The organism is Cognatishimia sp. F0-27 (genome assembly GCF_020667845.1).
Classification (GTDB): Bacteria; Pseudomonadota; Alphaproteobacteria; order Rhodobacterales; family Rhodobacteraceae; genus JAFMPQ01.
In genome coordinates, this window is record NZ_JAFMPQ010000014.1 from 1 (window position 1) to 57,180 (window position 57,180).

Annotated in this window: 52 protein-coding genes and 2 pseudogenes (1 of these 54 only partly in view); 27 read left to right on the forward strand and 27 right to left on the reverse strand. The window is 62.3% G+C overall.

Translation table 11 applies throughout. The features are described from left to right. A pseudogene (locus J1C49_RS09310) lies at window positions 1–90 on the forward strand (IS5/IS1182 family transposase); the annotation flags it as partial. Window positions 91–682: 592 nt separating this feature from the next. Here J1C49_RS09310 and J1C49_RS09315 read toward each other — a convergent pair. Both J1C49_RS09315 and J1C49_RS09320 read right to left on the reverse strand, forming a co-directional pair. Further along, a complete protein-coding gene (locus J1C49_RS09315) occupies window positions 683–1,081 on the reverse strand; it encodes a hypothetical protein (protein WP_227445548.1) in 399 nt (132 codons plus the stop codon). Next, window positions 1,071–1,355 (reverse strand): hypothetical protein, encoded by a 285-nt coding sequence (locus J1C49_RS09320; RefSeq protein WP_227445549.1) that lies wholly within the window; start codon window positions 1,353–1,355, stop codon window positions 1,071–1,073. Before J1C49_RS09320 ends, J1C49_RS09315 begins: the two co-directional genes overlap by 11 nt. A gap of 167 nt (window positions 1,356–1,522) precedes the next feature. On the opposite strand from J1C49_RS09320, the gene J1C49_RS09325 reads away from it, so the two are divergent. The 3 genes from J1C49_RS09325 to J1C49_RS09335 are packed head-to-tail and all read left to right on the forward strand — an operon-like array spanning window position 1,523 to window position 6,293. Further along, on the forward strand, window positions 1,523–3,685 hold the full coding sequence (locus J1C49_RS09325) for a hypothetical protein (RefSeq protein WP_227445550.1): 2,163 nt from the start codon (window positions 1,523–1,525) through the stop codon (window positions 3,683–3,685). Beyond that, window positions 3,685–4,572 carry a TniB family NTP-binding protein gene (locus J1C49_RS09330; protein ID WP_227445551.1) on the forward strand — a complete coding sequence of 296 codons (888 nt, stop codon included), beginning with the start codon at window positions 3,685–3,687 and terminating at the stop codon, window positions 4,570–4,572. The genes J1C49_RS09325 and J1C49_RS09330 overlap by 1 nt, the downstream gene beginning before the upstream one ends. Then, entirely contained in the window at window positions 4,470–6,293 is a 1,824-nt protein-coding gene (locus J1C49_RS09335) for a TniQ family protein (protein WP_227445552.1), read from the forward strand. The genes J1C49_RS09330 and J1C49_RS09335 overlap by 103 nt, the downstream gene beginning before the upstream one ends. A 1,456-nt stretch (window positions 6,294–7,749) precedes the next feature. Here the strand turns inward: J1C49_RS09335 and J1C49_RS09340 are convergent. Then, window positions 7,750–8,331 (reverse strand): Spy/CpxP family protein refolding chaperone, encoded by a 582-nt coding sequence (locus J1C49_RS09340; RefSeq protein WP_227445553.1) that lies wholly within the window; start codon window positions 8,329–8,331, stop codon window positions 7,750–7,752. A gap of 66 nt (window positions 8,332–8,397) precedes the next feature. On the opposite strand from J1C49_RS09340, the gene J1C49_RS09345 reads away from it, so the two are divergent. Then, entirely contained in the window at window positions 8,398–8,946 is a 549-nt protein-coding gene (locus J1C49_RS09345; protein WP_227445554.1) for a Crp/Fnr family transcriptional regulator, read from the forward strand. Here the strand turns inward: J1C49_RS09345 and J1C49_RS09350 are convergent. Both J1C49_RS09350 and J1C49_RS09355 read right to left on the reverse strand, forming a co-directional pair. Next, on the reverse strand, window positions 8,943–9,401 hold the full coding sequence (locus J1C49_RS09350) for a cytochrome c (RefSeq protein ID WP_227445555.1): 459 nt from the start codon (window positions 9,399–9,401) through the stop codon (window positions 8,943–8,945). The genes J1C49_RS09345 and J1C49_RS09350 overlap by 4 nt on opposite strands. Then, entirely contained in the window at window positions 9,398–11,914 is a 2,517-nt protein-coding gene (locus J1C49_RS09355) for a heavy metal translocating P-type ATPase (protein ID WP_227445556.1), read from the reverse strand. Before J1C49_RS09355 ends, J1C49_RS09350 begins: the two co-directional genes overlap by 4 nt. A 139-nt stretch (window positions 11,915–12,053) precedes the next feature. On the opposite strand from J1C49_RS09355, the gene cueR reads away from it, so the two are divergent. The 6 genes from cueR to J1C49_RS09385 all read left to right on the forward strand — a co-directional run bounded on the left by cueR (window position 12,054) and on the right by J1C49_RS09385 (window position 15,299). After that, complete coding sequence (cueR, locus tag J1C49_RS09360; RefSeq protein WP_227445557.1) at window positions 12,054–12,455, forward strand: Cu(I)-responsive transcriptional regulator; 402 nt, start codon at window positions 12,054–12,056, stop codon at window positions 12,453–12,455. After that, window positions 12,452–12,865, forward strand: coding sequence for a cytochrome c (locus tag J1C49_RS09365; RefSeq protein WP_227445558.1), 414 nt, complete (start codon window positions 12,452–12,454; stop codon window positions 12,863–12,865). The genes cueR and J1C49_RS09365 overlap by 4 nt, the downstream gene beginning before the upstream one ends. Window positions 12,866–12,876: 11 nt before the next feature. Continuing rightward, window positions 12,877–13,224 (forward strand): copper resistance CopC family protein, encoded by a 348-nt coding sequence (locus J1C49_RS09370; RefSeq protein WP_227445559.1) that lies wholly within the window; start codon window positions 12,877–12,879, stop codon window positions 13,222–13,224. 6 nt (window positions 13,225–13,230) lie between these two features. After that, window positions 13,231–14,190 (forward strand): copper resistance D family protein, encoded by a 960-nt coding sequence (locus J1C49_RS09375; protein WP_227445560.1) that lies wholly within the window; start codon window positions 13,231–13,233, stop codon window positions 14,188–14,190. A gap of 322 nt (window positions 14,191–14,512) precedes the next feature. Beyond that, complete coding sequence (locus J1C49_RS09380; protein ID WP_227445561.1) at window positions 14,513–14,794, forward strand: multicopper oxidase domain-containing protein; 282 nt, start codon at window positions 14,513–14,515, stop codon at window positions 14,792–14,794. Window positions 14,795–14,837: 43 nt separating this feature from the next. After that, window positions 14,838–15,299 (forward strand): DUF411 domain-containing protein, encoded by a 462-nt coding sequence (locus J1C49_RS09385; protein WP_227445636.1) that lies wholly within the window; start codon window positions 14,838–14,840, stop codon window positions 15,297–15,299. A 90-nt stretch (window positions 15,300–15,389) separates the two neighbouring features. Here the strand turns inward: J1C49_RS09385 and J1C49_RS09390 are convergent. Beyond that, window positions 15,390–15,686, reverse strand: a pseudogene (locus tag J1C49_RS09390) (IS5/IS1182 family transposase); the annotation flags it as partial. 787 nt (window positions 15,687–16,473) lie between these two features. Further along, entirely contained in the window at window positions 16,474–18,129 is a 1,656-nt protein-coding gene (ettA, locus tag J1C49_RS09395) for an energy-dependent translational throttle protein EttA (protein WP_227445562.1), read from the reverse strand. Between the two features lie 238 nt (window positions 18,130–18,367). Here ettA and J1C49_RS09400 point away from each other — a divergent pair, with 238 nt between their 5' ends. Then, window positions 18,368–18,982, forward strand: coding sequence for a nicotinate-nucleotide adenylyltransferase (locus J1C49_RS09400; RefSeq protein WP_227445637.1), 615 nt, complete (start codon window positions 18,368–18,370; stop codon window positions 18,980–18,982). A 116-nt stretch (window positions 18,983–19,098) separates the two neighbouring features. Continuing rightward, on the forward strand, window positions 19,099–20,595 hold the full coding sequence (dacB, locus tag J1C49_RS09405) for a D-alanyl-D-alanine carboxypeptidase/D-alanyl-D-alanine-endopeptidase (RefSeq protein ID WP_227445563.1): 1,497 nt from the start codon (window positions 19,099–19,101) through the stop codon (window positions 20,593–20,595). Window positions 20,596–20,694: 99 nt separating this feature from the next. Here dacB and J1C49_RS09410 read toward each other — a convergent pair whose 3' ends face one another. Beyond that, entirely contained in the window at window positions 20,695–21,123 is a 429-nt protein-coding gene (locus tag J1C49_RS09410; protein WP_227445564.1) for a L,D-transpeptidase, read from the reverse strand. Window positions 21,124–21,326: 203 nt separating this feature from the next. Next, window positions 21,327–21,698, reverse strand: a complete 372-nt coding sequence (locus J1C49_RS09415) for a tellurite resistance TerB family protein (RefSeq protein ID WP_370639391.1) — start codon at window positions 21,696–21,698, stop codon at window positions 21,327–21,329. Between the two features lie 179 nt (window positions 21,699–21,877). On the opposite strand from J1C49_RS09415, the gene J1C49_RS09420 reads away from it, so the two are divergent. Beyond that, the gene (locus tag J1C49_RS09420) at window positions 21,878–23,455 is read left to right on the forward strand and encodes a lysine--tRNA ligase (RefSeq protein WP_227445566.1); all 1,578 of its coding nucleotides are present in this window, start codon (window positions 21,878–21,880) and stop codon (window positions 23,453–23,455) included. A 408-nt stretch (window positions 23,456–23,863) separates the two neighbouring features. Then, the gene (locus tag J1C49_RS09425; protein WP_227445567.1) at window positions 23,864–24,277 is read left to right on the forward strand and encodes a DUF4864 domain-containing protein; all 414 of its coding nucleotides are present in this window, start codon (window positions 23,864–23,866) and stop codon (window positions 24,275–24,277) included. Between the two features lie 25 nt (window positions 24,278–24,302). On the opposite strand, the gene J1C49_RS09430 is transcribed toward J1C49_RS09425, so the two are convergent. Together J1C49_RS09430 and J1C49_RS09435 are read right to left on the reverse strand one after the other, a co-directional pair. Next, window positions 24,303–24,788 (reverse strand): HugZ family protein, encoded by a 486-nt coding sequence (locus tag J1C49_RS09430; RefSeq protein ID WP_227445568.1) that lies wholly within the window; start codon window positions 24,786–24,788, stop codon window positions 24,303–24,305. A gap of 114 nt (window positions 24,789–24,902) precedes the next feature. Further along, complete coding sequence (locus J1C49_RS09435; RefSeq protein ID WP_227445569.1) at window positions 24,903–25,574, reverse strand: hypothetical protein; 672 nt, start codon at window positions 25,572–25,574, stop codon at window positions 24,903–24,905. Between the two features lie 330 nt (window positions 25,575–25,904). Between J1C49_RS09435 and parA the strand changes: the two genes are divergently transcribed. Further along, window positions 25,905–26,546: a ParA family partition ATPase gene (parA, locus tag J1C49_RS09440; protein ID WP_227445570.1), complete on the forward strand. Its 642-nt coding sequence runs from the start codon at window positions 25,905–25,907 to the stop codon at window positions 26,544–26,546. Window positions 26,547–26,729: 183 nt separating this feature from the next. Beyond that, window positions 26,730–27,578: a DUF6206 family protein gene (locus tag J1C49_RS09445; RefSeq protein ID WP_227445571.1), complete on the forward strand. Its 849-nt coding sequence runs from the start codon at window positions 26,730–26,732 to the stop codon at window positions 27,576–27,578. Between the two features lie 94 nt (window positions 27,579–27,672). Here J1C49_RS09445 and J1C49_RS09450 read toward each other — a convergent pair whose 3' ends face one another. Further along, window positions 27,673–29,862 (reverse strand): primosomal protein N', encoded by a 2,190-nt coding sequence (locus J1C49_RS09450; RefSeq protein WP_227445572.1) that lies wholly within the window; start codon window positions 29,860–29,862, stop codon window positions 27,673–27,675. A 138-nt stretch (window positions 29,863–30,000) separates the two neighbouring features. On the opposite strand from J1C49_RS09450, the gene fsa reads away from it, so the two are divergent. The 6 genes from fsa (at window position 30,001) to uvrC (ending at window position 36,037) form a co-directional block, all read left to right on the forward strand. Beyond that, on the forward strand, window positions 30,001–30,654 hold the full coding sequence (gene fsa / locus J1C49_RS09455) for a fructose-6-phosphate aldolase (protein ID WP_227445573.1): 654 nt from the start codon (window positions 30,001–30,003) through the stop codon (window positions 30,652–30,654). A 478-nt stretch (window positions 30,655–31,132) separates the two neighbouring features. Next, a complete protein-coding gene (locus tag J1C49_RS09460) occupies window positions 31,133–31,930 on the forward strand; it encodes a S49 family peptidase (protein ID WP_227445574.1) in 798 nt (265 codons plus the stop codon). Between the two features lies 1 nt (window position 31,931). Beyond that, window positions 31,932–32,099 carry a hypothetical protein gene (locus tag J1C49_RS09465; protein ID WP_227445575.1) on the forward strand — a complete coding sequence of 56 codons (168 nt, stop codon included), beginning with the start codon at window positions 31,932–31,934 and terminating at the stop codon, window positions 32,097–32,099. Then, window positions 32,099–33,070 (forward strand): calcium/sodium antiporter, encoded by a 972-nt coding sequence (locus J1C49_RS09470; RefSeq protein ID WP_227445576.1) that lies wholly within the window; start codon window positions 32,099–32,101, stop codon window positions 33,068–33,070. The genes J1C49_RS09465 and J1C49_RS09470 overlap by 1 nt, the downstream gene beginning before the upstream one ends. Continuing rightward, entirely contained in the window at window positions 33,067–33,843 is a 777-nt protein-coding gene (locus J1C49_RS09475) for an SDR family oxidoreductase (RefSeq protein WP_227445577.1), read from the forward strand. The genes J1C49_RS09470 and J1C49_RS09475 overlap by 4 nt, the downstream gene beginning before the upstream one ends. Before the next feature lie 325 nt (window positions 33,844–34,168). After that, a complete protein-coding gene (uvrC, locus tag J1C49_RS09480) occupies window positions 34,169–36,037 on the forward strand; it encodes an excinuclease ABC subunit UvrC (RefSeq protein ID WP_227445578.1) in 1,869 nt (622 codons plus the stop codon). A gap of 86 nt (window positions 36,038–36,123) precedes the next feature. Here the strand turns inward: uvrC and J1C49_RS09485 are convergent, their stop codons facing one another. The 15 genes from J1C49_RS09485 to J1C49_RS09555 form a co-directional block, all read right to left on the reverse strand. Further along, on the reverse strand, window positions 36,124–36,495 hold the full coding sequence (locus tag J1C49_RS09485) for a thioesterase family protein (protein ID WP_255670643.1): 372 nt from the start codon (window positions 36,493–36,495) through the stop codon (window positions 36,124–36,126). A gap of 295 nt (window positions 36,496–36,790) precedes the next feature. Further along, entirely contained in the window at window positions 36,791–37,561 is a 771-nt protein-coding gene (locus J1C49_RS09490; protein WP_227445580.1) for a TIGR02186 family protein, read from the reverse strand. Next, complete coding sequence (locus J1C49_RS09495) at window positions 37,561–38,475, reverse strand: sulfite exporter TauE/SafE family protein (RefSeq protein ID WP_227445581.1); 915 nt, start codon at window positions 38,473–38,475, stop codon at window positions 37,561–37,563. Before J1C49_RS09495 ends, J1C49_RS09490 begins: the two co-directional genes overlap by 1 nt. Window positions 38,476–39,824: 1,349 nt before the next feature. Further along, window positions 39,825–40,790: an ABC transporter permease gene (locus J1C49_RS09500; protein ID WP_227445582.1), complete on the reverse strand. Its 966-nt coding sequence runs from the start codon at window positions 40,788–40,790 to the stop codon at window positions 39,825–39,827. A 3-nt stretch (window positions 40,791–40,793) separates the two neighbouring features. Beyond that, window positions 40,794–41,423, reverse strand: coding sequence for a LysE family translocator (locus J1C49_RS09505; RefSeq protein WP_227445583.1), 630 nt, complete (start codon window positions 41,421–41,423; stop codon window positions 40,794–40,796). Window positions 41,424–41,428: 5 nt separating this feature from the next. Next, window positions 41,429–42,532, reverse strand: a complete 1,104-nt coding sequence (locus tag J1C49_RS09510; protein ID WP_227445584.1) for an ABC transporter permease — start codon at window positions 42,530–42,532, stop codon at window positions 41,429–41,431. A 122-nt stretch (window positions 42,533–42,654) separates the two neighbouring features. Next, window positions 42,655–44,259 (reverse strand): ABC transporter ATP-binding protein, encoded by a 1,605-nt coding sequence (locus J1C49_RS09515; protein ID WP_227445585.1) that lies wholly within the window; start codon window positions 44,257–44,259, stop codon window positions 42,655–42,657. A gap of 133 nt (window positions 44,260–44,392) precedes the next feature. Beyond that, complete coding sequence (locus J1C49_RS09520; RefSeq protein WP_227445586.1) at window positions 44,393–44,914, reverse strand: DNA topology modulation protein FlaR; 522 nt, start codon at window positions 44,912–44,914, stop codon at window positions 44,393–44,395. Window positions 44,915–45,044: 130 nt separating this feature from the next. Continuing rightward, complete coding sequence (locus J1C49_RS09525; RefSeq protein ID WP_227445587.1) at window positions 45,045–46,049, reverse strand: BMP family protein; 1,005 nt, start codon at window positions 46,047–46,049, stop codon at window positions 45,045–45,047. Window positions 46,050–46,164: 115 nt separating this feature from the next. After that, window positions 46,165–46,578: a ribosomal protein S18-alanine N-acetyltransferase gene (gene rimI, locus J1C49_RS09530; protein ID WP_227445588.1), complete on the reverse strand. Its 414-nt coding sequence runs from the start codon at window positions 46,576–46,578 to the stop codon at window positions 46,165–46,167. Next, window positions 46,568–47,131: a tRNA (adenosine(37)-N6)-threonylcarbamoyltransferase complex dimerization subunit type 1 TsaB gene (gene tsaB, locus J1C49_RS09535; RefSeq protein ID WP_227445589.1), complete on the reverse strand. Its 564-nt coding sequence runs from the start codon at window positions 47,129–47,131 to the stop codon at window positions 46,568–46,570. Before tsaB ends, rimI begins: the two co-directional genes overlap by 11 nt. 86 nt (window positions 47,132–47,217) lie before the next feature. Beyond that, a complete protein-coding gene (locus tag J1C49_RS09540) occupies window positions 47,218–47,781 on the reverse strand; it encodes a NifU family protein (RefSeq protein WP_227445590.1) in 564 nt (187 codons plus the stop codon). 482 nt (window positions 47,782–48,263) lie between these two features. Then, window positions 48,264–48,719: a universal stress protein gene (locus J1C49_RS09545; protein ID WP_227445591.1), complete on the reverse strand. Its 456-nt coding sequence runs from the start codon at window positions 48,717–48,719 to the stop codon at window positions 48,264–48,266. A 183-nt stretch (window positions 48,720–48,902) separates the two neighbouring features. After that, window positions 48,903–49,358, reverse strand: a complete 456-nt coding sequence (locus tag J1C49_RS09550; protein ID WP_227445592.1) for a GNAT family N-acetyltransferase — start codon at window positions 49,356–49,358, stop codon at window positions 48,903–48,905. Window positions 49,359–49,375: 17 nt separating this feature from the next. After that, window positions 49,376–50,236, reverse strand: coding sequence for a branched-chain amino acid aminotransferase (locus J1C49_RS09555; RefSeq protein WP_227445593.1), 861 nt, complete (start codon window positions 50,234–50,236; stop codon window positions 49,376–49,378). Window positions 50,237–50,692: 456 nt separating this feature from the next. Between J1C49_RS09555 and fdhF the strand changes: the two genes are divergently transcribed. The 4 genes from fdhF to recJ all read left to right on the forward strand — a co-directional run. Beyond that, window positions 50,693–53,479 carry a formate dehydrogenase subunit alpha gene (fdhF, locus tag J1C49_RS09560; RefSeq protein WP_227445594.1) on the forward strand — a complete coding sequence of 929 codons (2,787 nt, stop codon included), beginning with the start codon at window positions 50,693–50,695 and terminating at the stop codon, window positions 53,477–53,479. A gap of 230 nt (window positions 53,480–53,709) precedes the next feature. Continuing rightward, complete coding sequence (locus J1C49_RS09565; protein ID WP_227445595.1) at window positions 53,710–54,996, forward strand: homoserine dehydrogenase; 1,287 nt, start codon at window positions 53,710–53,712, stop codon at window positions 54,994–54,996. A gap of 200 nt (window positions 54,997–55,196) precedes the next feature. Next, window positions 55,197–56,162 carry a class II fructose-bisphosphatase gene (gene glpX / locus J1C49_RS09570; protein ID WP_227445596.1) on the forward strand — a complete coding sequence of 322 codons (966 nt, stop codon included), beginning with the start codon at window positions 55,197–55,199 and terminating at the stop codon, window positions 56,160–56,162. 58 nt (window positions 56,163–56,220) lie between these two features. Next, window positions 56,221–57,180: the 5' portion of a single-stranded-DNA-specific exonuclease RecJ gene (recJ, locus tag J1C49_RS09575; protein WP_227445597.1), read on the forward strand. The gene runs 786 nt beyond the window's last position; only the first 960 of its 1,746 coding nucleotides appear in the window; it begins with the start codon at window positions 56,221–56,223; the stop codon falls past the right edge of the window.

Sequence of the window (57,180 nt, forward strand, 5' to 3'; positions counted from 1 at the left end):
GCAACCCGCTACGACAAGACCGCTGAAAGTTTCCTCGGCTTCATAGACATCACGTCCATCCGCCTCTGGCTGCGTCTTTTGTCAACATGACCTAATTGTCCTTTTTGGGTGGTTTATTGGCCATTCTGATAAGCACAACGTGACCACCGGGCGGAAACGCCCGGTTTTCGCGTATTTTCAGCATGCACCTTGGGTGCAGAGTTCGATTCTGTCCCGAGGAAGATGGTTCCGGGAGTCACGCGGCCAAAAGGGTTTTCAGGAATCTATTTCGCAAGGATGATCCTTTGTGCTCGCGTTTCATCTGGCGGAAGGCACGGATCGAAAGCTCTATTCCAAAGGCGCGACCCTTGTCACGCTGTCCTGGGCGCAAGGAGCTTCTCGTATACAAGCTACGCTGGCAGCCCAGGAACCTGCCATGACTTCAGCGGTTCGAAGAGCTGAGCGCTGCAATCTCAAGTGTCAGGCGGCGCGCTCCGACCGCGGTGGGCCGACTGATTTTTCTCCGCGACGACAGATAGGAGGGCAGCGGGTAGGGGCCATTGATCGAAGGCTTTTCATACCGGGATCCAATTTCTCGCCGTGCGAGCGCGGCTCAGTATTTTGGCCTTGGGCCAGTCCGACATCACCGGGAACGAAAAAAGGGCGGCTTTCGCCGCCCTTTTTTACAGAATCTATTGTTCAACTATCCTGATCGCCAGCGCCGCACCGCATTCTCGATGCGCGCGTAGGCCCGAATGGCCTCGTGCTTCGAATGGTGACCGTCGCAGAACTGGTGGCCGTAAGTGTCTGCGCGGGTGTCTTCGATCGTGTAGCCGAGGGCGAGAAACGCCTCGTGCGCCGCGGCGGTCAGCTGCGCGGGATGCCTCGGCGAAGTCATGACGGTGACCCCGGCGATCTCCCGTCCGATCTGGGTGTAGTGCCGGTCCACCCAGACGTGGACACGAGGCAGGCTGTGTTTTTCGATGAGCCAGAGCGTCACGTCGCAGATGTCCTGCTCCAACCCGAACTCATCGGGATAGACGCTCAGGCGGCGCTGGCGCGCCACCTGAAGGGCACAGCGTGCCCCTGTTTTAGTCGGCATGTTGGAAGCGCGCGAGGAGGTCGCTGACGCGCGCGCCATGCCACCGGGGCATGTCGGAAGCTGGCAGGCCCCTCTCATGCCCGATCCTGTCGAGCGACGTCGGCGCTTGGTCGGCCAGGATAAGACGGATATCGCGCAGTGCGGCCTCGACGGCATCGGCATCCGGGATAGGCTGCCCGAAGGCCTCATGCAGGTCACAGAGCGCCGCGAACCCGCTCGGATCATCGAGCGCGTCCAGCAGGTCGCAGAGCCGTTCTGCCCCACGCTCTCGCAAACCGTCTCGCTACACAGGCTCTAAAGTCGATACCATGGCGGAGTATCGCGGATGGCTTTGCCGCAAATCTGCGCCTCCGTCGATCTTTCGCTCGGCGACTTTCATACCTTCACGATTCAGATGAGGCTCGCCGCATCGTCACCCGGTGGATGGAGGCAGGAGGACCCTTGCATGGTCCGACACCGGACATTCATGTGCTTGAGGCCGTTTGTCACGTGGTCCCCGATGAGGCGCTGCGAGTCATCGATGGTATGATAGCTGCCCTTCAGGCGGCTCCGGGAGATTTCCACAGCCTCGACAGCTTGACCCGCATGATATCGCGGATCGCTTATTCCGAGGCCGTGTTCCCTCGTGCCTGCGAAAGTCTGGTGACGCTAACCATCGCAGTCGCCGAGCAACGGACATCGAATGCCGACGATGCTTTGAGCAGCCTTTTCGGCCTCTACCTGTCTGGAACGCTGGCCCAGACCGACACGCGCATCCGTGTCGCGCGCCATTATCTTTTGGCGAACGACCCGAACCACAACGCGCGCGGTATCATCATGCTTCGCTCGGCATTGCGAACGGGCTACTGGTCCTCTTCCATCCTCTCTTACGATGACGCCCGTCCAGATGCGTCCGGATGGAATCCCCATGGGCAAAATGTCGTCGAGTGGTTTACTAAGTGGCTCGATCTGGCGGCAGAAATCGCTCTGGATGGCCCTCTTGCGATCAGAGACAGCGCCCGAAAAGCGCTGGCAGATGAAATCGGTGACATCTGGAGGTGTATTCCTACACTAAGGCCACGGATCGACGAAGTCGCGCGACAACTGCAAGCGGCAGCGCCTTGGGCCGAAGGCCGGCAAGCTCTGAAACAGATGTTCCACTATATCCAACGCCGCGGCGAAGATTTTCCCTGCGCCGATACAGAAAATGTCCTGCGTCTCATCGATCACATGGAGCCAGTTGACCTCGAAGCTCGGAAGCGCGCAGAGATGGTCATGGGTTGGGATTTCGACCTCGAAAACGAAGACGAAGATTTGAATGCTGCCGAGGCCCGGCGAGCGCAGCGCTTAGAGCTTCTTGGGCGGGAATTGGCGGCCAACCACGATAGCCTACGCGCTGTGGGTCGTGATCTTTTCGAAGCGGAAGGCGGGTCTTTCTATCCACTCGGGGCCGGACTTGCACAAGGGGCCGGTGCCCCCGTCGCGGTATGGGTAGTCCTTCGAGATCTGCACCTTCTCGATCCCTCCAGGACCCGGCAGACCAGCGTCCTCTCAGGGTTCATTCAACAGCTTGATATCTCGAACTCGGCTGTAGCAGACGAGATTCGCGTTGAATGTCGAGGTATCCCTGCCTTGCGACGAGAATACGGTATCTTCCTCGCAAGGGGTGTGCTGCCCATACAAGAACTGGAACATGTGATCGAAATCGCAGGGGAGCCGGAGACTTCAGCTTGGCACCTTAGCGATGTCTCCTGGCGCGAAGAGCGCGAGCTGACTGATGAAGACCGCGTCCGTCTTCTGCGCACCATCCTCGCCAAATCAGGCGGTCCGGAGCAAGTAGTCAATGCGCTGACGATGCTCCGACACGTCGAAGGTAACGCCCGGAATCGCTGGCCAGAAGATCTTCGGGAAGTTGGCCTTGATGCGGTCGTTGGGATCATCCGCGCAGAAGATCTTAACCCCACCAAAGATGAGCGTATGTCGCGCGCCATGTCGGCTTGTCTGCGCGGGGACGACGGATCAGGAGCGAGCCGCGTGATGGAGGCGATCGTGGATCGTGCTGCAAGACGATACGGTAGCACCTATGATGTCGAAAGAGCGCTTGCCACACTGGCGGAGCGAGCCCCCGAAGTCTTTCTCGGCCGCGTCTTTTTGGACGAAGCAGATGGACCTTCCATAAGGTTCCAAGACGGCCGACGCCCTGGGCCACTTTCGCACGTACCGACTGAGGCTTTGATCGAATGGTGCAGACAAGATCCCGATCGTTGGGCAAGAGTGGCCCCGCAGATCTCGCCCTTCTCGCGCGGGATTGATGATCAAGGTGAAACCGGACAGATTTCGCCGCTCGCTTTCGCGTTTCTCGAGGCGGCACCGCGCTCCGAGGACGTGGTGGAGGCATATCTCCAACATCTTGCCCCAATGAGCTGGTCGGGCAGCCGAGCGGCTATCATGGAGCGCCGTCTCGCCGTGATAGAATCCTTGCAGGACCATCCTGCGCCTGTGGTTGGGCACACGATCTCTCGCCTGGCTCCTGACATCCGCGCCCGAATTGATCGCATCCGTCAAGCCCTGTTGCGTCACCACGTAAGGATCGCGGCACAGGTGACGCGCAAGGACTTTTCGTAATGGAGGCCGCTGGGGGAGGCAAAACGTCTCTCGTCAAACATGGTCTCAAGTCACACCCGCTTCTGCAGCCCAAAGGCGAGGGCCACATGCCTTGGATCATGTTGGAGGCTGCTCCAAGCCCGGCCACAACAAAGGCCCTCGGCATCGAGATACTTGCCAAAACCGGATACACGGATGTTTCAGGTAACCCCAATGAGCAAGAAATCTGGAGGCTGGTGAAGCACCGCCTGGCGGCCCTGAAGACGGTATTTGTGTGCATTGATGAAGGTCACGACCTTCTCGGGACTGCCAGCGCAGTCGAGATCCGTAACATGCAAAAGCGCCTGAAAAATCTCATGCAGGGAGAGGGGGCTGTCAGCGTAATTCTCGTTGGCATCGGCGAACTGCGACATCTTGCAGCCTATGATGACCAAATCAATCGTCGATACCAGAAGTTGGCTTTCGACGACATTTCACCGGTGCGCGACGAGCGTCTCTTGAAGGGGATCCTTCATACCTTGTGTGCGGAAGCCGGGATTGCTGCTCCGAAGGAGCCGGACCTCATCGAACGTCTGGTACACGCCAGCCGGCGGCGGTTCGGGTGGTTTATCAAGAATGCATTGAGAGCTCTGGAAATCGCAGCTGTGGCGGGTGCGTCTCGCCTCGAAAAGGCTCATTTCGCAGAGGACTGGGCGGTCCAGGAAGACGCGGAAGTCGGCAAGAACGTTTTCTTGTCGAACGATTGGTCGAAGATCGACCTTTCTGAGAAACCCCTTCCGCCCCGAGAGAAGAAGGGCCGGCGATCATGCTGTTGCCATTCCTGCCGTTCGACCCTATCGAAACGCCCTTGTCATATGCCGCGCGCTTGGCCCGCCATCACGCCGACAAGCGCGTGGTCCCGTTTCTAAAAGATATGCGGATCTGCCCACAGGCAATCGCGTCATCCAAGCCAGGCGCTCTCGCACGCTTGGCAGACATCTCGGGCGCATCGCTCTGCGAACTGTCCCGAAACGTGCCGATCCACAAGGGCAATCGGATTTATGATCTTCGCGGTGAGCTGGTTTCCGCAGAGTTTCTGTCCAATCCACACACTCTCTTCTGTCCGGCTTGTCTGGCCGAGGATGATCAAACGGGCAGGCGCCGCGGTCGTTGGGAGTGGCGTTTGTCGGTTGTGCGAACATGCTCGCACCATGGAATTCCGCTACTGCGTCAAGCACAGGCCAAGTGGGACGACGTATTTCACGAACTCGATCACCGTGTACCTGAGCGTGACCGAGAACTTCAGGCCCTGATCGAGAACGCGGTCCCACGCTCGGTTTCGCCTCACCAAGAATACGTCATCCACCGTCTCGAAGGGAAAGTTGGTCCCGAATGGTTGGATGCGCAGTCTCTTGAACAGGCGGTCCGGGCGACGGAACTCCTCGGCGTGCTGCTCGAACATGGGCCCGATCAGAAATTGCCGGAACTGACGTCGGATGACTGGGATCATGCGGGTCGCGTTGGCTTCGGATTCACCTCGCTCGGCGAGGTAGGCATCCGGGAGGCGCTCGAGGCTCAGTTCCCGAAATACGACGATGCGTCAGGCACGCCCGGAGCGCGAAAGATCTTCGGGTGCTTTTACACGGCTCTTGCATACTCCAAGTCACTCAAGGACCCTGGCGACATCGCGCGCATGCTCCGCGAAGTCATCACCGAGAACATCGCCATGCCTGCCGGGACCAAGGTGCTGGGTGTCGAACTGCGCAAGCGCCGCTTGCATACGGTGGCGTCCCTGGCCAAGGAGCAGGACCTCGACCCTCGAACACTGAGCGACGTGCTGGTTGCTGCAGAGGTGATACCGGATAAGGCGCCCGCCCATTACCCGATCCCGGTGGAACAGGGCCGCGATATCGCAAGCCGGACGAAACGGACGGTGACCGTCTCCTCGCTGTGGAAGAACATGGATTTCACACGGCCGATCGTCGATCAGCTTTTTGCTGATCGGCTTCTTACCCCCATTTTCTACGGGAGGCCGGGCACGAAGGGTCGGACGCAGAAAGCCGTGGATCGCGAGGAGCTTGCCATGCTGGTCGGCAAGCTGCACGCGAAAGCAGTCGAACTGGGTGCCGAGACCGACGGGCTGGTGCCGGTCTCGAAAGCTGCGGAGAAGGCCAAGGTGCCGGCCATTACCGTGGTGCACATGATCCTCGGCGGTTTCCTCGAGCGCGTCTTTCGCCTGGCTGGTCAAGACGGGGTGGCAGCGCTTCGCGTGGATCCGGTGGAGATCAAGCAGCACCGGACGGCCTGTTCGGAGGGTTCTTCCCCAATGGAAGCGTTCTCTTCGTTGAAGATCTCGAAGACCATCGGCTGGTGTCTGGTGGACCGGTGCCCGGAAGAGGTGAGCCTTGCCGTCAACTGGATCGTTGACCCGGAAGAGGGCCATCGGATCCCGCGGTTCGACCCTGCGGTCGTCGCCGACTTCAAGGCGCGGTTCACCCACCCGGCGCGGATTGCCGAGATGCATGGCCTTCAGCTCTTGGAGGTCGTCAGCCGTCTGAAACGGCGGGGATTTCGGCCTGCGGTGTCGGAAGCTGAAGTCGGCGAGGACTTCTATCGGATCCGGGATCTGAAGTCGGATCTATTTGATTGACATAATGGGGCTTCCCGGCGCCTTGATCATGTGAGATCGTCGAAGCCGCCCGAAAGGGCGGCTTTTTTCATGTCTTAGTTGCAGAAGCCGTGAAGAAAAGGGTGGTGGCCAAGTTGTGCTTACGAGGAGTGGTCAGCATATGCTTCCATAGTGGCCAAATTTCTCGCGCGGCTCGATAAATTATCCAATAAAATCAATGGTGGCATACTTCAGAATGGACAAGAAGTCCTTCCCGTTACATAGCCAGACCCAGACGAGGCAAAAGCATGCGTAAAACGCACTTAACAGCCTGCGCCAAAACCCTTGGGTGCGCGACAGCTTCAGGTGAAACATGGAAGGCGGTCCGCGCGGGCCGCTTTTTCTTTTTCAACCAGTTGTGTATGCGCGTGTCGTTTGCCTCGGTTCAGCTTACGGTTTCGAAGGTGCGAGCGCGTTAGCCACATCGGCCCTGAGTCACGAATTCCCGTAGTCTCCGCCATCCGGAGAGAGACGGTAGAAATGCGTTCTTCGCGCCGTTCTGCGCTCAGGCTGTGCCCGCTGCGCCCAAAGTGAAGGCTTGCGGTGCGCGGCGCGAAGATCTGCTCATCGTTGTTTGCGCGATCTGCAAAGCAGGCATGCTGCGAACCTCCAGAGGTGGCGGCGTCACGATCTCGAATGCCTCGCTGTCGATGCTGGAGGACGCGTCGGTTCGCAATTGGGAATGCCCATACCACCGGGTGGCCTTGGACATGACGCATATCAGCTGGGTCGTGACATCCAATGCGGCTGATACCGTTCCCGCGCCTTGGCGAGTCGAAGCCAAATTTGCGATTTGCCGGCGCTGACTGTGCAGGACCTCAGCCAATTTGCCGAGCGAAAAGCGGCGGCATGTGGGTTGTCCAGCGCGTCACTGGAGGCGCTTGTCACCGCAGTCGAAGCATCCACGGCACGTAGCCGCGCGCTGTCCCCGCGCGATGTTGGGAGGATGATCGGTCGCACGACAGTCTTGGCGACGCGTTCGGTGCTGCGTTGATGAGAGTGAAGCGCCGACGGTGCGCTGCGAAGACTTTGTCACGATGGTCATTTACGCGGACGGAACGGTCATGCCGACGGATTGGAAAACCTGCAGAAAGCATAAAAGTTCGTCACAAGCGCCAGCACGGCAGGCATTGCCGCAAGGGTTTCGCCAGCGCATAGCTGAAGGAGGCGCTAATAGTCTTGCGCCGACCGCTTGTGCCGACCGCTTGGTTCGCCAATTGCGCCGCAATATGGTCTCCAAATGTGGCTGTCACCCCACGCGTCTGTCAGCGCAACTTGAAAGGGATCCGCACGCGGTCCGCAGCCACGCCTAGAGCGCCTGATCAGATGCTGCAGCCGCAACTCGCTTGGCGCAGATTCACAACGCGACCGCTCAACACCCTTCGGCAATCACAACGCCAGCGATGTTGCGGGCCGTTTCCGCTGGCTCGAGAGCGCCTCATTCCTCGCACCCATTATGCCGACGCCACATCGCTTCGTTGTGGCCCTCGGGAACACTCGCACAGGGATCGGCAGCATATCCACGTAGGACATTGTAACGATCGACCTGCTCGGTGGTCAGAATGTCCAGCGTCTGTAGGTGACGGGACAAATGGACGAAACGAACGTCAGACCGGGCCTGACCAGCAGCCTTTACCAACGCCCCGAGTTCGGTCGCGTCGAGCCCTTCCTGAGCGAAGGCAGCGCTCAACGCGCGTTCCGCCGCAATGAATTCTGCACCTCTGGCGACGGCCTCTTCCTGCATCTCCTGAAAGATCGTGTCCATGCGCGCAATCTGATCGACGGACAGGTCCAAGTCTTCCGCGAGTTCCAGAACGTGGGCCGGACCAGGGTATCCGTTCAACTCTGCGGCCAGAGCAAAACCCCATCCGCGCCCGGCTTCGAGATCCGCGATATCGATTTCTGAGAGCGTCGCGATCTCTCGCGTTTGCAAGCCCGTATACGGTGTGTGGCTCTCTTCGGCGGCACTCTGTTCGCACACTGCGGTGACGGCGAGGGCAAGGATAAGGTGTCTGCGCATGATTTGCTCCTGTATTGGCAGAGTTCAGCATGGGCCGCGCGTCTCGTACATGATAGCTATCATGTCATGGAAAGATTTCTGGATGTGCTATTCGAGGACGGGAGCGTCCTACAAAAAGAACCGGACACGTATCTGTTTCATGCGGGAGACCCCGTGCGCTTTGTGCATCTCGTCGAAGACGGCGCCGTTCATCTTGAGAGAACGCAAATCATTGGTCAGGTGATGTGTTTTCAACGGGCGCGCCACGGTGATGTTCTTGCCGAGGCCTCGATCTATGCCGAAGCCTACCATTGTGATGCCAGGATCGTAGAGCCTACGCGCCTTCGACGGCTGTGTGTTGATCGATTGGTCAAGCGATTGGAAACCGTGCCCGAGTTGACGCGGGCTTGGCAGGCGCGCTTGGCGCGGACGGTGCAGACGACTCGCCTTCTTGCCGAAATCAGGGGGCTGAAAACGGTCGCGCAGCGCCTCGATGCATGGCTAGACCAAAATGGAGCTTTGCCCAGCAAGGGGCAATGGCAAGACTTGGCACAAGTGTTGGCGGTCTCCCCAGAGGCGCTTTATCGTGAGATTGCCCGTCGACGGGCACTCAAGGCGAGTAAAGAAGTCGACTAGCGCGCCGCTTGATCCTGTTCCGTGATGCGGGCCTGATGGGCACGCTCTCGGTCCGGCCACTGGGTCTTGATCCATTCAAGCGCGTCGCGCAATTCTTCCTCGGAGTAGCTGTCAGCGAAGCCAGGCATGTTGCTCTCGTAGCCGCCGCCGACCACCGCCGCTGTGCCACGCATGGTGATGTCGAGGAGAACCCGGTCGGCGTGGTGCCATGTGTGCCCTGAGGCATCATGCGGAGGGGCCGGCAATCGACCGTCCGGTCCGGGCGTGCGCCATTTCGGCTCGCCTTCCAGATTGGCCCCGTGGCAGGCGGCGCAGGCCTCGTGATAGATCGCTTCACCCCGAGCCAGGTCCGGCTCATAGCCGGCCATCAGAGAGCGGGATCCGGCGCTGAGAAACAAGCCGGACAGCGCCGCGAGCGAGACCGCAGCTGCAACAAGAACAAGTGGTTTTTTCATTCCGCCGGCACCTCCCGGAGACCGGACGGGACGCGGCCTTTTGCGGCCCCGGGCAACGGCTCAGGCTTCCAGCGGCGCAGTCGCAACGCGTTGCCAAGGACAAAGACCGAGCTGAGCGCCATGGCGCCCGCCGCAAAGATGGGCGACAGCAGGATACCGAAGGCAGGATAGAGTGCACCGGCAGCGACGGGGACCAGCGCGGTGTTGTAGGCGAAGGCCCAGAACAGGTTCTGCCGGATGTTGCGGATCGTGGCGCTCGACAGGGCGATGGCCTTGGGCACGCCAGACAGCGCGCCTGACATCAACACAACGTCGGCCGCCTCGATCGCCACATCCGTGCCGGTGCCTATGGCCAGCCCCACATCGGCCTCGGCCAGTGCAGGGGCATCATTGATGCCGTCGCCAACGAAGGCCAGCCGACCGTGGGCGGTTTTGAGATGTCGGACCGCCTCCACCTTCCCATCCGGAAGCACCTCTGCGACAACCTCGTCGATGCCGAGACGTCGGGCGATGGCGTCCGCCGTGCGCCGGTTGTCGCCGGTGATCATGGCGACCTTCAGGCCGAGATCGTGCAGCGCGGCGATGGCCGCGGGCGTGGTTTCCTTGATCGGGTCCGCAACCGCGACAATGGCCGCCAGACGACCGTCAATGGCGGCATAAAGCGGCGACTTTCCTTCGTCTGCCAGACGCGCTGCCGTCTGCGCAAAAACCTGCACGTCATGGCCAAGCATGGCCATATAGCGGTCCGCCCCAATCTCCACGGAAGTGCTGCCAACGGTTGCGCGCACGCCCATTCCAGTCAGGCTCTCGAACCCGGAGACCTCCGGCAGGACCAACCCTTCGCTTTCTGCTGCCGCGACCAAGGCGCGCGCGATGGGGTGCTCTGACTTCGCCTCGACGCCAGCGATTTGCGCCAGCACCTCCGCGCGATCAAAGCCGTTTGAGACGTCGAGGTCGGTCAGGCGCGGCGCGCCCTCGGTCAGGGTGCCGGTCTTGTCGAACGCGACAACGCGGACATCCGACAGCGCCTGCAACGCCTCTCCCTTGCGGAAGAGCACGCCCACCTCCGCGCCACGTCCCGTGCCCACCATGATCGAGGTGGGCGTGGCCAGCCCCATCGCGCAGGGACAGGCGATGATCAGAACCGCAACGGCATTGACCAGCCCGAAGGTCAGAGCCGGTTCCGGGCCGAAGACGAGCCAGACGACAAAGGTCAAAAGCGCCAGCGCCATGACAACCGGCACGAAGACCATCGTGACCTTGTCGACCAAGGCCTGAATGGGCAGCTTGCCTCCTTGGGCATCCTCGACCATCCGGATGATTTGGGCCAGCATGGTGTCGCGGCCCACGGCGGTCGCTCGAAATGTAAAGCTGCCGGTCTGGTTGATCGTGCCGCCGACAACCGTCGCACCAGCGCCCTTGGCCACCGGCACCGGCTCGCCCGTGATCATGCTCTCATCCACGTAACTGGTCCCGTCCAGCACCTCGCCGTCGACTGGAAGCCGCTCACCGGGCCGGACTTCGATGACATCGCCAAGGACGACCTGCGCGACTTCGATCTCTGTAAACCGTTCCCCACGCCGGACGCGCGCTTGACTGGGTGCCAGCCGCACCAGCCGCTGGATCGCCTCAGAGGTCCGCCCCTTGGCCCGCGCCTCCAGCCAACGCCCTACAAGGATCAAGGTCACGATGACGGCTGCGGCCTCGAAATAGACATTGACGGTTCCGTCCGGCAGCAAGCCCGGCGCAAAGGTCGCGACGACGGAGAACAGATAGGCCGAAGCCGTGCCCACTGCGACGAGGCTGTTCATGTCCGGAGCGCCCTTGAAGAGCGCAGGCACCCCCAGGCGATAAAAGGCTCTGCCGGGTCCGACCAGAACGGCCGTCGTCAGCGCAAACTGGATCAACCAGCTGGCCTGCATGCCGATGGTAGTCATGACCAGATGGTGCATACCCGGGATCAGATGACTGCCCATCTCCAGCACAAAGACAGGCAATGTGAGGATGCCAGCCACACCGACACGCCGTTTCAACTGGCGCGCTTCCGCGTCTTTCTTGGCCGCTTGATCGGTTGGACCGTCGTCGCCCGACAAAGCCCGTGCGGTCTTGCCCTTGGTGCCAACTGCGGCAATGAGATCGTCAACTGGCGCTGTGCCGATCACCACGGCCGTCTCTGTCGCAAGATTGACATTGGCTGAAGCAACGCCGGGCACGGCAAGAAGGGCGCGTTCGACACCGCGCACGCAGCCAGCACAGGTCATGCCCTCGACGGCAAGCGTGACGGAGCGCCGAGGCACCCGGTAGCCAAGATCCTCGATTGCCTTGATGATCGTGGTCGCGTCAATGGCGGCGTCGAAGGAGACGTCCGCCCGCTCCGCGGCGAGGTTCACGCTGGCCTCAGCCACACCGGGCACAGCCTCGAGCGCGCGCTCCACTCGGCCGACACAGGAGGCGCAACTCATGCCTTCAACCGGCAGTGTCAGCGACTTTGGAAATCCGGGCTCGGCATTCATGGCGTGCCCCCTCTCATCATTCAGATCCAGGCTGACGCTCAAAATGGCACTTCCAGTCACTGGAAGGTCAAGAAGAAACTTTTTATTGACCTTCCAGCGGCTGGAAGCTGCATATGCATGGTTGAGGAGGCTTTTCACAATGAATATCGGAGACGTGTCGCGCGCCAGCGGTCTGCCCGCCAAGACGATCAGATACTACGAGGATATCGGCCTCGTGCGCCCGGCGCGCGGGGCTAACGGATATCGCGACTTCAGCGAGCAGGACGCGCATAAGCTGGCCTTTCTGGGCCGGTCGCGCTCGTTGGGCTTTACCATCGAGGAGTGCCGCACGCTCATGTCACTTTACGAGGACCGGGACCGCGCAAGCGCCGATGTGAAAGCCCTTGCGTCCGAACATCTGGATCGCATCGCGCAAAAAATCGACGAGCTTCAGGCGCTGAAATCCACGCTCGAAACCCTCGTCACGCGCTGCCACGGCGACGACCGCCCCGATTGCCCGATCCTCGACGATCTTGCCGGACGCAAGGCCCTGACAGGGTGACGCGCCAATCGTCGACATATGCCGGGATCGGCGTAGTCGCCGTTCTCGGGGCCGGGTGGTATGCGGTATCCGGAGACGGCGGTGACACTGCGCCGACAAGCGCAAGCGCGCCAATCGTGCCCGTTCTGACGAAAGAGCATGAAAAAGGCCGCATCCTGTTCGATACCAATTGCGCGGCATGCCATGGGCCAAACGCGTCCGGTTCGGATCAGGGCCCGCCGCTGGTTCACCGGATCTACGAGCCGAGCCATCATGGCGACATGGCTTTTCTGCTGGCCGCGCGCCAGGGCGTGCGCTCCCACCACTGGCGCTTCGGAAACATGCCCGCCATAGACGGCGTCACAGAAGACGAGGTCGTTCAGATCACAGCCTATGTCCGCGCCCTCCAACGGGCGAACGGGATCAATTGAAGGAGACATTCATGAAATCACGTCTGGCGCTAACCCTTGCCGCCGCCCTTCTTGGCGGTGTCGCGTATGCCCATTCCGAGAAGGAAGGCACCACCCCAATTGACGGCGCGCAGCTGACCGAGACACCGGAAATGATCCACATGGTGTTTGACGATCCGATGCGCGTTACAACGATCCGCTTGGTGAACGCGGACGGCGTCGAGATGCCGATGGAACGTGGCACCGGACTGGAGCCGTCATTGGAGTTCCATGCCGAGCCGGAGCCGCTCAGACCTGGCAGCTACACGGTCGAGTGGCGGGGGCTCGCGTCCGACGGACACGCCATGCAGGGCAGGTTCTCCTTCGAATTGACCGAATAAGATCGGATGCTGGCCGCGCTCACCTCTGCCGATGCCGTGACATGGCTTTCGATAAGCGTGAAGGCGTTCGCCTATGCGGCGACGCTGAGCGCCGTTGGAAGCGTGCTTGTGCTTGTGGCGTTGCGCGACCTGAGCGAAGGCGGGCGCTCTGCGCTGCGTTGGACGGCGGTTTTTTCGGCGCTCGCGGCTGGCCTCTTCACGGCGCTACGGTTGCCAGTGCGGGCCAGCTTCCTGATGGGCGGCACATGGGATGGCGCAACGGATCCGATGATCCTTGGCATGGTCGCGGACAGCCCGCTTGGAAACAGCGCTGTCCTGCGCCTTGTGGGACTTGCGCTGATACTCGCGGTGCTCTGGCGCGCGCGGGCGGGTCTCGCCCTTGCGCTCACAGGCGCGTGCATTGCATCGGCGTCCTTCGCTTTGCGCGGTCACGCACTCGGCGAACCCCAGTTGATCCTGGGTGCACTCATCACGATTCACATTCTCTGTCTTGCCTTCTGGGTTGGCGCCTTTGCACCGCTGGCGCGAGCGGCGCGGCGCGACCCGCCAGCGCGGGCCGGCGCCCTGGCCCATGAATTCGGGCGACGCGCGCTTTGGGCCGTGGGCCTCTTGGTGCTTGCGGGTGGCATCACACTCGCGCTGCTCGGCGCGGCAACCCCATCTGCCCTGACCAGCCCCTATGGCCAAGTCTTCGTGATCAAACTCATGCTTTTCGCCGGCCTTCTCTCGCTGGCGGCCGTCAACAAACTGAAGCTCACTCCCGCGCTGTTGGACGCTGCGCCAGGCGCGGGAACGCGTTTGCGCCGTTCCATCGGTGTTGAAGCGGGATTGGTTGCGGGCATTCTCGTCACAACTGCCGCGCTCACGACACTCTTCGCGCCGCCCGGCAATGCCGACAACGCCCAAGCCACTCTCTCTGCGCCCGTATCCGGACCAGTGCAACAGACGTTTGGAGACGCTTCATGACCCGCCTCACGCGCGGCCAATTCCACAAGTCTGTTCCGGGCGCCGTGGCTGCCACGACATTTCCCACGATTGCAGGAGCCAATACGGCGCCGGTTCTTCGCGCTCACAAGGGCAGCGCCCGGCTCGCGCCTGCCCGCACCGCACGCGCTGCTGCCGAACCCGGTCCCCGCTCTTGGACCACTGGAGATTGCCGCCCGCGCGGAACTGAAGATGGAGGGCGGCGCAATGGGTGATATGCGCGGCGCCATGATGGGTGGCCGCATGATGGGCATGCGGGACATGGCGGCAGCAGGCAAGGTCTGGGCCTTGCGGCATGGCGGACATGGGTGAGGCGCCATCGCCGGAGGCGGCTTTTGGTGACGCCGTGCGGATCGCCATGATCAACGACACTGCATGGCTGCACGGGATGCACCTGCATGGGCACCATTTCCGGCAGATCCGCGCGGACGGCACGGTTGGTCCGCTGCGCGACACCATTCTGATGAACCGCGGCGAGACGGTCGAGATTGCCTTCGCTGCGGACAACCCTCGGGACTGGCTGCTGCATTGCCACATGCTGGAGCATTCGGCCGGTGGAATGATGACCTGGCTGCGTGTTGCATGACGCAGGCCTCGGGCAAGAAAACCAAATAGGGAGAAAAGAACAGATGAACCGCAGACACTTCGTCCTTACTGGCATTGCATCGGGCTTGGCCGTGGCGACGCTCAGCCGCCCGGCACTTGCAAGCTTCGGTCAAATGGAGGTTTTCAAATCGCCCACCTGCGGCTGCTGCGCGGCTTGGGTCGACCACATGACGAGGGCGGGTTTTGAGGCCGTGGCGCGCGATGTTGATCAAGAAACACTGTGGACCATGAAGGACCGCGCTGGTGTCACTCCAGAGTTGAGTTCGTGCCATACAGCCTTCATCGACGGCTATTTCATCGAAGGCCATGTGCCGGCGAGCGATGTGCAGCGGTTGCTGTCCGAGCGCCCCGACGCACTCGGCCTCACCGTGCCCGGAATGCCCATTGGTTCGCCCGGTATGGAGATGGGCAACCAGCGCGACGCTTATGACACGCTCCTCGTATTGCGCGACGGGTCGACCGAGGTTTTTGAAAGCCACGCCTAGCGTCGACACACAGGGACGGCCGGTTCTGTGAAAAGACGTGGTGCCGATGCCGAAAGCAGCGGCATCAACAGCGGATCAGCGGTTTTGTGATCACGCTTTGCGCATTTGCTGCGGTGCAGGAAACATCTTGGCCAGTTTGCGGAGGTCGTGGGCGGTGGCGGCGATGAGGAATTCGTCATTTGTGCCGCATGGTCTGCGCAATCGCAGCCGTCCCGGACCGGGTATGCGTTCGAGATGCGCAAGGAACATCTCGATCTTCTTTCGGAAATTCATCGAGATGGCGTAACCGCAGGTCATGGCAGTGTCATGCGCGACCTGACATGCATTGTTCGTTTCTTCGCGGGTAATCTTGTGTGCTTCGGAATTTGGGCCGCACTTGCCTTTTGACAGTCAGCCCTGCTTCAAGGCGCGCTAGCGCGCCTTGGCTTGGCACGCTCCGCAGAATGGTCCAGCGACAGCAAGATGCCGGGTGTTCGAGGGCCATTCACCCGCTCCGCAGGCGCTTACCGGGACGGCAGACAGGCCAAATCGCGCACGAAGATAGCTGGGGGTCGGTCAATCATGATACCGCGAGATGCCACGGGGGATGTTGTCAGATCCCGCACTATCCCAAGCTTCCTCGGCTCGCCACGGCGGTCTATTCCAACAGCCAGATGGCGATGATAATCGCCCTTGCGTTCACGAAGCAAAAAAAACGGGTCGAACCAGAACGGCGCGGCGCGCTGCTCGTTTTGGCAACCGCTTTTGGGCGGTCCGTCAGCGATTTGGCTCTGCGTTTCCTTGCGGACGTCCCGCTGGCACTGATATTGGCTCGGCGCTTGCCTTGGTGATTATCGCTGCGCTGTGCGTATCTTCCGTGCGGCCGGGCAACGACATGCCTCGGCATGGTTTGTCATGCGCCACAGAAGGAGGCGCTCCCTTTGCCGCTGTCGCGTGGCGAACCCGTGGAAGTGGGACTGCGCGCGAGGCGCTGAGCGCTGCGCAGCCAGCCAGGCTCGATCCGATCGTCGGCAAAATTGTCAAAGAGGCCACTTGAGGCCCGCAGGCCATGATACCGTCGGCCCGTGAAACCTGCGCAGAGTGTGACACATCCACAGAGAAAAGCCCGACCGAAAGATGGCCGGGCTTGGACGGTTCGACAGCCTCCCGCGCAGGCGGGAGGGCCAACGCAGGATCAGCGCACGAATTTCTTGAATTTCACCCGTTTGGGTTCGACGGCGTCGGGTCCGAGGCGACGTTTCTTGTCTTCCTCGTAATCCTCGAAGTTGCCCTCGAACCACTCGACATGGGCTTCGCCCTCGAAGGCAAGGATATGCGTGCAGATCCGATCAAGGAAAAAGCGATCGTGCGAGATCACCACGGCGCATCCTGCAAAATCGACCAGCGCGTCTTCGAGCGCGCGCAACGTTTCCACATCGAGATCATTGGTCGGTTCGTCGAGCAGAATGACGTTGCCGCCAGATTTCAGAAGCCGCGCCATGTGAACACGGTTGCGTTCGCCGCCAGACAGCAAGCCAACCTTTTTCTGTTGATCGCCGCCCTTGAAGTTGAAAGCGGAGCAATATGCCCGTGAGTTCATTTCTGCATCGCCCAGCTTGATAAGCTCCGCGCCGCCGGAAATGGCTTCCCAGACCGTCGCATCGGGCTCGAGGTCGTCACGCGACTGATCCACATAGGCAAGGTCGACCGTATCGCCATATTCGACCGACCCGGCGTCGGGTTGCTCCTGTCCGGTGAGCATCTTGAACAGCGTCGACTTGCCCGCACCGTTGGGGCCAATGACGCCGACAATGCCACCCGGTGGGAGCGAAAAGCTCAGATCCTCGATCAGAAGCTTGTCGCCCATGGCCTTTTTGAGCCCTTCCACTTCGATCACCTTGGAGCCAAGCCGAGGCCCATTCGGAATGATGATCTGTGCGCGACTCAGCTTTTCGCGCTCGGACTGGTTGGCCAGTTCGTTGTAGGACGCAATGCGCGCCTTCGATTTGGCCTGACGTGCCTTGGCGCCCTGACGCATCCACTCCAGCTCGCGTTCGAGGGTCTTCTGCTTGGCCTTGTCCTCGCGGGCTTCCTGTTCGAGGCGTTTGGCTTTCTGTTCCAGCCAGCTCGAATAGTTGCCCTCGTAAGGAATGCCCCGCCCCCGGTCGAGTTCGAGGATCCAACCGGTGATGTCATCGAGGAAATACCGGTCGTGCGTGACCACAAGGATGGTGCCCTTGTATTCAATCAGGTGGTTCTGAAGCCATGCGATTGTCTCGGCGTCGAGGTGGTTGGTCGGTTCGTCGAGCAACAGCATCTCGGGCGCTTCGAGCAGAAGTTTGCACAGCGCCACGCGGCGGCGTTCCCCGCCCGACAGCGTCGTGACGGAGGCATCGTCAGGCGGGCAGCGCAGCGCTTCCATGGCAACGTCGATCTGGCTGTCGAGGTCCCAGAGGTTCTGGCTGTCAATCTCGTCCTGAAGCTGCGCCATCTCGTCGGCGGTCTCATCGGAGTAATTCATCGCCAGTTCGTTGAAGCGATCAAGCTTCGCTTTCTTTTCCGCGACGCCCAGCATCACGTTTTCGCGCACGGTCAGGTCTTCGTCGAGATGCGGCTCCTGTGGCAGGTAGCCAACGCGGGCGCCTTCCGCCGCCCAGGCCTCGCCGGAGAAATCCTTGTCGATGCCGGCCATGATCCGCATCAGCGTGGATTTACCCGCGCCGTTGACGCCCACAACGCCGATCTTGACCCCGGGCAGGAAACTCAGCCTGATGTTCTCAAAGCATTTCTTGCCGCCCGGATACGTCTTGGAAACGCCGTCCATGTGGTAGACATATTGATAGGCCGCCATTTGGTTGATCCTTCGCGCCAGTGGGATGTTTGCGGCAGAGATAACGAAGCCAGCCGGTCGGGGCAATGGCCGGACTGTTGCGTGACCGCTGCCGGGGCGCGCTGCAGAAAATGGGTTGAGACCATGGCGCTGCAATGCCAAGGCTGAGGCCTGGTGACGCGAGCAGGCAGACGGGCAAGGCGGTAGGGCAGTGATCGGCGACACGGTATTCGAAGGACGGTTGCAACGGTTGCGCGGGATGCGCGTCGGTTTGCTTGGTGGTTCGTTCGATCCGCCGCATGCAGCGCATGTCGCAATTTCCAAAGCGGCGCTGAAGCGCTTTCGGCTGGATCGCGTCGTCTGGCTCGTGAGCCCCGGCAACCCGCTGAAGGAGAACCCGCCCGCCGCGCTGGAGCGCCGGATCGCCGCCGCGCGGGCGCTGATCGACGATCCGCGGATCGGCGTTTCGGATATCGAAGCGCGGATAGGCACGCGATACACCGCCGAAACGCTGGCGCGTCTGCAAAAACGCTGGCCTGCGGTGCGATTCACCTGGCTGATGGGCGCTGACAACCTTGCGCAGTTTCACCGTTGGCAGGATTGGAAGCACATTGCCGACAGCGTCCCGATCGGGGTCCTGGCGCGCCCCGGGCAGCGTATTGCGGCACGGCTGGGGCCGGCCGCGCGGGTGCTGCGCGCCCATCGCTTGTCCTCGCGCGCAAGTATTCTCTTGGGGCAGGCCGAGGCGCCGGCCTGGTGCTTTGTGAACCTGCCAATGTCGGAGGCCAGTTCAACGGCAATCCGACAGGCAGGGCTGTGGACAGGCTCCACATCTGACGGCGCGCCGGTGGCCGAACAGCAGCGACAAACCTGACCCTTGCAGTCCCGCGCGCACCGGCATTGGATGTGCATGAAACCGACAAGGTTGTGAACGGATTGGTCCGCGATCCGTTTGCCCTGTCCCTTGGAATATCGTAAATTTCAACCACTATGACACAAGCAATTGGTAGACGAGTCTTTCTGAGCGGGGTTGCAGCATTGGCGCTGACGACCCCTGCGCTCGCGAATGCGCCGTTACGGTCCCTGAAGCCAGTCGGCCGGGGAGGCGAACGGCCCCTGCCGACACCGGAGTCGGCGGCCACGATCATCGACAAAGCACGGCTGGACGGACAGGTGGGCTGCGCGGTTGCACGCTCCGCGGACGGGGCGCTTCTGGAAAGCGTCGAGGGTGCGGAAGCGTTGCCGCCGGCCAGTTGCGCCAAGGCTCTCACGGCGGCCTATGCTTTGGATGCTCTGGGTGCCGACTACAGGTTCGAGACGCAGTTGATCACCACTGGCGTGATCTCCGAGCAAGGCGTGGTCAAGGGCGATCTTGTGCTTGCCGGGGGCGGGGATCCGACGCTCGATACAGACGGGCTGGCGACGCTGGCGCGTCAGCTCAAGGCGGCGGGTGTCACGGCGGTTGAAGGGCGCTTCCTCGTCTGGGGTGGCAGCTTGCCGTTTTCGCCGATGATCGACGCTGCACAGCCGGACCATGTAGGGTACAACCCCGCCATCTCCGGGCTTAACCTCAACTTCAATCGCGTGCATTTCGAATGGAAACGCAGCGGCAACGGCTATGCGGTCACGATGGACGCGCGCAGCGCAGCGCATCGCCCCAAGGTGCGCATGGCCCGCATGGCTGTCGAAGCGCGCTCTGTGCCTGTCTACACCTATGCCGATCGCGGCGGGCGCGACGACTGGACCGTTGCCCGCGGCGCGCTGGGCAATGGCGGCGCACGCTGGTTGCCGGTGCGCAAACCCGAGCTCTATGCTGGCGAGGTGTTCGAGGCGTTCGCGCGCAGCCAGGGGATCAGTCTCAAGGCCCCGGAGGTGTCTGACGTCGCGCCGGATGGTGTCGTGCTGACCCGGCTGGAAAGCGCACCGCTGGACGAAATCCTGCGCGACATGCTGAGATTCTCGACGAATCTCACGGCGGAAGTGGTGGGGCAGCAAGCGACGCGCGCGCGTTTGGGGCGCGCGCCAGAGAGCCTGAAAGCCTCAGCCGACGCGATGAATGACTGGGCGCGCACCAGCCTCGGTATGGACCGGCCAGCCCTTGTGGACCATTCCGGACTGGGCGACGCCAGCCGGATCAGCGCGCAAGACATGGTCACCGGGTTGCTCGCACTGAAGGACACCCCGCTGAAATCGCTGATGAAGCCGTTCCCGATGCGGGACAGCGAGCGCCGCATTATCGAGAACCATCCTCTCAGCGTCCAGGCCAAGACCGGAACGCTGAACTTCGTCTCCGGCCTCGCCGGCTTCGTGGATTTGCCAAATGGCGAAGAGCTGGTGTTTGCGGTGTTTTCAGCCAATTTCGATCGGCGCAATGCGTTGTCAAAAGCCCAACGGGAACGTCCGGATGGTGGGCGCACATGGAACCGCAGGGCCAAGGCCCTGCAACAGGCGCTTATCGAGCGTTGGGGTGCCGTTTACGTCGGCTAGACCATACGGCACCGCCGTCGGTCGGCCCGCAATCAGCAGTGAACGATGGCGCAGGATCTCTCCGCCATCGCGTCTTTGGGTGCTCGCCCGGACACTGCGTCAGTTGTGGATCACTACCTTCATGTTGCGGAGCCCGACCGCTTGGGTCATGCGGAAAAGCACCGCGGCATGTTCCGGCGCCAGACGCACGCAGCCCGCCGATGCCGGGCTTCCGAGACGGCTGACCTGATTGGTGCCATGGATGGCGTAATTGCCATTGAAGAAAATGGAGTATGGCATCGGTGCATTGTTGTAGAGGCTGGACTTGTGGTGGCGCGAAAGCCATTTGGCCTTCCACTGGCCGCGCGGCGTGTATTTGCCGGGGCGGGCGGTCGAGACGGGCCATTGATAGGCAACCTGGCCATTGGAAATCACCGTCATGGTTTGAGACGAGATATCGACCTTCGCGACGAGCGGTGCGGCGGCGCCAAGGATTGGCATGAGGCAAAGAACGATCACCCCAAACAGGGTGAGAAACAGGCGGTTCATAAGAAATCCTCCGAAAACGAGCAGACAACGATCAATTTTTCATGAGGCTGTGGCAGCCGCGAAAAGTTTACGACAGGTCAGCGTCCTGGCCAGTCGGAGATTCCTGACCTCGGTGCCCTTTTCATGACAATTTCTATCACTTTGAAACGTTTTGGGCCGCACCGTTATCGTTTGGGTGCGGCCGGGCCGCGTTTGCGGGCCTGTCAGGCCCGCAAATGGCGCGCCCGCGCGCCGCGCTCGATCGCTGCGGCGTGCAATCTGTCAAGATCCAGCTCATAGCGAATCTCTTCAAGCAGACGCAATTCCGTCTCCTGGAGGGTGCCATCCGCCGCGGCAACGTCGCAGGCCAGAGCATAAGCCGTCTCGTAGAGCCGTTCCGGAAGCCCCTCCCGCAGCAAGCCAAAGAGCGCATCAAGCCCGTCTTCCTGTTCGAGGAAGTCGAAAACGAGCCGGGCCATTTCCCGCACCCGGTCGGCATCATAATCGAGAAAGACCGGCAGATTGCTCACGGCCTGGTCGATTTTGACCAACTCTTCGGTCCGAACGGTCTCGTCGGAGGCCGAGACCGCGATCATCAGGGCCACGAGGCAGTCCTGGGGTGAAACGGAGAGGTTTGTTGCGGACATCGGGGCACTGCCTTTGCGGGTCATGATCCCATGCAATTTATTGACGCGGCACCGCCCCCGCAATAGGAAGCGCAGGTTCCGGCGTAAGAAGCGTGCCGGATCTCGATCAAATCAGGAGTCACACACCCATGTCCGACCTGCGCGACACCGCCATGACAGCGAAAGCCTGGCCTTTCGAAGAAGCGCGCCGGTTGCTCAAACGCTACGAGAAATCGCCGCCCGAAAAGGGGTATGTCCTTTTTGAAACGGGCTACGGGCCGTCGGGGCTTCCGCATATCGGCACTTTCGGAGAGGTGGCGCGGACCACCATGATCCGCCGTGCCTTCGAAGCGATTTCCGATATTCCGACGCGGCTGATTTGTTTCTCGGATGATCTCGACGGGATGCGCAAGGTGCCGGAAAACGTGCCGAACCCACGTGCGCTCGATGAGCATCTGCAAAAACCGTTGACCTCCGTGCCGGATCCTTTTGGCGAGTTTGAAAGCTTCGGGCACCACAACAACGCGATGTTGCGCCGGTTCCTCGACACTTTCGGCTTCGAGTATGAGTTCATTTCCGCCACCGAGTTTTACGGCTCCGGCCAGTTTGACGAGATCCTGCTGCGCGCGGCGGAGAAATACGATGACCTGATGAAGATCATGCTGAAGTCTCTGCGCGAGGAGCGACAGCAGACCTATTCGATCTTTCTGCCGATTCATCCCGAGACAGGGCGCGTGCTTTACGTGCCCATGAAGCATGTGGATGCGGCCCGGGGCGAGATCACGTTTGATGATGACGACGGGCGCGAATGGACGCTGCCCGTCACGGGCGGCAACGTGAAGCTCCAGTGGAAGCCCGATTTCGGGGCGCGCTGGGCCGCGCTTGGTGTCGATTTCGAGATGTATGGCAAGGATCACAGCACCAATACGCCGATCTATGACGGCATTTGCCGGACGCTTGGCGTGCGCCCGCCGGAGCATTTCACCTATGAGCTTTTCCTTGACGACCAAGGACAGAAGATCTCCAAGTCGAAGGGGAACGGTCTCTCGATTGACGAATGGCTGACCTATGCGGCCACCGAATCGTTGAGCTATTTCATGTTCCAGAAGCCGAAAACGGCCAAGCGGCTCTGGTGGGATGTGATCCCCAAGGCGGTGGATGAATACCATCAGCAATTGCGCGCCTACCCCGGTCAGGACCTCAAGGCACAGCTCAACAACCCGGTCTGGCACATCCATGCGGGCAACCCGCCGGAGTCGAAAATGGTTGTGCCGTTCTCGATGTTGCTCAACCTCGCCAGTGCAGCGGGGGCGGAAGATCGGGAAACGCTCTGGGGCTTCATTCGCCGCTACGCGCCTGAGGCCACGCCCGAAACCCATCCGGATCTTGATGCCGCGGCGGGGTTCGCGGTGCGCTACTACGAGGATTTCGTCAAACCGTCGAAGTCCTTCCGGGCACCGGATGACAAGGAGCGCGCGGCGCTTGAGGACTTGCGCGACCGCCTGCGCGCCTTTGATGGCACGGCGGATGACGAGACCCTGCAGTCGCTGGTCTTTGCGGTGGGCAAAGATCATGGGTTTGATCCGCTGCGCGACTGGTTCAAGGCGCTCTACGAGGTTCTTCTCGGACAGAGCCAAGGCCCCCGCTTTGGCGGGTTCATCGCGCTTTACGGCGTTGCGGACTCCGCGGATTTGATTGACAGCGGATTGGCGGGGTCGCTCGGCTGAGCAACCCCCGTTCCTTCTGTCCGGTTTGCGGGAGGTGCCGATGCGTCTTGGCATCTCCTCTTGCTTGTCGAAAGACCCTCTACAACCGTCTGATCCGCCGAGCGGGCCGTGATCCGAGCGACGGTCCATTGGAAGGCTTAAGCGGCGTCGGCGCCACGTGGTTGTGGTGCGTGCTCCTTGTCCGTCCATGGCTTTGGCTTGCGCAAGACGCGAGGTCCGGATTCACATGCGCGGGACGGCTGACACTGGCATGACGCCCCCAGACACCGACATAGCCCGCGTCGATGGCGTGGTGCATCCTGTTGAAGCATGGCGGAAAACCCGGCTTGACCGGGGCATTTTCACCCAAAGTGCTTCCCAAGGGCCACTTTTGCGTTACCCTTGTCGGACCGCAAGAGGAGACCAACGATGCGCAGAGCCCTGACTGGACTGATCCTTGCCGCCGTGATGGCCGCGCCGCTGAGCGCTCAGTCGACCGAGCAAAGTGCGGCGATTGAAACCGTTATCCAGCAACAGATCGACGCTTTTCTCCAGGATGACTTCACGACCGCTTTCGACTTCGCCAGCCCGTCGATCCAACGCATGTTCCGCACCCCCGAGACGTTTGCCGCCATGGTGATGCAGGGGTATCCGATGGTGTGGCGCCCGGCGTCGGTGAGCTTTGGCGAACTCTGGACCGCGGAAGGCGCTCTCTGGCAGCGGGTGATCGTCACGGACGATACCGGCCAAACGCATGAACTGGCTTACCGGATGGAGCAGACGGGCGACCGATGGACCATTTCGGCGGTGCAGATCATCGCGCGCCCTCAAGTGGCCGCCTGATCGCAGGCTCTGCGTCGCAAGCCGGTCATTCAGGGCGAAGATCGTCCGGTGTCAGGACAAACGCCTTGCCAAAGCCTCCATTGAGATGGGCGCTCTTCATGTCGAGCCTCAGAAACGCGAAATCCGCAAATCCGATGTAGAGCTTGGCCTTGGGCTGGCGCTTCAGGTAGTGGCGGCAAAGCGCGGCATGGTCGGACGCGCCATGCGGGATGAAGCGCGCTGTCCCCATCAGGCTGAGTCGTGGATGGGTCAGCGGGTCGCCTTTGGGGCCCGGCTCCCCGACCAACATCGAACAGGCCGGGTTGCGTTTGAGGGCCTGCGTGTGTTGCGACAGGTCTGACACCAGCGAGAGCGGCATCCCGTCAGGTCCGGCCACGCAGGCTATCCGCGTTACCAACGGCCCACCACTTGCCGGGTCGATCACCGCAAGAGATGCGAAGCGCGCTGTCTCGATCAGGGCCCGGCCGAGTGCGCGTGCGTCGTCATTGGTAGGGCGGATCGGAGAAACCATGAAACAGACGTTACTGCCTCCGTGTCTCACTGCAAGGGCGGACAAGACCGATACACCGCGTATCGGGCTCTTCGGACAAGGCCGTTTGCGATGGCGAGACCGGTTTTGCCGCGTTCAAAACTCCGCCCAGAGGCCGATCTTCAGGCCCATCTGAGTGTCACCGGTCACCCCCCAGACCCCTCCGGTCTCAAGCTTGAGCCGCTCGTTGAGCGGAAAAACGATCGACGGCGCAAACCGCGCAAATGGCGGATCGCTGGACGGGGCGCCCATCTGCATCTGAAGAATGAGTTTCCGGTCTCGATTCAGTCGGCGCCCGAGGGTCACATCCAGTTTCCAATCGGTTTCCTGCGTTTGAATGCCGAATTCCGCCACGCCGTCTGCCGAAAACCATCCCCTTTCATAGCCCCAGCCAAGCGAAAAGCCGGGCCGGATCACGGGGGCTTCGTCGATCGTGCCAAGTCCAATTTGCACGGCGGCTTTCAGGCCAGTGTCTTGGTTACGCAGCGGGTATTGCAGAAATGCGATCGTCTTGCCGCCGCCGGAGACCGAGCGCCCGAGATCCAGTCCAAGTGTCAAGCGGTCGCTCAAACCGTACTCGATATAGAGCGCGTTATATTGTTGCGTCGGCTCAGGCGACGTGGCCGTGGTCATGTCCTGTGGCCAGCCCAGCGTCACGCTGCCGGACAGAAACCAGGTCCCTTGTTCACGCGGCCATGCCCCGGCCCGTGCTGCGTCGGCACAGATCATTGCAAGCAGCAACATAGCGATGTGGTGCCGGAACTGCACTCGGCCTCCTTCCAGTCTTGCGACAAAGCCACGGACTCAGCCTTGCTTAAACTTGGTTAACGTGTGGTTAAGGCCTGCCGCTGATCCGGAGCGCCTCCCCACCCACCACGGGTGGCGTGCGCCCTTGCGGCGGGTGCTTGGGCATATCGCATCTGCGTGCCTGCCCTGCGGGAGCCACCGTATCGGGGTGTGGCCCGCAGAGACGGACGGCTCGGCGCGTGAGGGCTGCGACCATGGCGCGGCCCGGCAGCACTGGTCATTTCGTGCTGCGCATGCACAATGCGGGTTGGATAAGCGTGTCGCCGACACGCAAAACACGAGCGGAGCAGCATGCCGGGCCGGGTCATCACCATTGCGCAACAAAAGGGCGGGTCCGGAAAGACCACGCTGGCCGTGAATGTCGGGCTGGGGTTCCGCGCGCGCGGACTCCGCGTGGCGTTTGTCGATCTCGACCCGCAGGGCAGTCTGGGGCGTTGGTTCATGACGCGCATGGAACGCGACCCGGAGGCCTGCGAAGGCATGGAGTTCGCCACATCCTCTGCCTGGGGCATCTCTTACGAATGTCGCAAGCTGACCGAAAACGCGGATATCGTCATTGTGGACACGCCGCCCAAGGCCGACAGCGATCTGCGCCCGGCGCTGCGTGTGGCGGATCTCGTGCTGGTGCCGGTCGCCGTCAGTCACGTCGACCTGTGGGCCACCGAGTCGGTGCTTGATCTGGCGGAACGGGAAGGCAAGGCGGCGCTGGTGGTGCTCAACCGGACACGGACAGGCACCCGGCTCGGGGCCGAGATCGCACAGGCTGCCGAAGCGCTCGACGCACCGTTGGCGCGGGCGCGTCTGGCCAACCGGGTTGGCTATGCAGAGGCAATGGGCGGAGGGCGCGGCGCCGCCGAACTGGCACGGACGCCTGCCCGCGACGAGCTGTCGGCTCTTGTCGACGAGATCGCGCAGATGCTGGAAACCCCTTGAGCCCACCGCGAGCACGCCGCACGCGGGTGGTTTCGCTCCCGCCCGCCTTGCGCTAGGTCCAAGGCACCTCCCCAGACCTCAAGGGCCTGCGGCGTCTGCTTTGCTTGTGTCCACGAATGGGCGATAGGACGACATGCCAGGGCGACCTCGGGCACGGGGGCGCCACATCACGGAGTCAACGCCATGACCTTGCAGACCGATCCCGATGCGCTTCGCGCTCTCGTCCTCTCCGAGAAAGATCGTCCGCAGCCGATCTCGCGCCTCGGATATTTCTGTGCGCCTTTTCGCCCCAGATCCGGCCCGCTTTCTGACCGGGTGATCAAGATCTACCGCAGCCCGGGTGATGCGGAAACCTTGCAGCGACTGGTCAGCTGCCACGCGGACTACGTAGCCGCATTGATCGCGGCCGGCGTCGCGCTGCCTGACACGGAAATGCAGGTGGTCAACACGCCTGCAGGGCCGGTGCCGGTGATCGTGCAGGAGGCACTGCCTGAAACGAGCCTCATGCGACCGCTGATGAAATCAGAATCGCTTGAGCAAACGCTTGTCATGATGGAAGGCGCAGGCGCGGTGATCGCAACGTTCTGGACCGCCGTTCAAAACAGCGATACCCGGATCGGCTTCCACCCATCGATCCGAAACTTCGCTTGGCACGAGGAGAAAGCGGTGTTCTTCGATACGTTCCCCCCGCTCATCCACTACACCCGGGCAGAAATGGGCAGAATGCTGCTGACCTATTCCGAAAAGCGGCTGATGCGTCTTGTGGGGCCTTTGCTGCAAAACACGGTCACGGCGATCCAGGATGAATGGTACAGCCCGCCCGAAACGCTGGTCGGACTGGTCGGCTCGGCCTGTCGCCTGCGCCCGGATGACGCGGCTGCCTATCTCGACTGGGGCCGCGACTTCACGCGCCGCCGGATGCAGCCCTGGGCAGAAGAGGCTCTGGCCGGTCTCGATCGTCCGCCGCGGCTGCCGGGGTACTGGACCGGCTTTCGGAAGATTCTCGGTCTTCAGGGGGAACCAAATATCTGAGGCAGCAAGCCGACTGTTTCTTTGGGCATCAAATATCCCGGGGAGCGCGAGGGGCTGGCCCCTCGCTACCGACGAAGCCGCCCGGACACACGGTTCAGAAGAAGCTCTGCGGGTCGATGTCCAGAGCAAGCCGAAGATCGCCTTTGAGCCGCAGCCCGCCGACCCAATCCGAAAGCGCCGGTTGCAGCGCAACCCCTTTGGGAGCCTTGACCAGAAGCCTGACCCGATGCCGCCCGCGCACCCGGGCGATCGGCGCGGGAGCGGGGCCATAAACCTGTGCGCCAAGCGCTCGCAACGGTCGATCATGCCGCGCAAGATGCGTGCCAAGATCGAAGACCTGTGCCACGTCCGAACCCGACAGGATCACACCCGCCAGACGGCCGAACGGGGGCATCCCCGCGGCGCGACGCTCGTCCAGTTCCGCCGCCCAGAAGGCCTCCTCGTCGCCGCCGAGGATGGCGCGGATCACCGGGTGCTCCGGCTGGAAAGTCTGCAACAGCGCTTCTCCCGGCGCTTCGGCGCGTCCCGCCCGGCCGGCTACCTGCCGCATAAGCTGAAAGGTGCGCTCGGCGGCGCGCAGATCCGATCCCTGAAGCCCGAGATCCGCATCAATCACCCCGACAAGCGTCAAGTTGGGAAAATTGTGCCCCTTGGCCACAAGCTGTGTGCCAATGATGATATCGGCTCCGCCCCCGGCGATCGCCTCGATCTGGGCCTTGAGTTCGCGCGCGGTGCCATAGAGATCGGAGGAGAGCACCGCGACACGCGCTTCGGGGAAAAGATCGGCCACTTCTTCGGCCAGTCGCTCCACGCCGGGGCCGACCGGAGCCATCTTGCCGTCCACCTCACAGGACGGGCAGGCGGTGGGCACCGGTTTGCTTTCACCGCACTGATGACAGACCAGGCGCTTGAGGAACCGGTGCTCCACCATCCGTGCGTCACAATGATCGCACGCCACCTGCGCGCCGCAGGCCCGGCACAGCGTGACCGGTGCATAGCCGCGCCGGTTGAGAAACAGCAGCGCCTGTTCACCCGTCTCCATCCGTTTGCGGACGGCGCCTGCAAGGCTCGGGGAGATCCAGCGCGCGCCGGGCAGGTCCTCGGCGCGCATGTCGATGGCGCCCATACGCGGCAACACGGCCGGGCCAAAGCGCGAGGTCAGCGTGAGTTTGTCATATTTGCCCGCTTGCGCGTTGGCCCAGCTTTCCAGTGAGGGCGTGGCCGAGGCCAGCACGACCTGCGCATCCGACAGCGACGCGCGCAGCACCGCCATGTCGCGCGCATTGTAGAGGACGCCGTCTTCCTGCTTGTAGGACGTGTCATGCTCCTCGTCGACGACGATCAGTCCGAGGCGCTGGAAGGGCAGGAAAAGCGCGGAGCGCGCGCCGATCACCATCTGCGCGTGCCCTTCGGCCACCATGCGCCAGACGCGGCGTCGTTCTGTCATGGTCACACCGGAATGCCATTCCGCGGGGCGCGCCCCGAAACGGGCCTCTACCCGCGCGAGAAACTCCGACGTGAGGGCGATTTCCGGCAACAGAACAAGGGCCTGCCGGTTTTGGCGCAACGCCTCGGCGACGGCTTCGAGATAGACTTCGGTCTTGCCCGAACCGGTGACACCCCGCAGCAAGACCGTCTGATAGGCGCCGGAGCACTGCCCCGCGCGCAGCCGCTCTGCCGCGGTTTCCTGATCTTGGGTCAGGGGTTTCTGCCCGAACTCCGGGTCGAGCCGCGGGAAGGGAGTGTCGCGGGGGCTGTCTTCTTCGACGATGGCGCCGGACGCGACGAGCCCCTTGACCACCGAACTGGTCACGCCCGCGGTTTCGGCCAGTTCCTTGAGGGTGAGGGCCAGCCCGCCCATCTCCTCGGCGGCGGCGATCACGCGGGCGCGCGCATCGGTCATGCGTGGCGGTGTGCCGTCCCCGCGGCGGTAGACCCGGCGCATAGAGGGTGGATCGCCGAGGCCCGGGGCACGCGTCGCCAAGCGCAACATGGCGGGCAGAGGTGTCAAAGTATACTGGCCGGCTCGGACAAGGAACTGGCGCATTTCTTCTGTCATCGGGGGCGCGTCGAGCACGCGGAAGGCGGCACGCACCTTCGACAGATCCCAATCTCCGCGGCCCGGCCCCCAGACCACCCCCAGAACCTTGCGGGGTCCAAGCGGCACCTCGACAAAATCCCCAAGACGGCACCCCGTTTCAGGCGCACGGTAATCGAGCACCCGGTCCAGCGGTTGCGTTGTCACCACGCCGATCAAGCTGCCGTGTTCAAAATACTCGCTCATGTCGTGCGCCCGTAGCGCTTGGTCCTTTTCCAGACACTGAGGTCGTTAGCGCAAACGGAGCGGCCTTTCCGCTCCTTTCCATCTGGGGTAAGACACGGGCAGGAAAATGCCAAGCCTGCGCAAAAAAGGAGAGTGTGCATGAAATTCTTTGTCGATACAGCCGAAATCGAGGCGATTGCCGAACTCAACGATCTGGGCATGGTGGATGGTGTGACCACAAACCCGTCGCTTATCGCAAAATCCGGCCGCGATATCCTGGAGGTTACGAAAGAGATTTGCGCCATGGTGGATGGTCCTGTCTCAGCGGAAGTGGTCGCACTCGAGGCCGATGCGATGATCGCAGAAGGGCGCAAGCTGGCCGAAATCGCAGACAACATTGCCGTGAAGGTTCCGCTCACATGGGATGGTCTGAAGGCCTGCAAGACGCTCACGGACGAGGGGCGGATGGTCAACGTCACGCTGTGCTTTTCGGCTAACCAGGCGCTTCTGGCGGCGAAGGCCGGCGCCACGTTCATTTCGCCCTTCATCGGGCGTCTGGACGATCTCAACACCGACGGGCTGGAGCTGATCGCCGATATCCGCGAGATCTATGACAATTACGGGTTTGAAACCCAGATTCTCGCCGCATCGATCCGGTCTGCCAACCATATGTCGGAATGCGCGAAAATCGGTGCCGATGTCGCGACGGCTCCCCCGGCGGTCATCAAGGCCATGGCGAACCACGTCCTGACCGACAAGGGGCTGGCCGGCTTCATGGCGGATGTCGAGAAAGCAGGCATCAAGATCCTTTGAGACCGTCCGGTCTCCGGGTGTTTACCGCTGCCACGGAAGCGTGCGGTAGCCCCCTGTGGCGCGGTGGCATATTGAGGGGCCAGCCCCTCAAACTCCCCGGGATATTGTAAGCCCAAAGAAGGGGGGACGGGTTGCGCGCAAAATTGAGCTGGGCGGCTCCCGTCCTGACCGGGCCTTGCGGGCGGACGGGTTGTGGATCCCGTTTTACAGGCGGCGGGTTGGCGCTCGGGGGCGCATCCGCGCAGGCGTCGTCTTGCACGCGGCCCCGATCGAACCGGGCTGGGTGTGAGGGTGTGATCGGCTGGTTCAATGGCTGAAGATGAAGCCCGTGATACTGGGGCGCGGGGGAGGGCCCTTGCGGAGCAAGGGGGGGGGGCGTGGCCGCATTGCCGCTCTAAGGCTGCCATGAAGGCATCGCAGGCGCCTTTATCAGGGGCCTGTCTTGTTTCATCGGCCTGTGGCCTCTACATCACGCGACATGAAGCGTTTTGTTCCTTTCCTGAAAAACGATCCGACGGTTTCGGTGGTCCGGCTGCAAGGGGCGATCGGCACGGGCGGACGGGGCTCCCTTTCGGACCGCGGCGTGGCCGCCATTCTTGAAAAGGCGTTCCGGCGTGGCAAGCCGGATGCGGTGGCGCTCGAGATCAATTCACCCGGCGGTTCACCGGTTCAGTCTTCCCTGATCGGCGGGCGCATCCGGCGGCTTGCCGAAGAGACCGATGTGCCGGTGATTGCGTTTGTCGAGGATGTGGCCGCGTCCGGCGGGTATTGGATCGCCAGCGCTGCAGATGAGATTATCGCCGATCCGTCGTCCATCCTCGGCTCCATCGGCGTGATTTCCGCAGGCTTCGGTCTGCACGACCTGATTGCGCGCTATGGGATCGAACGCCGGGTGCATACGGCCGGCAAATCCAAGAGCATGATGGACCCGTTCCGTCCGGAAAAACCGGAAGACGTTGCGCGGCTTGATCGTCTGCTCGGGGATCTGCACGAAACCTTCATCGCGCAGGTCCGCAGTCGTCGAGGCGAGAAGCTGAGCGATAACCCTGATCTTTTCACCGGCGAGATCTGGCTTGGGCAGGGCGCGGTCGATGTGGGTCTCGCCGACGGGCTTGGCCAGCTGGTGCCGGTGATGAAAGCGCGTTACGGCGACAAGGTGCGGTTCCGTCGCTATGACGCGCGCAAGCCGTTGCTCGCGCGGCTTGGCATGGAGACGGTGGCAGGGGCGCTGACGCAGTTGGAAGACCGCGCAGAATATGCCCGGTTTGGATTATGACGTGATCATCAAGATCGTATCCCTTTTTCTGATCGGTATGGGTGTGCTGGCAATGTTCGGCAAATGGCGCGTGCCGGGAATGCAACGGTTGGCAGACGCCCGCTGCAAGTCTTGTGGCCGCTTCCGGATCGGCAAGGGCCCGTGTCCTTGCGGGAAAGGAAAAACCTGATGGTCTTCGCCTATGCGGCGCTTGGGCTGGTCATCCTGTTGTTGGCAGGAGACGCGTTGGTGAAGGGCGCGGTGAACCTGTCGCTGCGGTTGGGTGTGCCGGCCTTGATCGTCAGCCTGACAATCGTGGCTTTTGGCACATCAGCGCCGGAATTGCTCATTTCGATCAAGGCGGCTCTGGACGGTGTGCCAGGCATTGCGCTTGGCAATGTGGTGGGATCGAACACGGCAAATGTTCTTCTGGTCCTGGGGGTGCCGGCGTTGCTCGCCGTGATGCACACGTCGGCGCATGATACGCGCAAGAGCTATCTTCAGATGCTCGCGGCAACGGGCCTGTTCATTGTCCTGGCATTTCGCGGCGTTTTCGACTGGATCGCGGCGGTTATTCTTCTCGCGGCGCTGGCACTCATGCTTGGCGACGCGTTGCGGGATGCGCTTGCGCATCGACGCAATGGTGAGGCGGTCGAGGATCTTGATGACCCCGAGGGTGCGGATCCTGACATGCCGTGGTGGAAGATCGTCCTCTATCTCGGGTTGGGACTGATCGGGTTGCCACTGGGCGCCGATCTTCTGGTGGACAGTGCAACGGAGATTGCCGTCATGTTCGGTGTGCCGGACACGGTGATCGGCTTGACGCTCGTGGCATTGGGCACGTCCTTGCCCGAGCTTGCGACCACGGTCATGGCGGCTTTGCGGCGGCAGGCCGATGTGGCAATCGGCAACGTGATCGGATCCAACATGTTCAATCTGTTGGCGATCATCGGCGTGGCGGGACTCATCGCGCCGATGCCCGTCGATCCGGCGTTCCTGCGCTTCGACCTTTGGGTCATGCTCGCGGCATCGCTCCTGCTCATTCCGTTTGTCTATCTCGGTCGCGATCTTGGCCGCGGATGGGGCATTACGCTTTCCGTGCTCTATATAGCCTATATCGGTGTGGTCTTGAGCATGGGAATGGGAAGCGTCGCGATATGAGAGCATTGGTGAGCGGTGGAGCGAAGCGCCTCGGGCGCGCGATGGCAATGTATCTGGCCGAGCAGGGTCACGATGTTGCGATCCATTATTCGGGCTCCCGCGCGGCGGCCGAAGAGGTCTCTGGCGAGATCCGCGCGATGGGACGCAAGGCGGCCTGCCTGCAGGCGGATTTTCTCGAGGAGCGCGATGTCGAGGCGCTTCTGCCTGCGGCTGCCGACGCGCTGGGTGGGTCGATCACGGTACTCATCAACAATGCCTCCATCTTTGAATATGACAACATCGAAACAGCCACGCGCAAAAGCTGGGACCGACATATCGAAAGCAACCTGCGTGCACCGTTTGTGCTCACGCAGGCCTTGGCCGACCAAGTGCCAGCACCGCTGACGGACGCCATGGGTGAACCTGTGGCGCAGGGGTTGGTCGTGAACATGATCGACCAGCGCGTGCGCAAGCTGACGCCGGAATTCATGACCTACACCATCGCCAAGGTGGGGCTGTGGGGGTTTACGCAGACTGCGGCACAGGCTTTGGCGCCGCGCGTGCGGGTCAACGCCATCGGTCCTGGCCCGACCTTGCGCGGGGGACGACAAAGCGAAGAGCATTTCGCCAGGCAGCGCGCTGCGACCACTCTCAACCGAGGCGCGAATCGTGAGGATATCACCGGGGCCTTGGGATATTTCCTGAGCGCGCCTGCGGTGACGGGACAGCTTTTGTGCATTGACGGCGGGCAGCATCTTGCATGGGAAACTCCGGACGTTCTGGGGGTCGAATGACCGCTCCGGTTTCAGGGTTGTGCACCGGTCACATTGCCGTAACGGAAGCGTTACAAAAGCTTTAATGATTTCAGATATTTGGGAAATCATCAAAAAATTTCTTTTTTATTACAGCAAGTTATTGAATTGATTAAAATTTAGGCGTTTTAACGAAGGGGGCGAAATACAACGAAAAATCCTTCTTCAGGACAAATAATCCGCAGAGTTGTCCACAGAACCGGTGGACCTTATCGGGGTTGAACCAAAGCGCTTCATTGTGCTGGTGCGGCATGGAGAATCAGGAACGTCGAATCACAGCTGGAAGAACACGGAAATTTCTTGAACCATGACTGATACGGAGAGCACCGATCCTGGCCCGCGTGGCCACCAGGTTATCCAAGATTACCTCAAGACTCTGAACAGTTCTCCGGGCGTTTATCGGATGCTCGACGGACAAAGCCGGGTGCTTTACGTGGGCAAGGCGCGCAACCTGCGCGCGCGCGTTTCGAACTACGCGCGGCCCGCCGGGCATTCGCGCCGCATTGAACGGATGATTTCCGAAACCGCGTCGATGATGTTTCTCACAACGCGCACGGAAACCGAGGCGCTGTTGCTCGAGCAGAACCTGATCAAGCAACTCAAGCCGAAGTTCAACGTGCTCCTGCGTGACGACAAGAGCTTCCCGAACATCATCGTGACCGGCCACGCGTTCCCGCAAATCAAGAAGCATCGCGGCGCCAAGAAGGAACCGGGCCAGTATTTTGGTCCTTTTGCGAGCGCGGGTGCGGTCAATCGAACCCTGAGCCAGTTGCAGAAGGCGTTCCTGTTGCGCAATTGCTCGGATTCCATGTTTGAGACCCGCACCCGGCCCTGTTTGCAGCATCAGATCAAACGATGCAGTGCGCCCTGCGTCGGCAAGATCTCCGCCGAGGGCTATTCGGAAAGCGTCCGGGATGCTCAGCGGTTCCTGTCCGGAAAGTCGACGCGGATCCAGGAAGAGCTTGCCACGCAGATGGCCGAAGCGTCTGAAGCGATGGAGTTTGAACGCGCTGCGGCCTTGCGCGACCGGATCCGCGCGTTGACGCAGGTCCAGACCGCGCAAGGCATCAATCCAAAAGGTGTGTCCGAAGCGGATGTGATCGCGCTTCATATGGAGCACGGACAGGCCTGCGTTCAGGTCTTTTTCATCCGCGCCAACCAGAACTGGGGCAACCGGGATTTCTATCCGCGCGTTGGCGAGGATGTGAGCGAGGCCGAGGTGATGGAAGCCTTTCTCGGCCAGTTCTACGATCAGAAGGAGCCGGCGCGGCTGGTGTTGCTGTCACATGGGATCGAGAATGACGACCTGATGTGCGACGCGCTGAGCGACAAGCTTGGCCGCCGGGTCGAGATTGCCGTGCCGCAACGGGGCGAGAAGGCCGAATTGGTCGATGGTGCTGCGCGCAATGCCCGCGAAAGCCTCGGCCGGCGCATGGCAGAGACCGCGACCCAAGCCAAGCTGCTTCGGGGGCTGGGCGAGGCGTTTGGTCTGGACGGGCCGCCGCAGCGGATCGAGGTTTATGACAACAGCCATATTCAGGGCGCGCATGCGGTGGGGGCGATGATCGTCGCGGGGCCGGAAGGCTACATGAAGAACCAGTATCGCAAGTTCAACATTCGCGGTGATGAGCTCACCCCCGGTGACGATTTCGGAATGATGAAAGAAGTGCTCAACCGGCGACTCAAGCGGCTGCTCAAGGAAGACCCTGACCGCGACAAGGGCTTGTGGCCGGATCTGATGCTGATTGACGGCGGGGCAGGGCAGATCTCGGCTGTGGCCGAAATCATGGCGGAACACGGGGTCGAGGATGTTCCCTTCGTTGGTGTGGCCAAGGGCGTTGACCGGGATGCGGGCAAGGAGGAGTTCCACCGTGTGGGGGCGCGGCCTTTTGCGCTGCGGTTCAACGATCCGGTGCTGTATTTCGTGCAAAGGCTGCGCGACGAGGCGCATCGGTTTGCGATCGGCACGCATCGGGCAAAACGGGCGAAAGCGCAGGTTGCCAACCCGCTTGACGAGGTGCCGGGCGTGGGGGCGGCCCGAAAGCGGGCGCTCCTGGCGCATTTTGGATCGGCGAAGGCGGTCAGCCGCGCCAACCTTGCCGATCTCAAGGCGGTGGATGGGGTCAGCGAGGCGCTGGCCGAACGGATCTACGCCTATTTCCACGAGCGCGCCTGAGGCAGGCCGCTGGGGCGCTGCCCCAGACCCCGGAGTATTTCAGGACAGAAGAAACAGGGCGCGCGTGGTGACGCGCCTTGATCCGCTCAGCCCGCACCGGGCAGGCTTTGATAAATGCGTCGCACATGCTCTGGGATCGGCGTGGGGCGTCCCTCTGTATCGGTCAGGACCTGGGCAAAATGCGCCAGCGTACAGGTCTGAGGCGCGTCATTGGCGAAGAGCCCGACTTCGAGGGCAACCGAGGAAGTGCCGAGACGCGCGCAGCGCAGGCCCGCGTGGATCGTGTCCGGAAAGCCGGTTTCGGCAAAGTAGATCAGCCGTGTTTCCACGACGAGAAAGCGCAGCGCGCCGGGACCACGGATCGCCAGGCCATTCTCGATCTGCCACAGCGATACGGCCGTATCGGTAAGGGAGAGGTAGGTGGCGTTGTTCATATGACCGTATTCGTCATTGTCCATCCAGCGCGTCGGCAGGGGTCTAAAATCACCAAAGGCGGAGCGGGGGAGGGGAGACGGACGGTTCATGGCAACAGCCTAGGATGAAGGGCGTCGCACCTGCAAGCGGTGCCGGCTGGGGTCACCATGCCTGTTGGTGATCTGTGCCGAAGGCGCGTCTGGAGCGATGGGACCGGACCAAGCGCAGTGGATCGGGTGACCCGCTTGGAACCGCGGACCAACGGCAAAACGCCCGGGAAGCCGGGTTCGGCCCGGGGGGAGCGATCCGGTGCAAGGGGGAGTCCCTCCCCTTGAGGGATTAGCCGCGGCGCAGCACCCGGAATGCCGCAGATGCGCCCCAACCGGCGGCTATTGCGATGGCCAGTGACATCAACCCGTAGAGCAACGGCTGTTCCCTCGACAGCGAGAAAAGCCAGCGTTCCAGCCCGACCTTGCGCACGTCGATCTCGGTTTCGAATACTGAAACCACGGCCCCGCCACGGGTGAGGAAGATCCGCGTTGGATAGGCGCCTTCTGTCAGGTTGGCAGGCATGGAAATCGCGGTTTGAAACAGGGTTTGCTGTTCAAATTCGATGCTGCTTTCTGCCAGTTGATAGAGGCCGTTGTTTTGACGGATGCGGATCACCGCCTCGGCGAAGTTCTGCGGTCGGTCTACGGACATGGGCGCGCCGACGGAGCGGATCGCGTAGGGGATGGAGATCTTGTGGCGCAGATCTTCGGTATCGGAGATCACGTCGCCCCAAGGGCCGGAGGTCGCAATGGCATAAAAGGAGGGTGCGGCGTCGACCTCTACCGCTGCGGTATTGACCCAGATGCCGAAGCGCTTTTCCTTGCGGCGCACGGTCAGCGGTTGCAGCGGGCCAGCGACGGTGATCACGACTTCCAGCGGTGGACCATCCGGGATCGGGTTTTCGCGCTTCACGGCGCCAAAGATCAGAATTTCGGAGCCATCGAAGGCTGTGGAGATCGACACGCTGTCCTGACTGAGGCCGAGCACGACTTCTTCCGCATGTGCGGCAGTCAGCGCAGCAAGCCACACCGCGCAGAGCAAGGCCGCGAACCGCCGCATCAATGCCCCCCCGACGCGCCGATGGAATACAGTTCTGCGGGTTGTAGCAGCAGATCCAGCGCCAGCTTGCCACAGACTGCCAGAACCATGAGCGCGAGAAGGATGCGCAGTTGCTCTGCCTTGAGCTTGGCACCCAGAACCGCGCCGAACTGCGCGCCGATGACGCCCCCCACCAGCAGCAGAACGGCAAGCATGACATCGACGGTAAAGTTGGTGGTTGCATGCAACAGGGTCGTGAAGCCCGTAACGAAGATGATCTGGAACAGCGAGGTGCCGATCACGACTTTCGTCGGCATGCCGAGCAGGTAGATCATGGCGGGCACCATGATGAACCCACCGCCGACCCCCATGATCGCCGCCAGAATACCGACACAGACGCCCACTAGGACGGGCGGGATCACCGAGATGTAGAGCCCGGACGTGCGAAAGCGCATCTTGAAAGGGAGCCCGTGGATCCAGTTGTGTTTCTTGCGCACCGGGGCTTTGCCCGAGCGCTGTTTGCGCAGCGCGTTGAGGCTTTCGACAAACATCAGCGCGCCGATGATGCCGAGGAAGACGACGTAGCAAAGCCGGACCAACAGATCGACCTGGCCCAGCGATTTGAGGTAGTTGAACACCATCACGCCAAGCGCGGCACCAATCAGGCCGCCGATGAGCAGGACCGTTCCCATCCGCAGATCGACGGTCTTGCGCCTCAGATGTGCGAGCACGCCCGAAAAGGACGATGCGACGATTTGATTGGCTTCGGTGGCGACGGCCACGGCGGGCGGGATGCCAATGAAAAACAGCAGCGGCGTCATCAAGAACCCGCCCCCCACGCCGAACATGCCGGACAGCACACCGACGAGACCTCCGAGGCCAAGCAGCACAAAGGCATTGACCGAAACCTCGGCGATGGGGAGGTAGATCATCATGAGGTCTGTTAGCTTGTGCAGCGTGAGTCGCGCAACGGCAACAATGTCGCGATGGCTCTGGACCGATGCTTTTAGCAAACTGGACTGATGCTGTTCTGGGCCAAGCGCTTGCGGTCATGTTTGGCCAGACCGCCAGTCTGTCCCGAGGTGTAAAGCACTCGATGGGGTTGGTATCGCGTCTGGTCGTGACGGAGTGCGGGACGTGGGCCGTTGAGAGGGCCACAGGCAGCGACGCGCTGTGTGTGCTCGGGCGCAGCATGGATTGCTTCGTGCTTTGAGCCGGGCACATTGAGCCCGAAGGCGGCTTGCCCACCGGGACAGACCGGGTGAAGGCCCGGCATGTTCAAGACTGCGCGCGTCGGGTCAGGAGCAAGCGCCATGAAAGGCGTCGGCGCAAACCAGACGCTTGCCACCCCTCTGGCGTCGGTTTTCCATACCCTCGCAAATGGCGGCAGGCGGAGTAGATCGCCGGGAGGCATTCGACTGCGGTATTTTGGTGAGGAGACCGATCCTACCAACAGAGATGTTAAAGCGACCGTGTTCCTGCCATGCGGGGAAATTGAACATCACGCAATGCATCTGTTCAATCGACCGCCTGGCCGCATGGCCGCGCTTGGCTGACCAAAAACAGGATCAGAGGCCCGATTTTTGCGCAAGAGCCCGAAAGCGGTATGATTACGCCCGCTTCAAGGAGCGTGGGGCTGCATAATTCGCCGGATCCATCATCATACCATTCAAGCCAGCAAAGATGATCGCAAATACCAGTTTTACAATGCCCCTCTTGCCGCAAGATTATTCCAGAGGGCCGGGCTGATGCCGTGGGAAAGACGTCTTGCCTCAGCCAAGGATGGAGGTGACCCGCAACCGGTCGTACCCCAAGCAGAAATGGGGATCACATGGCAGCCCGACTTGGATAATTCGGGCTTTGAGGTCAACTTCGAAAGCCTTGAACCCATCGACCCAACCGACCCGGTCCTTGCACGCGGGGTCACAATTTCGGTGTCGGGAGGACGGTGACATGTCCCGGCACCGGGTCGCTTGACGGATTTGCCGAAACCGTGAGTTTCTTCCAGCGCGGCTTTGCCCGGCGGGGCTCCTTCGTCGCATCGGGGGGCTTTGATCGTGTCAGCATCCTTGCGTATCATTGTTGCCCACCATGCGCGGTGGTTTGGGGATCGGCACATGTAGCGGTTCCCGGGAATTGCGTCATCGTCTCTTCGGGACGGAAAGCTGCGGGAATTGCCCGGCATGACGGCCAAGGAGCCGCCTCGACGGCTTCGGCCTGCATGACAATTGGCGACAGCCCGAAACGCTCGATCTGCGCCGCATATCCCGTGTATTTGCTGCCTTCACCGTTCTTTCACATAGGGTTCGCCACCGGCGCGCGGCGGGATCGCCTTGCCGACAAAACCCGCAAGGATCACAACAGTCAGGATATAAGGCAACGCGTCCATCACCTGCACGGGGACCACGAAGGCGCCCAGGTCAATGTTCTGATAGCGCAGCGCGATTGCCTGGAGGAAGCCAAACAGAAGACAGGCCCCGAGCGCATACCATGGCCGCCATTTGGCAAAGATCAGCGCCGCAAGTGCGATATAGCCGCGTCCCGCGGTCATCTCACGCACAAACCCGGCCTGTAGACCAGTCGCAAGATATGCGCCGGCGAGGCCGCACAGCACGCCGCAAATCCCAACGGCTGCAAACCGAAGGCCCGTGACACTGATACCGGCCGTGTCCACCGCCTCCGGCGCTTCGCCGACGGCCCGCAGACGCAAGCCGAAGCGCGTGCGGAACAACACCCACCACGTGAGTGGCACCATGGCAAAACCGATATAGACAAGTGCGGAATGTCCCGAGATGAGATCGGCATAGATCGGGCCGAATATCGGCACATCGCGGAGCGACTCGGCAAAGGGCAGGGTGATTTCGGCAAATCGTGCACCATCGGGCAGCGACGGGGTGCGCCCGCCCTGACTGAACCAGCTTTGCGCGATGAGCACCGTCAGCCCGGAAGCCAGGAAGTTGAGCGCCACGCCGGAAATCAGTTGATTGCCGCGAAAGGTGATCGAGGCCAGACCGTGGATGGCTGACATGGCAAGCGAAGCGGCGATGCCTGCCAGCACTCCGATCCAGACCGACCCGGTTGAGAACGCGACCGCCGCGGAGAAAAATGCGGCGATGAGCATCTTGCCTTCGAGCCCGATGTCGAAAATGCCCGCGCGTTCCGAGAACAACCCCGCGAGGCAGGCCAGCAGGAGCGGGGTGGCAAGACGGATCGTGGAGTCCAGAACCTGTATGAGCGTATCGAGATCCATGTCTCAGATCCTCGTTGTGAGAAGCTTGTAGGCGGTAAAGGCAAAAAACGCGCTCAAAGCCGCGTCGATCCAGCGCCGCGCCCGACCATAGAGCGCGATGAAGGGCCGCGAGGAAAGCGCGAGCGCCCAGGTGCCGTGTCCAAGAAAGGAGATCGCAAAGGCACCAAGAACAAAAAACGCCAATACAGGCAGCGGCGCAGCAGTCATGTTGGCCATGGCAACCGCGGCGAGCCAATACACGATCGCCTTCGGGTTTGTGATCTGCATCGCGAAACCGGCAAGCGCGGCCCCGCCCCGACGCCGTTTCGCGGGCGAAACCACCGGCGCAGGCGGGGGGGTCTTGGCACGCTCAAAGGCTTTCCAACTCAACCAGGCCAAGTAGCCTGCACCGGCGACCTTGACTGCCATCATCGCCCAGGCGATTTCCGCCACCAGGGTGCCAAGACCAACCAGCGCGGCTGTCGACAGACACACTGCTCCGGCACCAATGCCGAAACAGGTGACAATCGCCGGAGCGCGCCCCTTTGTGGTGGCCACGGTCAGGATCAGCGCCACACCCGGCCCGGGTGAGAGCACGCCGAGAAGCTGCACCGCCCAGCCGGCCAGAAGATTGGGGATCCAGTCGGCCAGCACGGGGCTCACCCTGCCGATTTCGGGCTGCGCCGGATGGCAAGAAAGAGCTTTTCCAATGGCACCCGCACCATGTTGTCGAGCGCTCCTGTAAAAAGGATCACCAGCGCCTGGATCACCGTGATCAGCTCACGCGGAATGTTGGTCCAGAGCGCCAGCTCCGCGCCACCTTGGTAGAGGAACCCGAAAAGCAATGCCGCAAGGAGGACGCCGACAGGGTGCGAACGTCCCATGAGCGCCACGGCAATACCAATGAAGCCCGCGCCTTCCGTGGCGTTCAGAACGAGTCGTTCCGCTTCACCCATGGTGGTGTTGAGTGCCATCATCCCGGCCAGACCGCCGGAGATGAGCATGGCAACAACCGTGATCTTGACCGGGGAAATCCCGGCATAGCGCGCGGCCGTCTCCGAATGTCCGAAAGCACGGATTTCGTAGCCAAGCCGTGTGCGCCAGATCAGAATCCAGACCGCGACACAGGCCAGAAGTGCGATGAAGAAGGTCACGTTGGCCGGCGCGCCGCGAAAGAGCGGGTTATCCGCCGTGGCGAACATGTCCTGAAAGGTTGGCAGGAAGGTGGCTTCGGGGAAGCGTGCAGTGGCGGGCTCCATCGCGCCTGTCGGGCGTAGCATGTTGACCAGCACGTAGTTCAGAACCGCCGCCGCGATGAAATTGAACATGATCGTGGTGATGACGATATGACTGCCGCGCTTTGCCTGAAGCAGCGCCGGAATATAGGCCCATGCGGCGCCAAAGAGCGCAGCCCCCACCGTTGCGCCCAACAGTGCCAAAGACCAATGCGGCCACGGGATGAACAGGCAAACAAGCGCCACGCCGAGACCGCCGATCATCGCCTGCCCCTCGCCGCCGATATTGAACATGCGGGCGTGGAACGCGATGGAGACCGCAAGTCCGGTAAAGATGAAGTTCGTGGCGTAGTAAAGCGTATATCCCCATCCCGACGAACGCATCAGCGCGCCGTCAACCATGAGTTTGAAGGCCTCGACCGGGCTTTCGCCAATCGCGAGGATCACACCCGCAGACAGGATTGCGGCCAGCACGATGGAAAAAAGCGGCACGAGGATGGCATCGGCCCAGGCAGGCATTCTATCCATTGTGGCACTCCTGAAGGGGCTGCGCGCGCGTGCCGCCCCGTGTCTCGATAGAACGGTTGAACAAGGCGCGGCCCTCAGCCGGGCGCGACCGGGGCCTGCGCCGCAGGCGGGGAGAGGACAGCTCACCCATTCTGCTGCGCCGCCTTTTCGGCCTTGGCTTCAAGCTGGGCATCCACCGCAGCAATGAGTGGTTTGTCCTTTGGCATCTCTGTCACCCCGGCCATCAAGAGGCCAAGCTCGGTCTGATCGGTATCGTCGGGCATGCGCTCGCCCATGATCTGGCCGTCAAACATCACGGCGATCCGATCAGAGAGCGAGAAGATCTCGTCCAGTTCGACCGAGACGAGCAAAATCGCTTTGCCGCTGTCACGCAACGCGACGATCTGCTGGTGGATGAATTCGATCGCGCCGATATCGACGCCGCGGGTCGGCTGCCCGATCAACAGAACGTCGGGGTCGCGCTCGATTTCGCGGGCGAGCACGATCTTCTGCTGGTTGCCACCGGAGAAGTTGCGCGCGGCAAGGTTCGGGTTTGGCGGACGCACGTCATACCGCTCCATCTTGGCGGCGGCTTCCGTGCGAATGGCGGCGTTGTCCATAAGGATCCCGTTTTGCCATCCGGGGTCCCGATGATAGCCGAAGACAGTGTTTTCCCAGGCGGAATACTGCAGGATCAACCCTTCATGCTGGCGGTCTTCGGGCACATGAGCGATCCCGCGCGCGCGCCGCGATTGGCCGTCGGAGTTCTTGCCGGTCAGGTCGATCGGCGTGCCATTGACCTTGATGGACCCCGTGGCGGCTGGTGCATAGCCGCCCAGCACCTTGAGCAGTTCCGACTGACCGTTCCCACTTACCCCGGCAATGCCGAGGATCTCGCCCGCGTGCACGGTCAGGGAGATGCCCTTGAGACGCGCCACGCCTGCGTCGTCCGTCAGGCTGAGGTTGTCGATTTCCAGCACCGCACGGCCGGGGGTGGCCGGGGTCTTGTCGACGCGCAGCAGAACCTTGCGGCCCACCATGAGCTCTGCGAGCTGTTCAGGGGTTGTCTCTGCGGTCTTGACCGTCGCAGTCATTTCCCCGCGCCGCATCACAGAGACGGTGTCGGTAATCTCCATGATCTCGCGTAGCTTGTGCGTGATCAGGATGATCGTCTTGCCCTGTGCGCGCAGACCCTCGAGGATACGAAACAGGTGATCCGCCTCGGCGGGGGTCAGAACGCCCGTCGGCTCATCGAGAATAAGAATATCCGCTTCGCGATACAGCGCCTTGAGGATCTCGACCCGTTGCTGGTGGCCCACGGAGAGGTCTTCGATCCGCGCGTCGGGGTCGACGTTCAGCTCGTATTCCTTGGCGAGGTGCTTGAGCACGCCGCGCGCCTTGGCCAGTGAGGGCTTCAGCATCCTGCCGTCTTCGGCACCGAGGATGACGTTTTCGAGCACGGTGAAATTCTGAACCAGCTTGAAATGCTGGAACACCATACCGATACCCGCCTTGATCGCGGCCTGGCTGTCGGGGATTTCGGTCTTCTTGCCGTTGATGAAGATCTCACCGGCATCCGCCTTGTAAAAGCCGTAGAGAATCGACATCAGGGTCGACTTGCCCGCGCCGTTCTCACCGATGATGCCGTGGATCGTGCCGGGCATGACGCGGATGGCAATATCCTTGTTCGCTTGCACGGGGCCGAAGGCCTTGGAGATGCCTTTCAGCTCGATGGCGGGTGCGGTCATGCCCATCTCCTGTTCCACTCGCTTCTGTTGTTGCAGACACGAGGCAAGTTGGAAAGAGGGGAGGTTACGGAACGCTGTATTCGCGGATCACGAGGCAGGTCGCGTGGCGCGCATTGTGGCGGCGTGGGGCCTGTCATCGACCGGTTTGCGACCATGCGTCGAGCACGGTATTGAGGTCGGCGTCGCAGCGGCAGTGCCATGTCCGAAGCCCGTCGGCGTTGTGAATGACCTGCGCGATGTAGCTGCGAAAGCGCGCGGTGTTGCGCAGGCTGCGCAGGGCAAACCGGTATTGCTGCCAGGGCCAATCGACATTGCCGGGGGGCAGTTCGGGTCTGGTCCTGCCGAAATATTTCCAGGGCCGTGTTGCCAACCGCCACGCTCTGACCCGGTTGGGCGGATCCAGCCAGACCAGCGCGTCGGCCTCTCCTATTGCGTGCGGCAAGAGGCTCGGGCCGCCTTCGAGGATCCATGCGGGTTTTGCAATCTCTTGCCTTAGCGCGGCGTCGCTTTCGGCGCGGGGGCGTTGTTGCCATCGGCTGCGCAGCTTGATCGCATCGAAATGGATCACCGGCACGTCCGCTCTGAACGCAGCCAGAGCCGCTGCGAAATGGCTTTTCCCGACGCCATTTGCTCCAGTGATGATGATTTTTTGCACGTAAGCCTCGCGGGTTTGTCCGGGAAAGTTACGCCACATCCGTCGGGCGGTCCGATTCGCCGTCGCGCGGCGCAAAAAAAGAGCGGCACCCGCAGGCGCCGCCCCGATTTCATTTGGCGATGGTTTTGGATCAGAAGGACAGCGCCGGGCAGCTGTCATCGGACGTGTAGTCATGCACCTCAAGCTCACCCGCGATGATCTGCTCGCGCGCAGCATCGACAGCGGCTTTCATCTCGGCAGACACCAGGTCGGCGTTGTGCTCGTCGAGCGCGTAACCGACGCCCTCCGCACCGAGATCGAGCACCTTCACGCCGGTTTCAAGGTCGGCGCCTGCGGTCATCGAGTCGTATACGGCGACGTCCACGCGCTTGAGCATGGAAGTCAGCACCTCACCCGGATGCAGGTAGTTCTGGTTGCTATCGACGCCGATCGACAGGATGTCTTCATCCGCGGCTGTCTGAAGAACGCCGAGGCCCGTACCGCCCGCGGCGGCAAAGATCACGTCCGCGCCCTGGCTGATCTGGGCCTTGGCCAATTCGGAGCCTTTCACCGGGTCGTTCCACGCGGCTGGGGTGGTGCCGGTCATGTTGGCAATCACCTTGGCGTCAGGATTGACGGCCTTGACGCCCTGCGCATAACCGCAGGCAAATTTGCGGATCAGCGGGATGTCCATGCCGCCCACAAAGCCAACCGTGTTCGATTCAGAGGCCTGCGCCGCCATGATGCCGACAAGGTAAGATCCCTGATGTTCCGAGAAGAGGATCGACAGCACGTTGGGATGCTCGCCGGGGTCGACGAAACCGTCAATGGTCACGAACTTGGTGTCCGGGTAGTCCGCGGCCACGGCGGCAATCGGCGAGGACATGGAGAAGCCGGTGGTCACAACCGGGTTGAAGCCGGCTTCGGCAAAGCGGCGGAGCGCCTGCTCTCGCTGCGCTTCGGATTGAAGCTCGATGTCACGATAGGAGCCGCCGGTTTCTTCGGCCCATTTCTGGGCGCCGTTGAAGGCCGCTTCGTTGAAGGATTTGTCGAACTTTCCGCCCAGATCGTAGATCAGAGCCGGGTCGGCCAGTGCGGCGCCGGCAGACAGCGCCAGCGCAGCGGCAGAGCCGAGAATCTTGGTCATGAAGGTCATTTGGAACTCCCGTGTTGCGGGGCGGGTCTCATGCCCGCCGCCTTCATTCGATGGCGGCAATTAGGGCTGTTGGCGCCGGGATGGTCAACCGATTCTTGGCCAAATGCCTGTAACGTCAGGGAATGTCGCGCGCCATGACGCACGCATCGGCAGCAGCGGCCCCGGCGCGACGGTAATACCCTCGGCGAAGCCCTTGGATTTCGAAGCCGTGCCGCCTGTAGAACGCGATGGCCGGGGCGTTATCCTCGGCCACTTCGAGAAAGAGCCGCGTGCCGCCCCGGCTCTGGGCGAGCGTGAAAAACTGCTTGAGCAGAGACGATGCGACGCCGCGCCGTTGGTGTGCGGGATCGGTGGCCAGTGCAAGGATTTCGGCCTCGTCGAAAACCACCTGTCCCAGAACGAACCCTGTATCGTTGGACACGAGGATGCTGTGCGGCGCCGCCAGCGTTTCGGCGAACTGCGCACTGCTCCACGGTTTCATATGCCGGTAAGCGCGCGCGGCGAGCGCCGCCAACGCGTCAGCAGCCATCAAGCAGGACCGGGGGAAGCGTGCGGGACGGGGCGGCGTCGGCCTGCCGAATATAAAGCGGCGCCGGACGCTGATCGGTCGATTTGTGTTGCGCGACGCGCGCGATAGACGCGGCCAGTTGCGCCGGGGCGGGCGGCAGATGCGCGGCGGTGGCGTCTGCAAGAGGCACAAGACGCGGGGTGTCGCCTGGCGCGCACAGATACGCTTGATCGCGCGGTGCGGGCACCGCGGCGATGGCCTGAGGGTTGGTGTGATGAATGGCCTCGAAGCTGGAGACGCCGATGGCCGGAATGCCCAGACCCAACGCGAGACCGCGCGCCGCGCTGACGGAAATCCGTATGCCGGTAAAGTTCCCGGGGCCGATGCCTACGCCAATCCGGGTCAGGTCGCTCCAATCGGCCCCCGCCTCGTGAAGCAGCGCGTCGAGCATCGGAAACAGCCGTTCCGCCTGCCCGCGGGTCATGTCTTCCGAGGCGGACGCCACCACGGTGCCGTCGCTTCCCAGAAGGGCAGCGGCGCAATACGGGCCGGACGTGTCAAAGGCGAGGATCATGCGGCCTTATCGCCTGCCCGCCTGATCGGTGCAACCGCGTGTCTCGGCACCGGCGCCTTCGCCAATGCCGGGACATGCATTGAAGGTCAGACCGCGACCGGACGAACCTCTGTCACTTCGGGAATGTAGTGGCGCAGCAAATTCTCGATCCCCATCTTGAGCGTGAGGGTCGAGGACGGGCAGCCCGCGCAGGCGCCCTGCATATGCAGGTAAACCACGCCACGATCGAAGCCATGGAAGGTGATGTCGCCACCATCCTGCGCCACGGCGGGACGCACGCGGCTATCGAGCAATTCCTTGATTTGCCCCACAATCTCGCCATCCTCGCCGGTATGCTCGGCATGGCCGCCCGCCTGTGTTGCGCCATCGGCCATCACGGGCTGACCCGACTGGAAATGTTCCATGATCGCGCCAAGAACGGCAGGCTTCACATGATCCCAGTCAATGGCATCACCCTTGGTGATCGTGATGAAATCATTGCCAAAGAACACGCCGGTGACGCCCTCGACGTCAAACAGCCTCTGAGCCAGCGGAGATGCCGAGGCGGCGTCTGCGCTCGGGAAATCGGCGGTGCCCATCTCAAGAACGGTCTGGCCAGGCAGAAACTTCAACGTGGCCGGGTTCGGCGTGGATTCGGTTTGAATGAACATTTCTGGCGCACCTTTCTTTGGGACCCTCAATATATGCGCTCGCTCGCGCCGCGCGTCAAGGATTGGAATGGTTCTAAGTTCTGCTCTCTGCGCCATCGTAGAGCCGTGTCTGCTGCATGGGCGGGCTCTGTCGATTTGGGATCGACGCCTGTGCAACGGCGATCGACACCAGCCCCCGGACCCTGGCTGTTGTGAAGCCTGCCAGAGCGCGCGCCGCGTCAGACTCGATTGGCCCGCAATGGAGAGAGATGGCGATACAGAGGTGTTGCCCCTCGATCGCGCTTGCCGCGATGGGCGTGGTGTCGCTGTCGGCTGGCGGGAACAGGATCTCGAACACGCCGGAGATCCACAGCACCCCCACCCGGACCGGGACGTCTGGCAGGACGGAGACTGGCCCGGATGCGCAGATCTTCCGCGATTTTGGCCGTGTCGCGCTCGGAGTATCTCGGCCGATCCCTCGGGTCCTGATCACAGGCAGCCGGTCAGGTGATCGCCTCGAGCCGTTCCTTCGAGAGATCGCCCGGCACAATGGTAATCGGGATTGGCAGCGAGCCCGAATTGCGGGTCAGTTGCGTTACCAAAGGTCCGGGACCTTTCTTGTCTGCCGCCGCACCGAGCACAAGCACGCCGATATCCGGATCGTCGCGCACCTGCGCGATGATTTCCGGCACGGCATCGCCTTCGCGGATGACCAGTTCGGGATCGACACCCTGCTTGTCGCGCATCCATTTGGCAAAAACTTCGAAATGCGCGTGGATGCGTTCGCGGCTTTCCTCACGCATGACCGCGCCCACACCGATCCAGTGATTGAACTCATCTGGCGGGATGACGGAGAGAATCGCAACGCCGCCGCCAGTATTGGCGGCACGCATGGCGGCAAACCGCATGGCGTTCAGACATTCCCGGCTGTCATCCAGCACAACGAGAAACTTGCGCATTCGGCTCCCCTCGACCGCGTTCGGCAGTGGCCTGCCCCCGGTCCGCGATCATGGCGTGATGCGTCCCGCGTGGCAAGCCGCGATGCAGCAAAGACGGGACCCCCCGATGCGAAACGGATGCAGGCGGAGCGGGGATCCGCATGCGATAAGCGCCGCATACAGGGGATCTGCACTTGGGGTCGATTATCCGGTCAGATCATAGCGCAACACGGGGAGCGTGCGGCCGGGGATGGAGCCGGAGGGGGCGTCACCAACGCGGCGCGCGCCGAGCCGATGATAGAACGCGGCCGCGTTCGGATCAGAGACGATGGCGAGCTCGTGTGCCCCGGCGCTTCGCGCGGCTGCGCAGGCCCATTCGAACAAGGCACGGCCATGGCCCTCACCCATCCCGGATGGTGTGACGTAAAGCTTTTCGAGGGTCGCGCCCGTGTCGTCGAGGGAGACCCGGACGTAGCCGATGAACTGGCCGGCGTCAGAGATGACAGCGCAAAGATCATTGAGATCCGCCTTTTGCACGGTGAGTTCGTCCTTGCAGGCTGCCATGAACGTGGCGGAATAGCCCCAATGCGCCTTGGCGCGCAGACACAGCGCGCTGAGCGCAGCGCAATCGTCATCGGTTGCGCAGGTCAGGGGGATCACCGGACTGCGCCTTGACGTCACGAGGATGCGGCCCAGTCCCAATACATTTCGCGGACGCGCCGCGTTACGGGACCAGCCTGATAGGCGCAGTCCTCGAAGCCGGTCACGGCGGTGACTTTATGCATATTCCCCGAAAGAAACACTTCGTCGGCCTTTTCGAAATCGGCAAAGGTGAGAACGGTTTCATGCACCTCCATTCCGTCGGCGCGCATGTTCTTGATGTGGCGGGCGCGGGTGATCCCGGCCAGGAAGGTGCCATTGGCGATGGGCGTGAAGACGGCCCCGTCGCGCACCATGAAGACATTCGCCGTCGCGCTTTCGGCGACATTGCCCATAGCATCGGCAACGAGCGCATTGCCGAAGCCGCGCTGGCGCACCTCGGCCAGCATGCGGGCGTTGTTGGGGTAGAGGCACCCCGCCTTGGCATCGACGACGGCGTCTTCGAGAACCGGGCGGCGGAACCGGGTTCGGCCAAGCGTGACGGAGGCGGTCTCGGGTGCAAGGGGGATTTCTTCGAGCGAGATGGCGAAGCCGGTTTCGTCCGGGGCCGGCACGATCGCGGAGGCGTCGCCGTGGATCGCCCAGTACATCGGGCGGATATAGACGGCGGCGTCCTCGGGATAGGCGGCCAGCCCCTCAAGCGCGATCTGCACCATGTCGTCCGTGGAGACCGTCGGGTTTATCATCAACGCTTTGGCCGAGCGGTTGACGCGGGCGCAATGGGCGTCGAGATCGGGCGCGCGTCCGTGAACCCAGCGCGCGCCGTCAAAGACCGAACTGCCAAGCCAGGCGCCATGGTCGGCCGCACGCATGATCGGGGTGTCTCCATCATGCCAGGTGCCTTCGAAATAGGTGCGGATATTGCGCCCGACGGCCATGTGTGTCTCCCCGAATGTCGTCTTTGCGCCGGAGCCTATGCGGGTGAACCGTAGAGGTCCAGAGGCGGTGCGACCGGAACTGCGTTGATGGTCCCGGCGGCTTGAGCGCAGCGGCGGATCTAAAGGGTTCTGCATGGGGCCGGCCTTTGCCAGCGGGGTCCGGCGTCGGATCATCGGCGTCGGGCGACCGACGTGGCGCTGATCGCGTCGCGTGTGCGGCGTGGGGGCCAGCCCCCACACCCCCGGGATATTTGTGGCCCAAAGAAACCCGGCGCGCGCATCCGTCGGGCATCGTGTGAGGGCAATTGCGATACCGAACCGGTTTCCCAGCGTGTCACATGTTGCCGATCGGAAACCGCAAGCGGCGCAAATCGGGTGGATTTGGTCGGGATTGGGAGGCGCGGCGCGGGAAAGCTTCGTTTAGGCTGTGCAAGCGAAGACAGGGAGGCAATAGCCATGAGCGAACGCGTGCGCATCACGCTCGACGGAGAGATCGTCGAAGTGGACGCCGGTATGACGCTTTGGGACGTGGCCCACGGGCGGGGTCTGGTGATCCCGCATCTGTGTCACAAACCGGCGCCGGGCTACCGGCCCGACGGCAATTGCCGTGCCTGTATGGTCGAGATCGAAGGCGAGCGCACGCTTGCGGCGTCCTGCATCCGAGAAGCCGAGGAGGGCATGGTGGTCCACACGGCGTCGGCGCGAGCGCAATCCGCGCGCAGGATGGTCATGGAGATGCTGGTTGCCGATCAGCCCGAGCGCGAAGCAGCGCATGACCGGTCCGCCCATCTTTGGGACATGGCTGACGCCCAGGGTGTCACCGAGAGCCGTCTGCCGACGCTGGAGCCGGACCGCATTCCGCTGCTTGATGACAGTCACGTTGCCATGCGCGTGAACCTCGATGCCTGCATCCAGTGCGGTCTGTGCGTGCGGGCCTGTCGCGAGGTGCAGGTCAATGACGTGATCGGCATGGCGGGGCGGGGGCATGACGCCTATCCGGTGTTCGATTTTGACGATCCGATGGGGGACAGCAGCTGTGTGGCCTGCGGCGAATGTGTGCAGGCCTGCCCGACGGGCGCGCTGATGCCGGCCAGTGTTGTGGATGGCGCGCAAGTTGGTGACAGCAAGGATTTCGACGAAGAGGTCAAGTCGGTCTGCCCGTTCTGTGGCGTGGGCTGCCAGGTGGCCGTCAAGGTCAAGGATGGCCGTGTCAAACAGGTTGATGGGATCAACGGGCCCGCCAATGAAGGGCGTCTTTGCGTCAAGGGGCGGTTCGGCTTTGACTATATCCACCATCCTCACCGTCTGACAAAGCCGCTCATCCGTCGCGACGATGCGCCCGAGAAGGGTTTGAATGTCGACCCGGCGAACCCGTTGACCCATTTCCGGGAGGCGAGTTGGGATGAAGCGCTGGACCGCGCCGCGCATGGGCTGGCCGATTTGCGCAGCTATTACGGTGGCACATCGGTGGCAGGCTTTGGATCGGCGAAATGCACCAATGAAGAGGCCTATCTGTTTCAGAAGTTCATCCGGCAGGGCTTTGGCCACAACAACGTCGATCACTGCACGCGGCTGTGTCACGCGTCATCGGTTGCGGCCCTCATGGAGAATGTCGGATCGGGGGCCGTCACCGCGACCTTCAACGAGATCGAGAACGCGGATCTCGCCATCGTCATCGGGGCCAACCCGACCGAAAACCATCCTGTCGCCGCGACCTTCTTCAAGCAGTTTGCCAAGCGCGGCGGCGAGTTGATCGTGATCGACCCGCGCGGCACGGCGATGAAGCGGCACGCGAGCCATATGCTGCAATTCCGGCCCGGCACGGATGTGGCGTTGCTCAACGCGATCATGAACGTGATCGTGGAAGAAAAGCTCTATGACCGGCAATATATCGAGGGCTTCACCGAAGGGTTCTTTGAATTCCGGGATCATATCCGTGCCTTTACGCCGGAACGGATGAGCGATCTGTGCGGGATCACGCCCGAGGAAATCCGCACCGTGGCGCGCAAATATGCCGATGCCAAGGCGGCGATGATCTTCTGGGGCATGGGCATCAGCCAGCATATCCACGGCACGGACAATGCGCGCTGTCTCATTTCGCTTGCGCTTTTGTGCGGGCATGTGGGCCGGCCGGGCACCGGGCTGCACCCGCTCAGAGGACAGAACAACGTGCAGGGCGCGTCCGATGCCGGGCTGATCCCGCATGTGATGCCGGATTACCAGAGCGTGACCGATCCGGAGGTGCGTTCGCTCTTCCGGCATATCTGGCGCGGGACGGAGATTTCGGAGACGCCGGGCCTGACGGTTGTGGAGATCATGGACCGGGTCTATCGCGGCGAGATCAAGGGGATGTATGTGCTGGGCGAGAACCCGGCCATGAGCGACCCGGATGTGGACCATGCGCGCAAGGCGCTGGCGCAGCTCGATCATCTTGTGGTGCAGGACATTTTCCTCACCGAGACGGCGATGTTTGCCGATGTGATCCTGCCCGCCTCGGCCTTCCCGGAGAAATCGGGCACCGTGACCAACACCAACCGGCAGGTGCAGGTGGCGCGCAAGGCGGTGGATGCGCCGGGGGACGCCCGGGAGGATTGGGCGATCCTCGTGGCGCTGGCCCGACGCATCGGGCTCGACTGGGATTACGACGATCCGCGCGAGGTGTTCGACGAGATGAAGATGTCGATGCGCTCGCTGCATCACATCACGTGGAAGCGGCTCGAAGAGCAATCGGCGGTGACCTATCCGACCAGTGGCCCCGATGACCCCGGACGCGCGGTCGTCTTTGGCGACGGGTTCCCGCGTCGGGCAGGGCGTGCCAAGTTCGCCCCCGCCCGGGTAACGCCGCCGGCGGAACTGCCCGATGAGCGGTTTCCGATGATCCTGACCACGGGGCGACAGCTGGAGCATTGGCATACGGGCTCGATGACTCGGCGCGCGACGGTGCTGGATGCGGTGGAGCCGGAAGCGAATTGCTCGATGCATCCCCGCACGCTGCGTGCGCTGGGCGTGGAGCCGGGTGGGCTTGTGCGGCTTACAACGCGGCGCGGGTCCGTTGAGGTCATGGCCCGTGCGGATCGGGCCGTCGCCGAAGACATGGTGTTTCTGCCCTTCGCCTATGTGGAAGCTGCGGCCAACATCCTCACCAATCCCGCGCTCGATCCATTCGGAAAGATCCCGGAGTTCAAATATTCCGCTGTGCGCGTGGAAAAGGTGGCCGTTGCGGACGGGGTGGCCGCCGAATAGCTGCGCTTTGCACCGCAGAGCACATGGCGTGGACTGGAGCGAGGGACCAGTCCCTCGCGCTCCCTGAAGTATTTCCGGACAGAAGAAAACAGCGGTCGAGCGGAATATGCGCGGCGAGGATCGGGAGAGTGCGCGGTTCAGCGGAATGAATTTGTCCATCCCCGTTGCGCCGCTTGGGGCGGCGCGGTAACCGGGGGCGTCAATGCGTCTTGTCAGAAGGAACCCGCCCCATGCCCAGCCCCTTGCGTCTTGGAATTGCCGGTCTTGGAACGGTTGGTGCGGGCGTCGTGAAGATCGTTCGCCAGAAAGCTGCGCTTCTGGCGGAGCGCAGCGGGCAGGAGATCGTGATTTCCGCAGTGTCGGCGCGTTCCAAGGGAAAGGACCGCGGCGTTCCGCTGTCGGGCTATGCCTGGGAAGACGATCCTGTCGTTCTTGCGCAGCGCGACGATGTGGACGTGTTCGTTGAATTGATGGGAGGCCATGAAGGGCCAGCAAGGGACGCCACCGAAGCCGCGCTGCGCGCCGGCAAGGATGTCGTGACCGCCAACAAGGCCTTGCTGGCGCATCACGGTCAAGCGCTGGCAAGCCTTGCGGAGAGCATGGGCCGCGTGATCCGGTTCGAGGCTGCTGTCGCGGGAGGGATCCCGATCATCAAGGCATTGACCGAGGGGCTTGCGGGGAATGACATCCAGCGCGTGATGGGCGTGATGAACGGGACCTGCAACTACATCCTGACGCGGATGGAGGATGCGGGCCTGAGTTATGACGAGGCTTTTGCCGAGGCTGATGGGTTGGGGTATCTCGAAGCGGACCCCACGCTCGACGTCGGGGGGATAGACGCGGGACACAAGCTGTCCCTGCTGGCCTCCATCGCCTTTGGCACGCAGGTTGCCTTTGATGCGGTGGAACTGGAAGGAATTGGGAGTATCTCCATCGAGGACATCCGGCAGGCCGCGGACATGGGCTTCCGGATCAAGCTTCTCGGTGTTTCGCGCCTGACGGGGCGCGGGTTGGAGCAGTCCATGGCGCCGTGCCTTGTGCCGGCGGGGTCACCGCTCGGGCAATTGGCGGGCGGCACGAACATGGTGGTGATTGAAGGCGACCAGGTTGGTCAGATCGTCATGCGGGGGGCCGGTGCCGGAGAGGGGCCGACGGCGAGTGCGGTGATGGGGGATATCATGGATCTGGCGCGTGGCACGCGGCTGTCGACATTTGGCAAGCCGGCAGAGATGCTGCGCCCGGTCACGCCTGCCAAGGCGGCGACCCCTGCGCCCTATTACCTGCGGATGACATTGCTCGACAAACCCGGCGCTCTGGCAAAGGTGGCCACGGTGCTCTCCGATGCAGGGATTTCGATCAACCGGATGCGTCAATACGATCATGCGGACGATGCTGCGCCGGTGCTGATCGTTACCCACAAGACCACGCGCGAGGCGCTCGACATTGCGCTTGCAGGCATGGCGCAGACCGGGGTTGTGACCGGGGAGCCGGTCGCGCTTCGGATCGAGGAAGTTTGACCACCGGGGGCGGGATCGCGCCGGTTTCATGACCATGCTCAAGGCGCGCCGCGGGTCCTGCGGCCGGCCCGGACCTTGTGATCCTGCGCGCGGGTCCAGCGCCAGTGTTGCGGGTGCGTTTGCGCCATCACCCTTGCTGTTCCGGCCCCACACGGGCTAGAGACAGCGCAACGCTCAATTTTCGTACCGAAAGGCTTTCCATGACCCGCTCCATCGACTTCAACGACCGCATGCTCTCGCTCGGTCTGGCCCGTGTTGCCGAGCAGGCGGCCATCGCATCGGCGGATTACATCGGGCGCGGGGATGAAAAAGCCGCCGATCAGGCCGCTGTCAACGCCATGCGCGAGCAGCTCAACAAGCTCGACATTTCGGGCGTCGTCGTGATTGGCGAAGGAGAACGCGACGAAGCACCGATGCTCTATATCGGAGAAGAGGTTGGCAACGGGAACGGACCGGGGGTGGACATCGCGCTCGATCCTCTGGAGGGGACGACCCTCACTGCGAAGGACATGCCCAACGCGCTGACCGTGATCGCGATGGGACCGCGGGGGACAATGCTTCACGCGCCCGACGTATACATGGACAAGCTTGCCATCGGACCGGGTTATGAGCCGGGTGTTGTCACGCTCGACATGACGCCGACAGAACGGGTCGAGGCGCTCGCGGCTGCGCGGAACTGTCGGACCCGGGACATCACGGTTTGTATCCTCGAACGGCCGAGGCACGAAGACATGATTTCGGAAGTGCGTGCGACAGGGGCCGGCATCCGTCTGATTACCGATGGGGACGTGGCCGGTGTGATGCATTGCGCCGATCGTCAGGTCACCGGGATCGACATGTATATGGGGTCGGGCGGCGCGCCTGAAGGTGTGCTCGCGGCAGCGGCGCTCAAGTGCATGGGCGGGCAGATCTTTGGCCGCTTGCTGTTCCGCAATGATGACGAGCGCGCCCGTGCGGCAAAGGCCGGGATCACGGACCTCGACAAGATCTATACGCGCGACGAGATGGTGACAGACAACGTGATCTTTGCCGCCACCGGGGTCACAAGCGGGTCGCTGTTGCCGGGAATCAAGCGCGAGGTTGGCTATCTGACCACCGAGACGATCCTCATGCGGTCCAAGACAGGCTCCGTGCGGCGGATGGTCTACCGCAACCCAGTGCACTGAACCTGCGAAACGACAGGGTCCGTTGGCGCTTGGCGCGGCGGGCCGATCGGAGGCGTCCATGAGCTATCTCGGCGTCGAGAGCAGCCTGACGGGTCGGCGCTGGGTTGGGCCGTCGGTGGAAACCGAACGTCTCGCCGAAACGCTGGTTCAGCGCACGGGACAGGTCCCGGCGGTCGCGGCGGTTCTGGCGCGGCTCGGCGTGCGACCCGAAGAGGTCGACAGCTATCTGGCACCACGCTTGCGCGATCTTTTGCCCGACCCGCGCAGCCTGCGCGACATGGAACGGGCCGCGGCGCGTGTCGTGGCCGCGGTCAAGGCGCGACAGCGCATCGCGGTCTTTGCGGATTACGACGTCGATGGCGGCGCTTCGGCCGCGCTGCTTCTCGATTGGTTGGGGCAGATGGGGCGCGATGCGACGCTCTATATCCCGGACCGTATCGATGAAGGTTACGGACCAAACGTGCCGGCCATGCGGGCCTTGGCCGCCCGTCACGATCTCATCATCTGCGTCGACTGCGGCACCTTGAGTTTCGAGCCTGTCGCCGCCGCGCAGGAGAGCGCCGATGTGGTTATCCTCGATCATCACCTCGGCGCCGAGACGCTTCCGGAATGTCATGCGGTCGTCAACCCGAACCGTCAGGACGAGGATGGTGCGCTCAGCCATCTGTGTGCCGCGGGGGTTGTATTCCTGCTGTTGGTGGAGGCCGGTCGGCAATTGCGCGAGGCAGGGGAGCGCGGGCCCGACCTGATCGCAATGCTGGATCTTGTTGCGCTTGCGACGGTCGCGGATGTGGCGCCATTGATCGGTGTGAACCGCGCCCTGGTCCAGCAGGGGCTTGCCGTCATGAAGCGTCGGGACCGGGTGGGATTGCGGGCGCTGGCGGATGTGGCACGGCTCGATTCCGCCCCGTCGGCCTATCATCTGGGGTTCGTGCTTGGACCTCGCGTGAATGCGGGCGGGCGGATCGGAGAGGCCGACCTGGGTGCGCGTTTGCTGGCCTGCAGCGACCCGCATGGC

Excerpts from the sequence above, each read along its gene's own strand:
- fsa (WP_227445573.1), top strand. The coding sequence starts at position 30,001 with ATGAAATTCTTTGTCGATACAGCCGAAATCGAGGCGATTGCCGAACTC.
- dacB (WP_227445563.1), top strand. The coding sequence starts at position 19,099 with ATGACACAAGCAATTGGTAGACGAGTCTTTCTGAGCGGGGTTGCAGCA.
- J1C49_RS09385 (WP_227445636.1), top strand. The coding sequence starts at position 14,838 with ATGAACCGCAGACACTTCGTCCTTACTGGCATTGCATCGGGCTTGGCC.
- J1C49_RS09525 (WP_227445587.1), bottom strand. The coding sequence starts at position 46,049 with ATGACCTTCATGACCAAGATTCTCGGCTCTGCCGCTGCGCTGGCGCTG.
- J1C49_RS09430 (WP_227445568.1), bottom strand. The coding sequence starts at position 24,788 with ATGGTTTCTCCGATCCGCCCTACCAATGACGACGCACGCGCACTCGGC.
- J1C49_RS09420 (WP_227445566.1), top strand. The coding sequence starts at position 21,878 with ATGTCCGACCTGCGCGACACCGCCATGACAGCGAAAGCCTGGCCTTTC.
- ettA (WP_227445562.1), bottom strand. The coding sequence starts at position 18,129 with ATGGCGGCCTATCAATATGTCTACCACATGGACGGCGTTTCCAAGACG.
- tsaB (WP_227445589.1), bottom strand. The coding sequence starts at position 47,131 with ATGATCCTCGCCTTTGACACGTCCGGCCCGTATTGCGCCGCTGCCCTT.
- J1C49_RS09425 (WP_227445567.1), top strand. The coding sequence starts at position 23,864 with ATGCGCAGAGCCCTGACTGGACTGATCCTTGCCGCCGTGATGGCCGCG.
- J1C49_RS09470 (WP_227445576.1), top strand. The coding sequence starts at position 32,099 with ATGGTCTTCGCCTATGCGGCGCTTGGGCTGGTCATCCTGTTGTTGGCA.
- J1C49_RS09445 (WP_227445571.1), top strand. The coding sequence starts at position 26,730 with ATGACCTTGCAGACCGATCCCGATGCGCTTCGCGCTCTCGTCCTCTCC.
- cueR (WP_227445557.1), top strand. The coding sequence starts at position 12,054 with ATGAATATCGGAGACGTGTCGCGCGCCAGCGGTCTGCCCGCCAAGACG.
- J1C49_RS09335 (WP_227445552.1), top strand. The coding sequence starts at position 4,470 with ATGCTGTTGCCATTCCTGCCGTTCGACCCTATCGAAACGCCCTTGTCA.
- J1C49_RS09565 (WP_227445595.1), top strand. The coding sequence starts at position 53,710 with ATGCCCAGCCCCTTGCGTCTTGGAATTGCCGGTCTTGGAACGGTTGGT.
- J1C49_RS09315 (WP_227445548.1), bottom strand. The coding sequence starts at position 1,081 with ATGCCGACTAAAACAGGGGCACGCTGTGCCCTTCAGGTGGCGCGCCAG.
- rimI (WP_227445588.1), bottom strand. The coding sequence starts at position 46,578 with ATGGCTGCTGACGCGTTGGCGGCGCTCGCCGCGCGCGCTTACCGGCAT.
- J1C49_RS09330 (WP_227445551.1), top strand. The coding sequence starts at position 3,685 with ATGGAGGCCGCTGGGGGAGGCAAAACGTCTCTCGTCAAACATGGTCTC.
- J1C49_RS09355 (WP_227445556.1), bottom strand. The coding sequence starts at position 11,914 with ATGAATGCCGAGCCCGGATTTCCAAAGTCGCTGACACTGCCGGTTGAA.
- J1C49_RS09495 (WP_227445581.1), bottom strand. The coding sequence starts at position 38,475 with ATGATGATCTACCTCCCCATCGCCGAGGTTTCGGTCAATGCCTTTGTG.
- J1C49_RS09545 (WP_227445591.1), bottom strand. The coding sequence starts at position 48,719 with ATGCGCAAGTTTCTCGTTGTGCTGGATGACAGCCGGGAATGTCTGAAC.
- J1C49_RS09490 (WP_227445580.1), bottom strand. The coding sequence starts at position 37,561 with ATGCGGCGGTTCGCGGCCTTGCTCTGCGCGGTGTGGCTTGCTGCGCTG.
- J1C49_RS09500 (WP_227445582.1), bottom strand. The coding sequence starts at position 40,790 with ATGGATCTCGATACGCTCATACAGGTTCTGGACTCCACGATCCGTCTT.
- J1C49_RS09555 (WP_227445593.1), bottom strand. The coding sequence starts at position 50,236 with ATGGCCGTCGGGCGCAATATCCGCACCTATTTCGAAGGCACCTGGCAT.
- J1C49_RS09375 (WP_227445560.1), top strand. The coding sequence starts at position 13,231 with ATGCTGGCCGCGCTCACCTCTGCCGATGCCGTGACATGGCTTTCGATA.
- J1C49_RS09400 (WP_227445637.1), top strand. The coding sequence starts at position 18,368 with ATGCGCGTCGGTTTGCTTGGTGGTTCGTTCGATCCGCCGCATGCAGCG.
- J1C49_RS09485 (WP_255670643.1), bottom strand. The coding sequence starts at position 36,495 with ATGGACAATGACGAATACGGTCATATGAACAACGCCACCTACCTCTCC.
- J1C49_RS09380 (WP_227445561.1), top strand. The coding sequence starts at position 14,513 with ATGGGTGAGGCGCCATCGCCGGAGGCGGCTTTTGGTGACGCCGTGCGG.
- J1C49_RS09460 (WP_227445574.1), top strand. The coding sequence starts at position 31,133 with ATGAAGCGTTTTGTTCCTTTCCTGAAAAACGATCCGACGGTTTCGGTG.
- uvrC (WP_227445578.1), top strand. The coding sequence starts at position 34,169 with ATGACTGATACGGAGAGCACCGATCCTGGCCCGCGTGGCCACCAGGTT.
- J1C49_RS09450 (WP_227445572.1), bottom strand. The coding sequence starts at position 29,862 with ATGAGCGAGTATTTTGAACACGGCAGCTTGATCGGCGTGGTGACAACG.
- parA (WP_227445570.1), top strand. The coding sequence starts at position 25,905 with ATGCCGGGCCGGGTCATCACCATTGCGCAACAAAAGGGCGGGTCCGGA.
- J1C49_RS09510 (WP_227445584.1), bottom strand. The coding sequence starts at position 42,532 with ATGGATAGAATGCCTGCCTGGGCCGATGCCATCCTCGTGCCGCTTTTT.
- glpX (WP_227445596.1), top strand. The coding sequence starts at position 55,197 with ATGACCCGCTCCATCGACTTCAACGACCGCATGCTCTCGCTCGGTCTG.
- J1C49_RS09515 (WP_227445585.1), bottom strand. The coding sequence starts at position 44,259 with ATGACCGCACCCGCCATCGAGCTGAAAGGCATCTCCAAGGCCTTCGGC.
- J1C49_RS09345 (WP_227445554.1), top strand. The coding sequence starts at position 8,398 with ATGGAAAGATTTCTGGATGTGCTATTCGAGGACGGGAGCGTCCTACAA.
- J1C49_RS09410 (WP_227445564.1), bottom strand. The coding sequence starts at position 21,123 with ATGAACCGCCTGTTTCTCACCCTGTTTGGGGTGATCGTTCTTTGCCTC.
- fdhF (WP_227445594.1), top strand. The coding sequence starts at position 50,693 with ATGAGCGAACGCGTGCGCATCACGCTCGACGGAGAGATCGTCGAAGTG.
- J1C49_RS09475 (WP_227445577.1), top strand. The coding sequence starts at position 33,067 with ATGAGAGCATTGGTGAGCGGTGGAGCGAAGCGCCTCGGGCGCGCGATG.
- J1C49_RS09340 (WP_227445553.1), bottom strand. The coding sequence starts at position 8,331 with ATGCGCAGACACCTTATCCTTGCCCTCGCCGTCACCGCAGTGTGCGAA.
- J1C49_RS09415 (WP_370639391.1), bottom strand. The coding sequence starts at position 21,698 with ATGATCGCGGTCTCGGCCTCCGACGAGACCGTTCGGACCGAAGAGTTG.
- J1C49_RS09370 (WP_227445559.1), top strand. The coding sequence starts at position 12,877 with ATGAAATCACGTCTGGCGCTAACCCTTGCCGCCGCCCTTCTTGGCGGT.
- J1C49_RS09540 (WP_227445590.1), bottom strand. The coding sequence starts at position 47,781 with ATGTTCATTCAAACCGAATCCACGCCGAACCCGGCCACGTTGAAGTTT.
- J1C49_RS09350 (WP_227445555.1), bottom strand. The coding sequence starts at position 9,401 with ATGAAAAAACCACTTGTTCTTGTTGCAGCTGCGGTCTCGCTCGCGGCG.